Annotated in this window: 47 protein-coding genes, 1 other RNA gene and 1 riboswitch; of the genes, 24 read left to right on the top strand and 24 right to left on the bottom strand. The window is 74.6% G+C overall.

Annotated features, from left to right (window positions below; translation table 11 throughout):
• From ACQKM2_RS33920 to ACQKM2_RS33900, 5 genes are all read right to left on the bottom strand, one after another.
• Positions 1-957, bottom strand: a 957-nt coding sequence (locus ACQKM2_RS33920; protein WP_427716703.1) for an ABC transporter ATP-binding protein, incomplete at its 3' end; no start/stop codon positions are given.
• Positions 954-2,108 (bottom strand): energy-coupling factor transporter transmembrane protein EcfT, encoded by a 1,155-nt coding sequence (locus tag ACQKM2_RS33915; protein WP_427716700.1) that lies wholly within the window; start codon positions 2,106-2,108, stop codon positions 954-956. The genes ACQKM2_RS33920 and ACQKM2_RS33915, both read right to left, overlap by 4 nt.
• A complete protein-coding gene (locus ACQKM2_RS33910) occupies positions 2,105-2,842 on the bottom strand; it encodes an SCO2322 family protein (protein WP_427716698.1) in 738 nt (245 codons plus the stop codon). Before ACQKM2_RS33910 ends, ACQKM2_RS33915 begins: the two co-directional genes overlap by 4 nt.
• Positions 2,839-4,077 carry a prenyltransferase/squalene oxidase repeat-containing protein gene (locus tag ACQKM2_RS33905; protein WP_427716695.1) on the bottom strand — a complete coding sequence of 413 codons (1,239 nt, stop codon included), beginning with the start codon at positions 4,075-4,077 and terminating at the stop codon, positions 2,839-2,841. The genes ACQKM2_RS33910 and ACQKM2_RS33905 overlap by 4 nt, the downstream gene beginning before the upstream one ends.
• A 131-nt stretch (positions 4,078-4,208) precedes the next feature.
• Positions 4,209-4,285, bottom strand: a riboswitch (cobalamin riboswitch).
• Between the two features lie 104 nt (positions 4,286-4,389).
• On the bottom strand, positions 4,390-5,451 hold the full coding sequence (locus ACQKM2_RS33900) for an MBL fold metallo-hydrolase (RefSeq protein WP_427716692.1): 1,062 nt from the start codon (positions 5,449-5,451) through the stop codon (positions 4,390-4,392).
• 197 nt (positions 5,452-5,648) lie between these two features.
• Between ACQKM2_RS33900 and ACQKM2_RS33895 the strand changes: the two genes are divergently transcribed.
• Both ACQKM2_RS33895 and ACQKM2_RS33890 read left to right on the top strand, forming a co-directional pair.
• Positions 5,649-7,100 (top strand): aldehyde dehydrogenase, encoded by a 1,452-nt coding sequence (locus ACQKM2_RS33895; RefSeq protein ID WP_427716691.1) that lies wholly within the window; start codon positions 5,649-5,651, stop codon positions 7,098-7,100.
• Positions 7,100-7,369, top strand: a complete 270-nt coding sequence (locus ACQKM2_RS33890) for a ferredoxin (RefSeq protein ID WP_427716690.1) — start codon at positions 7,100-7,102, stop codon at positions 7,367-7,369. The genes ACQKM2_RS33895 and ACQKM2_RS33890 overlap by 1 nt, the downstream gene beginning before the upstream one ends.
• A gap of 1,141 nt (positions 7,370-8,510) precedes the next feature.
• Here ACQKM2_RS33890 and ACQKM2_RS33885 read toward each other — a convergent pair.
• Complete coding sequence (locus tag ACQKM2_RS33885; protein ID WP_427716689.1) at positions 8,511-9,188, bottom strand: TetR family transcriptional regulator; 678 nt, start codon at positions 9,186-9,188, stop codon at positions 8,511-8,513.
• A gap of 242 nt (positions 9,189-9,430) precedes the next feature.
• Between ACQKM2_RS33885 and ACQKM2_RS33880 the strand changes: the two genes are divergently transcribed.
• The 5 genes from ACQKM2_RS33880 (at position 9,431) to ACQKM2_RS33860 (ending at position 13,936) form a co-directional block, all read left to right on the top strand.
• The gene (locus tag ACQKM2_RS33880; RefSeq protein WP_427716687.1) at positions 9,431-10,741 is read left to right on the top strand and encodes a glycosyltransferase family 4 protein; all 1,311 of its coding nucleotides are present in this window, start codon (positions 9,431-9,433) and stop codon (positions 10,739-10,741) included.
• A gap of 96 nt (positions 10,742-10,837) precedes the next feature.
• Complete coding sequence (locus ACQKM2_RS33875; protein WP_125604759.1) at positions 10,838-11,581, top strand: class I SAM-dependent methyltransferase; 744 nt, start codon at positions 10,838-10,840, stop codon at positions 11,579-11,581.
• Entirely contained in the window at positions 11,578-12,666 is a 1,089-nt protein-coding gene (locus ACQKM2_RS33870; protein WP_427716684.1) for a prenyltransferase, read from the top strand. The genes ACQKM2_RS33875 and ACQKM2_RS33870 overlap by 4 nt, the downstream gene beginning before the upstream one ends.
• 278 nt (positions 12,667-12,944) lie before the next feature.
• Complete coding sequence (locus tag ACQKM2_RS33865) at positions 12,945-13,517, top strand: hypothetical protein (RefSeq protein WP_427716709.1); 573 nt, start codon at positions 12,945-12,947, stop codon at positions 13,515-13,517.
• A gap of 26 nt (positions 13,518-13,543) precedes the next feature.
• Entirely contained in the window at positions 13,544-13,936 is a 393-nt protein-coding gene (locus ACQKM2_RS33860; protein WP_427716682.1) for a hypothetical protein, read from the top strand.
• Here the strand turns inward: ACQKM2_RS33860 and ACQKM2_RS33855 are convergent.
• From ACQKM2_RS33855 to ACQKM2_RS33820, 8 genes are all read right to left on the bottom strand, one after another.
• Positions 13,933-14,394, bottom strand: a complete 462-nt coding sequence (locus tag ACQKM2_RS33855; RefSeq protein WP_427716680.1) for a hypothetical protein — start codon at positions 14,392-14,394, stop codon at positions 13,933-13,935. The genes ACQKM2_RS33860 and ACQKM2_RS33855 overlap by 4 nt on opposite strands.
• 40 nt (positions 14,395-14,434) lie before the next feature.
• On the bottom strand, positions 14,435-15,445 hold the full coding sequence (locus tag ACQKM2_RS33850) for an LLM class F420-dependent oxidoreductase (protein WP_427716678.1): 1,011 nt from the start codon (positions 15,443-15,445) through the stop codon (positions 14,435-14,437).
• 144 nt (positions 15,446-15,589) lie between these two features.
• On the bottom strand, positions 15,590-16,381 hold the full coding sequence (locus tag ACQKM2_RS33845) for a DUF5336 domain-containing protein (protein WP_427716675.1): 792 nt from the start codon (positions 16,379-16,381) through the stop codon (positions 15,590-15,592).
• A gap of 117 nt (positions 16,382-16,498) precedes the next feature.
• Positions 16,499-17,491 (bottom strand): N-acetylmuramoyl-L-alanine amidase, encoded by a 993-nt coding sequence (locus tag ACQKM2_RS33840; RefSeq protein WP_427716672.1) that lies wholly within the window; start codon positions 17,489-17,491, stop codon positions 16,499-16,501.
• 107 nt (positions 17,492-17,598) lie between these two features.
• A complete protein-coding gene (locus tag ACQKM2_RS33835; RefSeq protein ID WP_427716670.1) occupies positions 17,599-18,246 on the bottom strand; it encodes a class I SAM-dependent methyltransferase in 648 nt (215 codons plus the stop codon).
• A gap of 95 nt (positions 18,247-18,341) precedes the next feature.
• On the bottom strand, positions 18,342-18,836 hold the full coding sequence (locus ACQKM2_RS33830; protein WP_427716667.1) for a hypothetical protein: 495 nt from the start codon (positions 18,834-18,836) through the stop codon (positions 18,342-18,344).
• A gap of 19 nt (positions 18,837-18,855) precedes the next feature.
• Entirely contained in the window at positions 18,856-19,131 is a 276-nt protein-coding gene (locus tag ACQKM2_RS33825) for a hypothetical protein (protein ID WP_427716664.1), read from the bottom strand.
• Between the two features lie 100 nt (positions 19,132-19,231).
• The gene (locus ACQKM2_RS33820) at positions 19,232-19,645 is read right to left on the bottom strand and encodes a DUF3224 domain-containing protein (protein ID WP_427716661.1); all 414 of its coding nucleotides are present in this window, start codon (positions 19,643-19,645) and stop codon (positions 19,232-19,234) included.
• 102 nt (positions 19,646-19,747) lie between these two features.
• Between ACQKM2_RS33820 and ACQKM2_RS33815 the strand changes: the two genes are divergently transcribed.
• Both ACQKM2_RS33815 and ACQKM2_RS33810 read left to right on the top strand, forming a co-directional pair.
• On the top strand, positions 19,748-20,761 hold the full coding sequence (locus tag ACQKM2_RS33815; protein ID WP_427716659.1) for a helix-turn-helix transcriptional regulator: 1,014 nt from the start codon (positions 19,748-19,750) through the stop codon (positions 20,759-20,761).
• 64 nt (positions 20,762-20,825) lie between these two features.
• Positions 20,826-22,700, top strand: coding sequence for a protein kinase domain-containing protein (locus ACQKM2_RS33810; protein ID WP_427716656.1), 1,875 nt, complete (start codon positions 20,826-20,828; stop codon positions 22,698-22,700).
• 198 nt (positions 22,701-22,898) lie between these two features.
• On the opposite strand, the gene ACQKM2_RS33805 is transcribed toward ACQKM2_RS33810, so the two are convergent.
• On the bottom strand, positions 22,899-23,240 hold the full coding sequence (locus tag ACQKM2_RS33805; RefSeq protein WP_427716654.1) for a hypothetical protein: 342 nt from the start codon (positions 23,238-23,240) through the stop codon (positions 22,899-22,901).
• Positions 23,241-23,343: 103 nt separating this feature from the next.
• Between ACQKM2_RS33805 and ACQKM2_RS33800 the strand changes: the two genes are divergently transcribed.
• Both ACQKM2_RS33800 and ACQKM2_RS33795 read left to right on the top strand, forming a co-directional pair.
• The gene (locus ACQKM2_RS33800; protein WP_427716652.1) at positions 23,344-25,512 is read left to right on the top strand and encodes an acyl-CoA dehydrogenase; all 2,169 of its coding nucleotides are present in this window, start codon (positions 23,344-23,346) and stop codon (positions 25,510-25,512) included.
• A 12-nt stretch (positions 25,513-25,524) separates the two neighbouring features.
• On the top strand, positions 25,525-26,709 hold the full coding sequence (locus ACQKM2_RS33795; RefSeq protein WP_427716650.1) for a lipid-transfer protein: 1,185 nt from the start codon (positions 25,525-25,527) through the stop codon (positions 26,707-26,709).
• Between the two features lie 14 nt (positions 26,710-26,723).
• On the opposite strand, the gene ACQKM2_RS33790 is transcribed toward ACQKM2_RS33795, so the two are convergent.
• Entirely contained in the window at positions 26,724-27,959 is a 1,236-nt protein-coding gene (locus ACQKM2_RS33790) for an amidohydrolase family protein (protein WP_427716648.1), read from the bottom strand.
• Positions 27,960-28,173: 214 nt separating this feature from the next.
• Here ACQKM2_RS33790 and ACQKM2_RS33785 point away from each other — a divergent pair, with 214 nt between their 5' ends.
• Complete coding sequence (locus ACQKM2_RS33785; RefSeq protein ID WP_427716647.1) at positions 28,174-29,478, top strand: cytochrome P450 family protein; 1,305 nt, start codon at positions 28,174-28,176, stop codon at positions 29,476-29,478.
• An 80-nt stretch (positions 29,479-29,558) separates the two neighbouring features.
• Here ACQKM2_RS33785 and ACQKM2_RS33780 read toward each other — a convergent pair whose 3' ends face one another.
• Positions 29,559-29,930 (bottom strand): DNA-binding response regulator, encoded by a 372-nt coding sequence (locus ACQKM2_RS33780; RefSeq protein ID WP_427716707.1) that lies wholly within the window; start codon positions 29,928-29,930, stop codon positions 29,559-29,561.
• Between the two features lie 248 nt (positions 29,931-30,178).
• Between ACQKM2_RS33780 and ACQKM2_RS33775 the strand changes: the two genes are divergently transcribed.
• Genes ACQKM2_RS33775 through ACQKM2_RS33765 form a run of 3 tightly spaced genes read left to right on the top strand, consistent with a single transcriptional unit; the run spans position 30,179 to position 33,158 of the window.
• Positions 30,179-31,051, top strand: a complete 873-nt coding sequence (locus ACQKM2_RS33775) for a MaoC/PaaZ C-terminal domain-containing protein (protein WP_427716645.1) — start codon at positions 30,179-30,181, stop codon at positions 31,049-31,051.
• Between the two features lie 41 nt (positions 31,052-31,092).
• The gene (locus tag ACQKM2_RS33770) at positions 31,093-32,169 is read left to right on the top strand and encodes a Zn-dependent alcohol dehydrogenase (RefSeq protein WP_427716644.1); all 1,077 of its coding nucleotides are present in this window, start codon (positions 31,093-31,095) and stop codon (positions 32,167-32,169) included.
• A 47-nt stretch (positions 32,170-32,216) separates the two neighbouring features.
• Complete coding sequence (locus ACQKM2_RS33765) at positions 32,217-33,158, top strand: 3-oxoacyl-ACP reductase (RefSeq protein WP_427716643.1); 942 nt, start codon at positions 32,217-32,219, stop codon at positions 33,156-33,158.
• A gap of 63 nt (positions 33,159-33,221) precedes the next feature.
• Here the strand turns inward: ACQKM2_RS33765 and ACQKM2_RS33760 are convergent, their stop codons facing one another.
• Entirely contained in the window at positions 33,222-33,857 is a 636-nt protein-coding gene (locus ACQKM2_RS33760; RefSeq protein ID WP_427716642.1) for an HAD-IA family hydrolase, read from the bottom strand.
• Positions 33,858-33,901: 44 nt separating this feature from the next.
• A complete protein-coding gene (locus tag ACQKM2_RS33755; RefSeq protein ID WP_427716640.1) occupies positions 33,902-35,074 on the bottom strand; it encodes a hypothetical protein in 1,173 nt (390 codons plus the stop codon).
• A 176-nt stretch (positions 35,075-35,250) separates the two neighbouring features.
• Here ACQKM2_RS33755 and ACQKM2_RS33750 point away from each other — a divergent pair, with 176 nt between their 5' ends.
• From ACQKM2_RS33750 to ACQKM2_RS33740, 3 genes are read left to right on the top strand one after another with little or no spacing between them, the layout of a single operon-like run.
• A complete protein-coding gene (locus ACQKM2_RS33750; protein WP_125605266.1) occupies positions 35,251-36,111 on the top strand; it encodes a Nif3-like dinuclear metal center hexameric protein in 861 nt (286 codons plus the stop codon).
• A complete protein-coding gene (locus ACQKM2_RS33745; RefSeq protein ID WP_427716704.1) occupies positions 36,108-36,851 on the top strand; it encodes a zinc ribbon domain-containing protein in 744 nt (247 codons plus the stop codon). The genes ACQKM2_RS33750 and ACQKM2_RS33745 overlap by 4 nt, the downstream gene beginning before the upstream one ends.
• Positions 36,851-38,236 (top strand): bifunctional RNase H/acid phosphatase, encoded by a 1,386-nt coding sequence (locus ACQKM2_RS33740; protein WP_427716637.1) that lies wholly within the window; start codon positions 36,851-36,853, stop codon positions 38,234-38,236. The genes ACQKM2_RS33745 and ACQKM2_RS33740 overlap by 1 nt, the downstream gene beginning before the upstream one ends.
• Positions 38,237-38,314: 78 nt before the next feature.
• Here ACQKM2_RS33740 and ACQKM2_RS33735 read toward each other — a convergent pair whose 3' ends face one another.
• The gene (locus ACQKM2_RS33735; protein ID WP_427716635.1) at positions 38,315-40,336 is read right to left on the bottom strand and encodes a serine/threonine-protein kinase; all 2,022 of its coding nucleotides are present in this window, start codon (positions 40,334-40,336) and stop codon (positions 38,315-38,317) included.
• A 186-nt stretch (positions 40,337-40,522) separates the two neighbouring features.
• Between ACQKM2_RS33735 and ACQKM2_RS33730 the strand changes: the two genes are divergently transcribed.
• On the top strand, positions 40,523-41,260 hold the full coding sequence (locus tag ACQKM2_RS33730; RefSeq protein ID WP_427716632.1) for a DUF4352 domain-containing protein: 738 nt from the start codon (positions 40,523-40,525) through the stop codon (positions 41,258-41,260).
• Positions 41,261-41,314: 54 nt separating this feature from the next.
• On the opposite strand, the gene ACQKM2_RS33725 is transcribed toward ACQKM2_RS33730, so the two are convergent.
• Together ACQKM2_RS33725 and rnpB are read right to left on the bottom strand one after the other, a co-directional pair.
• The gene (locus ACQKM2_RS33725) at positions 41,315-41,881 is read right to left on the bottom strand and encodes a Uma2 family endonuclease (protein ID WP_427716631.1); all 567 of its coding nucleotides are present in this window, start codon (positions 41,879-41,881) and stop codon (positions 41,315-41,317) included.
• Between the two features lie 318 nt (positions 41,882-42,199).
• Positions 42,200-42,602, bottom strand: an RNA gene (gene rnpB, locus ACQKM2_RS33720) — RNase P RNA component class A.
• A 77-nt stretch (positions 42,603-42,679) separates the two neighbouring features.
• Between rnpB and ACQKM2_RS33715 the strand changes: the two genes are divergently transcribed.
• Both ACQKM2_RS33715 and ACQKM2_RS33710 read left to right on the top strand, forming a co-directional pair.
• Positions 42,680-43,414 (top strand): MerR family transcriptional regulator, encoded by a 735-nt coding sequence (locus tag ACQKM2_RS33715; protein WP_427716629.1) that lies wholly within the window; start codon positions 42,680-42,682, stop codon positions 43,412-43,414.
• Positions 43,411-44,220 carry a hypothetical protein gene (locus ACQKM2_RS33710; protein WP_427716627.1) on the top strand — a complete coding sequence of 270 codons (810 nt, stop codon included), beginning with the start codon at positions 43,411-43,413 and terminating at the stop codon, positions 44,218-44,220. The genes ACQKM2_RS33715 and ACQKM2_RS33710 overlap by 4 nt, the downstream gene beginning before the upstream one ends.
• Before the next feature lie 105 nt (positions 44,221-44,325).
• Here ACQKM2_RS33710 and ACQKM2_RS33705 read toward each other — a convergent pair whose 3' ends face one another.
• Together ACQKM2_RS33705 and ACQKM2_RS33700 are read right to left on the bottom strand one after the other, a co-directional pair.
• Positions 44,326-45,324, bottom strand: coding sequence for a helix-turn-helix domain-containing protein (locus ACQKM2_RS33705; RefSeq protein ID WP_427716625.1), 999 nt, complete (start codon positions 45,322-45,324; stop codon positions 44,326-44,328).
• Positions 45,325-45,419: 95 nt separating this feature from the next.
• On the bottom strand, positions 45,420-46,871 hold the full coding sequence (locus tag ACQKM2_RS33700; protein WP_427716623.1) for an RNB domain-containing ribonuclease: 1,452 nt from the start codon (positions 46,869-46,871) through the stop codon (positions 45,420-45,422).
• 335 nt (positions 46,872-47,206) lie between these two features.
• On the opposite strand from ACQKM2_RS33700, the gene ACQKM2_RS33695 reads away from it, so the two are divergent.
• From ACQKM2_RS33695 to yaaA, 3 genes are all read left to right on the top strand, one after another.
• Positions 47,207-48,079, top strand: a complete 873-nt coding sequence (locus ACQKM2_RS33695; RefSeq protein WP_427716620.1) for an ArsR/SmtB family transcription factor — start codon at positions 47,207-47,209, stop codon at positions 48,077-48,079.
• Between the two features lie 108 nt (positions 48,080-48,187).
• A complete protein-coding gene (locus tag ACQKM2_RS33690; RefSeq protein ID WP_427716617.1) occupies positions 48,188-48,625 on the top strand; it encodes a hypothetical protein in 438 nt (145 codons plus the stop codon).
• A 165-nt stretch (positions 48,626-48,790) separates the two neighbouring features.
• Complete coding sequence (gene yaaA, locus ACQKM2_RS33685) at positions 48,791-49,591, top strand: peroxide stress protein YaaA (protein ID WP_427716614.1); 801 nt, start codon at positions 48,791-48,793, stop codon at positions 49,589-49,591.
• Positions 49,592-49,985: the final 394 nt, after the last annotated feature.

Raw genomic sequence — 49,985 nt, 5'->3', positions numbered from 1 at the left:
GCCCCCGCACCCCCGCGCCTCAAACGCCGGCGGGGCTATGGACAGCCCGTCCGGCGTTTGAGGACCGGGGTCTGGGGCGGAGCCCCAGGGAACGGGCGAAGGGCGGGTAGGGGACTCGCCCCGCGCAGCGGCGGCCGGGAGGGTGGACAGGTGGGACCTGAGCGGAGCGGAGCGGCGGCGGGCGTCGCGGATCGAGAGGGGGAGCGGGGCCCAGCCCGCGAGGCGGCCCAGGGAGACCACCGGGGGGTGGACCGGGGAGACGGCCATGATCTCGGACGGGGTGCCGAGGGCCGGGGGCTCGCCCGGGGACGGGAGGAGCAGGACGCGGTCGGCGTACTGGACCACCCGCTCCAGGCGGTGCTCCGCCATCAGCACCGTCGTGCCCAGGTCGTGGACCAGGCGTTGCAGCACCGCCAGGACTTCCTCCGCCGCCGCCGGGTCCAGCGCGGAGGTCGGCTCGTCCAGGACGAGCACCTTCGGGTGCGTCGTCAGGACCGAACCGATCGCCACCCGCTGCTGCTGTCCCCCGGAGAGGGTCGCGATCGGGCGGTCGCGGAGTTCGTTCAGGCCGAGCAGGTCCAGGGTCTCCTCCACCCGGCGCCGCATCACCGCGGGCGGCAGGCCCAGGGACTCCATCCCGTACGCCAGCTCGTCCTCCACCACGTCCGTGACGAAGTGGGCCAGGGGGTCCTGCCCGACCGTGCCCACCACGTCCGCCAGCTCTCGCGGCATGTGCGTACGGGTGTCCCGGCCCGCGACCGTCACCCGCCCGCGCAGCGTCCCGCCCGTGAAGTGCGGGACCAGCCCGGACACGGCCCCCAGCAGGGTCGACTTGCCGACCCCCGACGGGCCGACCAGCAACGTCAGCTCGCCCTCCGGGAGGGTGAAGTCCGCGTCGCGGAGGGACGGCCGCGCGGCGCCGTCGTACGTCACCGACACCTGCTCGAAGCGGATCAACGGGAGGACTCCTCGGAAGGTACGGGGGCCACGAAGGCCGGAAGCAGGCCGATCAGGACCGCCGCCGCGGGCCACAGCGGCAGCGCGGGCGGGACCAGCGGGACCACGCCCGGCAGCAGCCCTTCCGGGTCCACCGCCGCCGCGTGGACCAGCAGCGCGGCGACCGCCGCGCCCGAGCCGGCGACCAGCCAGGCCCGCACCCCCCACCGGTCCGGCCGGTACCGGGTGCGGATGCTGCGCCGCCCGCCGAGCCGCAGTCCCGCGAGGGCCAGCACGAGGCCGATGCCGAGCACGGGCAGCCCGTACCCGGCGCCCTCCGCCGCGAGCAGCCCGTACGTGCCCGCGCACATGCCGAGCAGCCCGCCCAGGGTGAGGGCGTTGGTGGTGCGCCGCACTGCCGGCGGGACCTGCGCGGTACGCCCGTAGCCGCGCGCGTCCATCGACGCGGCGATGGCGACGGAACGTTCCAGGGCCCCCTCCAGCACCGGCAGCCCGATCTGGAGGACGGCCTTCACCCCGCCCGTGGGGCGCCCGCGCAGCCGGCGGGCGGTCCGCAGCCGGGCCACGTCGGCGACCATGTTCGGCGCGAACGTCATGGCCACGACGACGGCCACGCCCGCCTCGTAGAGGGCCGCGGGCAGCGACTTCAGCAGCCGCGCCGGATTGGCCAGCGCGTTCGCCGCGCCCACGCAGATCAGCAGCGTCGCCAGCTTCGCGCCGTCGTAGAACGCGAAGACCAGCTGCTCGGCGGTGACCCGGCCGCCGAACCGGATGCCCTGAGCCCAGGAGGGCAGCGGGACCTCCGGGAGGGTGAAGAGGGTGTGCGTGCCGGGGATCGGGGAGCCCAGCAGCATGGAGAAGACCAGCCGCAGCCCGATCACGAACAGGCCGAGCTTGACGAACGCCCCGTAGGAACGCGCCCACGGCGCCTGCGTCCGGCGCGCCGCCACCACGTACCCGGCGACGCCGACGATCAGCCCGAGCAGCAGCGGGTTGGTGGTCCGGGACGCGGCGGTGGCCAGCCCGAGGGCCCACAGCCACCAGGCCCCCGCGTGCAGGGCGTTCCCACGCCGTGCCTCGGGGGCCCGCCAGGCCCGTTCCCTCGCGTACGCCGGTCCGTGCACCGCGCCGGGGGCGGGACGCGGCGTCATCGCCTGCGGCGGCGGGACTGCCAGACGGCGGCGGAGCCCAGGGCCAGGACCGCCGCGATGCCCAGGAACAGGCCGGCCGAGGGGCCGCTGCCCGAGGAGTCCGAGCCCGAGCCCGAGTCCGCCGAAGCCGAAGCCGAAGCCGAAGCCGAGGCCGCGGCGGGCGCCGACGGCTTCGGCTGGTCCGCGTCCTCGATGGGCTCGCCGCAGCCCGTCTTCGGGTAGCCGGAGATCCCGCACAGCAGCGCCGCGCCGTTGTAGCGCAGCGGCTTCGCCACCTCCGCCAGCGCCTCGGCCGCCGTGGCCGCGGGCGCCAGCTGCGCGCAGGCCGTGCGGGGGCCGCCCTGCGGCGGGGTCTCGCCGGCGGGGGCGTCCTCGGGCACGCCGAAGTCGATGACCAGCGCCACCCGCTTCTTCCCCTCCGCCGGGGCGGTGCCGCCGCAGACGGCCTCGAAGTCGGCGGCGGCGCGCGGCTGGGCCGCCTCGGCGGCGGCGTCCTTGCTCACGGAGAAGCGGAACCCGAGCGTGGCGCCGTCCGCGGGACGGGCCGTCGAAGGGCCCTGGGTGGCGTACGCCCAGCGGCCGCCCGCCCCGTCCCAGAACGACCAGTAGCGGTAGCCCGCCGCCAGGGCCGGGGACGCCGCGAACAGGGTCAGCAGCAGGCCCAGCACGGCCAGGACGCCGGTGAGCGCACCGGCCGTGCCGCGGCCGTGCGTGCGGGTGCGGCGCCGGGTCACTGCTGCTTCTTCCTGCGGCCGCTCAGCAGGATGCCGATGCCCATGCCGGCCGCGGCGCCCGCGCCGACGATCCACCAGATGTTCTGGTTGCCGGAGCCCGGCTTCTCCTTGCCCGCCACCTTCTGCGGTTCGGTGTCGGGCGCGGCCGGGGCCGGGCCCGTGGCGTTCAGCGCCGCCACCAGGTCCACGCCGCCGAAGGCCTTCGGGTCGGTGCCCGTCGCGTGGGCGGTCAGGACCAGGGTGGCCAGTGCGGCCGGGTTGCGGTTGGCCCACGCGGTGGAGTTCTTCTGCAGCCACTCCAGGGCGCCGGCCGCCGCCTGCCGGTGCCCGGCGGCGGCCAGGGCGATGACGGCGTCGGCGGTGTTGCCGGTGTCGGCGGTCGGCTGGTCGGAGCCCGGGGTGACGGCCGTCAGGTGGCCGTCCTTCTTCAGCGCCTCGGCCAGGTAGCCGGCCGCGCCCTGCGCCGCGCCCGCCGGGTCGGCCGTGCCGGCCGGGCAGGCCAGTGCGGCGGCCGGGGTGTCCGCGGCGGCCGGCTCGACGACGATGCCCTTGCCCAGGGCGGCCAGTGCGGCGGCGGCGGTGGCGTCGGCGTTCGCGGCGAGCTTGCCGTCGGCCGGCTGGTACCCGAAGGCGCCCCGGTCGGAGGCCGGCTCGGCGGAGCAGCCGAGCTGGAAGGAGAGCAGGCCCTCGTACGCGGACTTGCCCGCCTTCGACTTCACCTCGGCGGGCTTCTCGCCGGCCGCGGCGAGCGCGCTGATCACGATCGAGGTGGAGCTGCCCTCGCTGGGGGAGCCCGGCGCGTAGGCCCAGCCGCCGTCGTCGTTCTGTACCGACTTCAGCCAGTCCGTGGCCTTCTTGACCTGCGCGTCCTTGCCGCCGAGGGCCTTCATGGCCTGTACGGCGATCGCCGTCGCGTTGGTGTCGTACATCGTCTTGTCGTCGCAGGCCAGGGCCGCGTCCGCGCGGAACGAGGCGAAGCCGCCGCCCGCGCACTGCTGGCCGGTGAGCCAGTCCACGGCCTGCGGGGCGGGCTTCAGGCCCACCGTGCGCTGCGCGAGCAGCGCGAGGGACTGGCGCCACACCCCGTCGTACGTCGGGTCGGCCTTGCCGAACAGGCCCGACGGGACGACCGGCGGCGCGGAGGGCGACGGCGTGTCGGCGAGGGCGGCGGGGGCGGCGCCCACGCAGAGCACGGCGGAGGCGGCGAGCGCGGCTGCGCTGCGGCGGACGTTCATGGTGGGGCGGGTGCCTCTCGTACGGGGGGCGGGAGACAGGCACGCGCAGGCACCGGGCTCCGGCTCCGTTTACCTCGACGGTGCCGGCCGCCGGAGGTCCCGGCGGCACGAGCCGCGCACCTCCGGTACGGGGCATTCCGGCTGCCGCCCCGCGTGCTGCGGGCCGGTTCACGGCTGCGGGTCAGCGCCGGATTCGCACCGGCTTCCCCCCATACGGATGTGTGGACGACGGCCTCACTCTACCGGCCCGTAGCTCCCGGGCCCGGTGGCACGGGGGCCCGTACGGCCCGCCCCGGCCCGGGCCGGGGCGGGCTACAGGGCCCGGTACGCCACCGGGTCCGTGCCCGGGACCGCCTCCGCCCGGCCCTGCTTCACCAGCCGCCGCAGATGGGCCTCCGCTTCGGAGACGGCGATGTTCCGGGAGCCGTACGGGATCTGCTCCCAGGGCCGGTTCCACTCCATCCGCTCCGCGAGCCCCCAGGGGGTCAGGGGCTCGGCCAGCAGCCGCCACAGCCCGGTCAGCCGCTCCTCGTGGTGCTCCAGCAGTTCCCGTACGCGGGCGGGCGCGTCGGTGAAGGCGTACTGGTGGGCCGGGAGCACCTCGGCGGGCGCCAGGCGGCCGACGCGTTCGAGGGAGTCGAGGTAGTCGCCGAGCGGGTCGGTGGCCCGGGTGTCCTCCGGGGCCTCGTACAGGCCGATGTGCGGGGAGATCCCGGGCAGGAGGTGGTCGCCGGAGAAGAGCCGGCCGTTGCCGGGGAGGCCGGCGGGGTGCCGCTCCTCCAGGTGCAGGCAGACGTGGCCGGGGGTGTGCCCGGGGGTCCAGACCGCGCGCAGCCGCCGCCCGGCCAGGGGCAGTAGCTCGCCGGGGACGATCTCCCGGTCGGGCACGGCGGCGCTCAGCCCGGGCAGGGTGCGGACGCGGCCGCTCGCCCGGGCCGTGCGGAGCGGGGCGACGTGCTCCTCGGGCGCCCCGGCGGCGGCCAGTTTCTCGCTCATGTAGTCGAACCAGACGCCGGGCTCGGCGGAGCGGGTCCGCAGCACGACCTCGGTGTCGGCGGCGTGCATCGCGATCCACGCCCCCGACGCCTCCCGCACCTGCCCGGACAGGCCGTGGTGGTCGGGGTGGTGGTGCGTGATGACGACCCCGTGCACGTCGGCGACGGCGATCCCGAGCGCGCCGAGCCCGGCGCCGAGGGTGTCCCAGGAGGTGGGGTCGTCCCAGCCGGTGTCGATCAGGACGGGCCCGGCGTCGGTGTCGAGGACGTGCACGAGGGTGTGGCCGAGGGGGTTGTCGGGGATCGGGACCTGGATGGCGTGGACACCGCCACCGTGGTCGGTGACCTGTGGCACGGCCTCTGGCATGACCTCTGACATGGGTGCTCCCTGGCTGGTTCGATCCGCTCCGACGAGAACGCGTTTCAGTAGTAGCCCAAGTCGACCGTTTCCCAAAAGCCCTGACTGTTCATCGGATCGTCCGGAGTCCGCGTCCGGGCCGTGGACTCCTGGAACTAGAACTGGTATCAGTTCTGCGACATCGGTGAGATCGTGCGCAGCCCCTGGAGGCACCGGACATGACCGAGCTCGTGGAACACGGCCAACTGTTCATCGGCGGGGAATGGACCGATCCGCTGGGCACCGGCACCATCCGGATCGTCTCCCCCCACACCGAGCAGGTCATCGGCAGCGTCCCCCACGCCTCCGAGGCGGACGTCGACCGGGCCGTGGCCGTCGCCCGCAAGGCCTTCGACGAGGGGCCCTGGCCCCGCCTGTCCCTGGAGGAGCGGACCGCCGTCGTCTCCCGCATCAAGGACGCCATCGCCGTCCGGCACGAGGAGATCGCCCGCTCCATCAGCTCCCAGAACGGCTCCCCGTACTCCTGGAGCGTCCTCGCCCAGGCGCTCGGCGCGATGATGGTCTACGACTCCGCCATCAAGGTCGCCGCCGCATACCCCTACGAGGAGCGCCGCCAGGGCGCGCTCGGCCCGATCCTCGTACGCCGCGAACCCGTCGGGGTCGTCGCCGCCGTCATCCCCTGGAACGTCCCCCAGTTCGTGGCCGCGGCGAAGCTCGCGCCCGCGCTGCTCACCGGCTCCTCGGTGATCCTCAAGCCGTCGCCCGAGGCCCCGCTGGACTCCTTCATCCTGGCGGACATCGCACGGGAGGCCGGGCTGCCGGAGGGCGTGCTGTCGATCCTGCCCGCCGACCGGGAGGTCAGCGAGTACCTGGTCGGACACCCCGGCGTCGACAAGGTCGCCTTCACGGGCTCCGTCGCCGCCGGCAAGCGGGTCATGGAGGTCGCCGCCCGCAACCTGACCCGGGTCACCCTCGAACTCGGCGGCAAGTCCGCCGCCGTGATCCTCCCGGACGCGGACCTGGCGGCCACCGTGGCGGGCATCGTCCCCGCCGCCTGGATGAACAACGGCCAGGCGTGCGTGGCGCAGACCCGGATCCTCGCCCCGCGCAGCCGCTACGAGGAGGTCGCCGAAGCCCTCGCGGCGGCCGCCGGCGCCCTCGTGGTCGGCGACCCGCTGGACCCGGCGACGCAGCTCGGGCCGCTGGTCGCCAAGCGGCAGCAGCAGCGGTCGCTGGACTACATCCGGATCGGCCAGGAGGAGGGCGCGAAGGTCCTGGCGGGCGGCGGCCGCCCGGCCGGCCTGGAGCGGGGCTGGTACGTGGAACCCACCCTCTTCGGCGACGTCGACAACTCGATGCGGATCGCCCGCGAGGAGATCTTCGGCCCGGTCGTGTGCCTGATCCCGTACGGGGACGAGGCGGAGGCCGTACGGGTGGCCAACGACTCGGAGTTCGGCCTGAGCGGCAGCGTCTGGACGGCCGACGTGGAGCACGGCATCGACTTCGCCCGGCGCGTGCGCACCGGCACCTTCAACGTGAACACGTTCAGCCTGGACATGCTGGGCCCGTTCGGCGGCTACAAGAACAGCGGCGTGGGGCGGGAGTTCGGCCCGGAGGGCCTGAGCGAGTACCTGGAGCACAAGATGATCCACCTCCCGGCGGGTGCGTGATGGGTGAGTACGGGGAGCGTGGCGACCGCGGGGACCGCGGGGACCGCTGGCAGGTCGAAGTCGACCGGGGGGTCTGCATCGGCTCGGGCATGTGCGTGACCCACGCCCCCGACGCCTTCACCCTCGACTCGGCCCGCCAGTCCCACCCCCGGTCGGCGCAGACGGACGCCAACGAACCCACCCTGACGGCCGCCGAGGGCTGCCCGGTGGAGGCCATCCTCATCACCCTGTCGGCAACGGGGGAGGCGGTGTTCCCACCGGAGGAGTGAGGGGGGCGGGGCGGGGTTGGGGGGCGGGATCTCCTCGGGCGGTGGTGGGGGAGGGTTTGGGGGTTTCCCGTCAGTCCCATCGTCCTTCCGTGTCGGGCCGTCCTGTCAAGGGCGCTCCTTCGTCGCGTCGCTTCGCGATCGCCTTCGGCGACCCTTGACAGGCCGTCCCGCCCCGGAATGCCGAAAGACTGCCGGGAAACCCCCAAAAGGAACGGTCACAGGGGGAGAGGAGAGAGAAGCGGGCCCGTCGGAGACGAGACGAGGGGCCGGGGGCCGGCACGCCGAGCATCCGGGCCCGTCCAGCTCTCACCCAGGGCCGGGGGCCGCCCACCCGCCACGAGAGCCCGACCAGGGCGACCTGCGGAGCCTCCAGGCGCATCAGATCGCTACGCGCTCCTCATTTCTCAGCGTCCGACGACCGTCTGGGGCCGATACCCGCACCAGAGGACGACCAGAGCAGCCCGGGAAGCGCATGGGGCGCGTCAGATCGCTACGCGCTCCTGACGTCTCGGCGGCCGGCGGCCGTCTGGGGCTGGTTTCACGGGTGGAGGAGGGCTTCGAAAACTTCGCGGGCTGCTCTGTTCGACCTCTGGTGCAGGTATCAGCCCAAGATGGCCGTCGGGCGCTGAGAAATGAGGAGCGCGTAGCGATCTGACGCGCCTGTCGGCTCCCTGGGCTGGTCTCTTCGGCCTCTGGTGCCAGCATGAGCCTCAGGCGGTCGTCGGGCGCTGAGACGGGAGGAGCGCGTAGCGATCTGTCGCGCCCACTCGCTCCCTGGGCTGCTCTGTTCGGCCTTTCGTGCGGGTAGCCGCCTCCCCGGCCCGGAGTCATGACATCTAAGGGCCCGGATGCCCGGTGTGCCGGCGCCCGGCCCCTCGTCTCGTCGCTGACGGGCCCGCTCCTGGCCTCTCTCCCCCTGTGACCGTTCCTTTTGGGGGTTTCCCGGCAGTCTTTCGGCATTCCGGGGCGGGTCGGTCTGTCAAGGGTCGCCGGAGGCGATCGCGAAGCGACGCGACCGAAGGGAGCGCCCTTGACAGGGCGGCCCGACGCGGAAGGACGATGGGACTGACGGGAAACCCCCAAACCCTCCCTGGCTACCGCCCGAGGGGATCCCGCTCAGCCGACCCCCGCTCCGCCGAGATCAGGCCTTTCCGGGCCGACTCCCTCGCCCCGTCCCCGTCCCCGTCCCCGTCCCCGTCCCCGTCCCCGCAACCGTCCCCGCCCCCGTCAGGTCGATCAGTCGGCACACCGTTTCGATGTCGATTTTCACCTGGGCGATGGACGCCCGGCCCGAGAGCCAGGTGATCAGGGCCGAGTGCCAGGTGTGCTCGATGACCCGGACCGCCGAGAGCTGTTCCGCCGTCGGCGGGGCGTCGAGGCCCATGGCGTCCAGGATGATCGCGGTGGTCAGCCGCGAGACCGTGTCCACCTCGGGGGACACGCTGCGGTCCGCGAAGGTCAGGGCTCGGACCATGGCGTCCGCGAGGTGCGGCTCGCGCTGGAGGGCGCGGAAGGCGCGCATCAGGGTTTCCGCGACGCGGGCCGCCGGTTCCTCGCCCGCCGGGGGGCGCTTGCGCAGGGTCGTGTGCATGTGCTGGAGCTGGTCCTGCATGGTGGCGACCAGCAGGTGCACCTTGGACGGGAAGTAGCGGTACAGGGTGCCCAGCGCGACGTTCGACGACTCGGCGACCTCCCGCATCTGCACGGCGTCGAAGCCGCCCCGGCTGGCCAGCTGCGCGCTCGCGTGCAGGATCCGACGGCGGCGCGCCTCCTGGCGCTCCGTCAGGGGAGGCGTCACGGTCTTCGCTTCCGCTGTCATGTGTCCCGTTCCTGGCGTTCCGTTTCCTGGTGTTGCGTGTCGTTGCGGCGGCTGATTCCGGGATGGTCCGGGGGTCAGCATGTCAGGCGTCCGAGTCGTGGCGCGAATCACCTGCTCCGCCTCTTACGGTGTGGTTTCCGGCCGGTAGATTCAATGGTCTTCAGAGGATCAACTCTGAAACTTGTTCTACATTATCCGAGCGGTTACGCTCCGGCGAAAGTGCAGGGAGAAGGGGGCCGAGAGTGTCCGCAGAGGCCATGGTGGCGAGCCCTTTCGCGGGTTCCGCCACCGACGGCGACCGCCCGTTGCGCATCGCACTCCTCACCTATAAGGGGAACCCGTTCTGTGGCGGCCAGGGCGTCTACGTCCGCCACCTCTCGCGGGAGCTGGTGAAGCTCGGGCACTCCGTCGAGGTCATCGGCGCGCAGCCCTATCCGGTGCTGGACACCGGGGCCACGCTCACCGAGCTGCCGAGCCTGGACCTGTACCGCAGCCCCGATCCGTTCCGCACTCCCAAGCGCGACGAGTACCGGGACTGGATCGACGCCCTGGAAGTCGCGACGATGTGGACCGGCGGCTTTCCCGAGCCGCTGACGTTCTCGCTGCGCGCCCGGCGGCACCTCCTGGCCCGCGCGGGCGAGTTCGACGTCATCCATGACAACCAGACCCTCGGCTACGGCCTGTTGGGCGACCTCGGCGCGCCCCTGGTGACCACCATCCACCACCCCATCACCGTCGACCGCAAGCTGGACCTCGCCGCCGCGAAGGACCGCAAGAAGCGCGCCTCCGTGCGGCGCTGGTACGCGTTCACGCGCATGCAGGGCCGGGTGGCCCGCCGGCTGCCCTCCGTGCTGACGGTCTCCGGCTCCTCGCAGCAGGAGATCGCCGAACACCTCGGGGTGCGCGACGACCGCATCCACGTGGTGCACATCGGCGCGGACACCGACCTCTGGTCGCCGGACCCGTCCGTCGCGGAGGTCCCCGGGCGGATCGTGACGACCTCCAGCGCCGACGTCCCGCTCAAGGGGCTCGTCCACCTCGTCGAGGCCCTCGCCAAGCTCCGTACCGAGCGCCCCGACGCCCATCTCGTCGTCGTCGGCAAGCGTGCCGAGAGCGGGCCGGTGGCCCGCGCGATCGAGACGTACGGGCTCCAGGACGCGGTGCGGTTCGTCAAGGGCATCACCGACGCGGAGCTCGTGGACCTGGTGCGCAGTGCCCAGGTCTCCTGCGTGCCGTCCCTCTACGAGGGCTTCTCGCTGCCGGCGGCCGAGGCCATGGCCACCGGCACCCCGCTGGTCGCCACCACCGGCGGGGCCATCCCCGAGGTGTCCGGCCCCGACGGGGAGACCTGCCTGGCCGTGCCGCCCGGTGACGCGGGGGCGCTGGCCGGTGCGCTGGGCAGGCTGCTGGGCGACGCGGAGCTGCGCGCCCGTCTGGGGGCCGCCGGGCGGGAGCGGGTACTGACCCGGTTCACCTGGGCCAAGGCGGCCGAGGGCACCGCCGCGCACTACAGAGCCGCCATCGCGCAGGCCGCCGCCGCCCGGACCCGGTGAGCGGCGCGCCCCAGGGCCCCGCGAGCACCACATGACCCGTAACACCCGTATCACCCGCACCACCCTTCACCCCCGTGACCGCGAAGGCAGGACCCCGTGCTGACCGTCGATTTCTCCCGGTTCCCGCTCGCCGCAGGCGACCGCGTGCTCGATCTGGGCTGCGGCGCAGGCCGGCACGCCTTCGAGTGCTACCGGCGCGGCGCCCAGGTCGTCGCCGTCGACCGCAACGGCGAGGAGATCCGCGAGGTCGCCAAGTGGTTCGCCGCCATGAAGGAGGCCGGTGAGGCCCCGGCCGGCGCCACCGCCACCGCCATGGAGGGCGACGCGCTGGCCCTGCCCTTCCCGGACGAGTCCTTCGACGTCGTCATCATCTCCGAGGTGATGGAGCACATCCCCGACGACAAGGGCGTCCTCGCCGAGATGGTGCGCGTGCTCAAGCCCGGCGGCCGGATAGCGGTCACCGTCCCGCGCTACGGCCCGGAGAAGATCTGCTGGGCGCTGTCCGACGCCTACCACGAGGTCGAGGGCGGCCACATCCGCATCTACAAGGCGGACGAGCTCCTCGCCAAGATGGAGGCCGCGGGCCTCAAGCCGTACGGCACCCACCACGCGCACGGCCTGCACTCCCCGTACTGGTGGCTCAAGTGCGCCTTCGGCGTGGACAACGACAAGGCGCTGCCGGTCAAGGCGTACCACAAGCTCCTGGTCTGGGACATCATGAAGAAGCCCCTCGCGACCCGGCTCGCCGAGCAGGCCCTGAACCCGGTCATCGGCAAGAGCTTCGTGGCGTACGCGACCAAGCCCCACCTGCCCGTCGGCGCGGCCGGCTCCGCCCAGTGAGCTCGCCGGAGCGCACCGTACCCGAGCACCTCGTCCTGGACGGCGTGCTGACCGCGGAGGAGGCGGCGCGGACCGTCGCCGGGATCCTGGCCGTGCAGCGCGCGGACGGGGCCATACCGTGGTTCCGCGGCCACCACCTCGACCCGTGGGACCACACCGAGGCCGCGATGGCCCTGGACACGGCGGGCGAGCACGAGGCGGCCGAGCGGGCCTACGCATGGCTGGCCCGGCACCAGAACCAGGACGGCTCCTGGTACGCGGCGTACGCGGACCGGCCCGAGGGCGTGGACACGGCCGTGCCGCAGGACGCGGGCCTGGAGACGAACTTCGTCGCCTACATAGCCGTCGGCGTCTGGCACCACTACCTGGCCACCGGCGACGACACCTTCCTGGACCGGATGTGGCCGGTGGTCGTCGCGGCCGTCGAGTTCGTCCTCGCGCTCCAGCAGCCGGGCGGCGAGATCGGCTGGAAGCGGGAGGCGGACGGCACGCCCGTCACGGACGCCCTGCTCACCGGCTCCTCCTCCATCCACCAGGCGCTGCGCTGCGCGCTGGTCATCGCGGACCACCGCGGCGACCCGCAGCCGGACTGGGAGCTGGCGACGGGCGCGCTCGCGCACGCGATACGCCGGCACCCGGAGCGGTTCCTGGACAAGGACCGCTACTCGATGGACTGGTACTACCCGGTGCTGGGCGGGGCGCTGTCCGGGCCGGAGGCGAAGGCGCGCATCGAGGGGCGCTGGGACGAGTTCGTCGTCCCGGACCTGGGGGTGCGGTGCGTGCTGCCGAACCCGTGGGTGACGGGCGGGGAGTCCTGCGAGCTGGCGCTGACCCTGTGGGTGATGGGGGAGTCGGACCGGGCGCTGGAGGTGCTGCGCTCGATCGGGCACCTGCGCGCCGAGAACGGCATGTACTGGACGGGGTACGTCTTCGAGGACCGGGCGGTCTGGCCGGTGGAGCAGACGGCCTGGACGGCGGGTTCGCTGCTGCTCGCGGTGGCGGCGCTGGGCGGGGACGAGCCCACCGGGGAGGTCTTCGGCGGGCTGGCCCTGCCGGCGGGCCTGGAGCCGGACTGCTGCCGTTGAGCTGCCGCTCCTGAAGCCGGGGCGGTCCCGGGCTGCGGGCCGGGCTGAGCGCCCGGGCTGCGTGCCGGGCTGAGGGTCCGGGCTGCGGGCCCGGGAGCCCCGGGGCCGGTCCGCCCCACGGGCCGGGGGACCCCCCGAACGGGTTCCCCGGGTGGTGGTGGCCGGTGTCCGGGGTGAGGCTGCGGGGGACACCTCAGTCCCCGGAGGCAACCGTGGCCGTACCCGCAACCGTCCGTATCCGTCGAGCCCTCACCGCGGTGGTGCTGTCCACCGCGCTGCTGGCCGGTGCCACCGCGTGCGGCAGCGGTGGCGACCGGGGCCAGCGGGAGGAGATCTCCTCGGCCGCCGCAGCCGAGCTGGCGGTCCTGGCCGTGGCGGAGCCGGACGCGGCCGCGGCCGACGAGCTGGCCGCCGCGACGCCCTCGCCGACGACCCCGGCCGAGAAGCAGAAGTTCGCCAAGACGCGGTTCGTGGCCAACGCCGGGCTCGCGGCCGGGGCGACGTACCAGTGGATCGTGAAGCCGTACCGCGAGGGCAAGTTCAAGAAGGGCGCGAGCGGGCGTACGTTCGCGCTGATCAAGGCAGGTCTGGCGGGTGCGTTCGCGTACAACCGGCTGAAGGCGGCCGCGGAGAACGCCAAGGGCGACCCGCTGCTGTCGAAGGCGATGGGCCCGCTGACGGCGGGCATCGAGTCCCTCAAGGGGCTGGGCACCAAGCTCCGCAAGGGCGAGGCGGGCGACGCGGACATCGACGCCTTCAACAACGTCATCAACGGAGTCAAGGAAGCCGGCAAGAACGCGGGCGCCGTGGTCACCGACAAGGTGCCGAGCGCCTCGCAGCTGACCGGCTGATCCGCCGGCCTGTTTGAATGGCCGGTGTGATCGAGTTTCTGTTCCTCGCCCTCGCGGCCGCCGGCGTGGGCTGGCTGGTGCGCCGCAAGCAGCGTCAGCGGATCGAGGCCGGCAGCCCCGCCGGGATCCCGGGCATGGCCCGGACCCCGGCGGGCGAGGGCCGTTGGCGTTCCGGCCGGCTGTACGCGGACCAGGGCGCCGCCCGCTGGCAGCCCGGCCGGGGTCCGGCCGTGTCCCTGGCGGGTGCCCGGGCCACCGCGGTGCGGGTGCCCTCCGTGCGGGAGGGCATCTCCATCAACCCGGGCTCGCGGATCGTGGCCTGCGCCCTGGAGGGCGGCGGGACGATGGAGATCGCCGTGATGCCGCTGGACCTGCGCGGGCTCCTCGAAGCCGTACCGGAGGCCGGGGCGGCCTCCTAGACCGGGTCGGGCATGGGGAACCAGTCGGTCCAGCTGCCGTCGTGGTGGCGGGTCTTCACGAAGCGCCAGCCGTCGTTGCCCTCGACGGAGAGGCTGAACTGCCAGGGGTCGCCGGCGCTGAAGCGGTCGATGACGACGATGCTGCTCCTGGCGGTGCCGCCCATGGAGGACCAGTGGGTCCAGTCGCCGTCGGAGTCGGTCCAGCGCGTCCACACGGCGTTGTCCGTGCCGACCAGGAACTGCTGCTTCCCGCCGTCGGGCAGCTTGTGCTTGGTCACCCCGTACTGGCAGATGTAGACGGCGCCGCCGCCGGCCTTGCAGTGGTCGGCGGCGTCGGCCGGAGCGGTGGCCAGGGCCAGGCCCGCGACGGTGGCGGCCGCGAGGACGCCCGCCTTGATCCGGTTGGTGCTGATGGCTGTTCCCCTTTGTGGAGCTGTGCGTCGGTGGTCGTGCACCATGCTCCGCGGTGGCGCAAACGCTTCGCTAACGTCCGGCTGCTCAGCCGGCCAGCTCGGCCAGCACCCGCAGGGTGTGCGGGTCCGGGGCCGTGACCAGCAGGTCTGTGACGGGTCCCTTGCGCCACAGCTCCAGCCGCTCCGCGATCCGCTCGCGCGGGCCGACGAGGGAGATCTCGTCCGCGAACGCGTCCGGGACGGCGAGTACGGCCTCCTGCCTGCGCCCGGCCAGGAACAGTTCCTGGACGCGCCGGGCCTCGGCCTCGTAGCCCATGCGGCCCATCAGGTCGGCGTGGAAGTTGCGGGCCGCGTGGCCCATGCCGCCGATGTAGAAGCCGAGCATCGCCTTGACGGGGAGCAGCCCCTCGGCGACGTCGTCGCAGACCTGGGCGCGGGCCATCGGGGCGATCATGAACCCGTCGGGGAGGTCCGTCAGCGAGGCCTGGTAGACGTCGGTGCGGGTGGGCGACCAGTAGAGGGGGAGCCAGCCGTCCGCGATGCGGGTGGTCTGGGCGATGTTCTTCGGGCCCTCCGCGCCCAGCAGCAGCGGGAGGTCCGCGCGCAGCGGGTGGGTGATGGGCTTGAGGGGCTTGCCGATGCCGGTGCCGTCCCCGCCGCGGTAGGGGTGGCTGTGGAAGCGGCCGTCGAGGGTGACGGGGGCCTCGCGGCGCAGCACCTGGCGTACGACGTCCACGTACTCCCGGGTCGCGGTGAGCGGGCTCGCGGGGAAGGGGCGCCCGTACCAGCCCTCCACCACCTGGGGTCCGGAGAGGCCGAGGCCCAGCATCATGCGGCCGCCGGAGAGGTGGTCGAGGGTGAGGGCGTGCATGGCGGTGGCGGTCGGGGTGCGGGCGGCCATCTGGGCGATGGCGGTGCCGAGCCGGATGCGGGAGGTGTGCGCGGCGATCCAGGTGAGCGGGGTGAAGGCGTCGGAGCCCCAGGCCTCGGCGGTCCACACCGAGTGGTAGCCGAGGCGTTCGGCCTCGGTGGCGAGGTCGAGGTGGACGGGGCTGGGCCCGCGGCCCCAGTAGCCGAGTGCGAGTCCGAGGCGCATGTACGGTCCCCTCCGCGAGCCTGATCTGACGGTGCGTCAGCTGACGTCAGGCGACTGTAGGGCACGCGCGCCCCGCCGGGAAGTGCGGAGGCCCCCCGCCCGGGTCGGGGCGGGGGGCCGTGGGCCGCGTGGTACGGGGCCGGGTCAGCCGCGCTGGATGCCGGAGGTGTCGTTCAGGACGCCGCGGCGGCCGTCCTGGGTCTGCGCCACCAGCGCCGACGGGCCGCGCTGGTCGACGGCCAGGTACCAGGTGCCCGGCGCCAGCTCCGCGACCGGGGCGGGGGAGCCGTCCTCGCCGTAGAGGGGCCGGGCCACCGGCACCGCGAACCAGAACGGCGTGAAGTCCGCCGCCGGGGCCGGCGCCGCCTCCTGCGGGCCGGGCGCCGGGGTGCCGCCGTACGGCGGGGCAGGCTGCGGCGTGGTCCCGTAGCCCTGCGGCTGCTGCTGCCCCGGGTAGCCGTAGCCGGTGCCGGGCTGGCCGCCGTACGGCTGCGGGGCGGCGGGCCGCGGCTCGGGCACGAGCGGCCCGGCCAGCGCGGGGATCTTCGTACCGGCGACGGCGACGCCCGCCAGCGCGAGGTTGGCGAGGAAGGCGATGATGCTGCCCGCGCCCAGGTCCCACTTGGACGGGCAGGTGATCAGCGACCACAGCGAGGCCCAGGCCGCCGCCACGGCCAGTACGGTGCCCCACGCCGTCAGGGTCAGGTTCCCGAGCTTGCGGCCCTCGGGCTGGAAGCGGGCCCCGATCAGCAGCCCGGCGGCGATGAAGCCGGTCAGGAAGACAGTCGGCAGCGCCAGCCCGAAGAAGTCCGTGTCCCACGCACTCGGGAGGTCCAGGAGGGTGGCGGAGTAGAAATCGAGGAACGAGGCGATGAACAGCAGTACCGCTGCTCCGATCACCACGCCGTCACCTCGCGTGAGGGAGCGGATGTTCACGTCTGGGGGTGTCCTTCTCGGTCTTGGCTGGGGCGAGCGGGCGCCCCCATGGTACGGAGCTTCGCGCGACCGAGAGGAGCGGGGCGGCGAGCCGCCCCGGGACGACCGACCCGTGAACTACCCGCCCAGGAAGCCGGTGATGCCGTCCGCGATGCCCTGCGCCGCCTTCTGCCGCCACTCCGCGCTCATCAGCTGCGCCGCGTCCTTGTCGTCACGCATGTTGCCGCATTCGAGGAACACCTTCGGCCGGGTCGAGAGGTTGAGCCCGCCCAGGTCGTCGCGGACCACCAGCCCGGTGCCGCTGCCCAGGTAGTTGGCGGGGGAGGAGCCGGTGGTGCGGCCGAAGTTGCTCGCGATGCGTTCGCCGAGGTCCCGGGAGGGGCCCACGATCTTCGCGGTGTCCGCCGCACCGCCCTTGACCCGGGCCGGGAGGATGACGTGGAAGCCCCGGTTGCCGGCGGAGGCGCCGTCGGCGTGCACGGAGACCACGGCGTCGGCCGCGGCCTCGTTGCCGATCCGGGCCCGCTCGTTGATGCAGGGGCCCCACGGGCGGTCTCCCTCGTGGGTGAAGACCACCTTGGCGCCCTTGGCCTCCAGCAGGGCGCGCGCCCGGCGGGAGACGTCGAGGGAGAACTCCGCCTCCATGTAACCCGAGTTGGTGGTGGTGCCGGTGGTGTCGCACTCCTTGCGGTTGGTGCCGATGTCCACCAGCTTGTTGATCTCGGCGGAGTGCCGGAAGTTGCCCGTGTTGTGTCCGGGGTCGATGACCACGGTCCGGCCGGTGAGCCGGCCCTTCGCGGGCGCGGCGGCCCCGGAGGGGCTCTGGGCCGGGCTCGCGGCCGTGCCCGTGCCCGGGCCCGGCGTCGGGGAGGCGCTGGCCTTGGCGTCCGACCCCGCCGTGGTGTGCGAGGCGGCGAGCGGCACGCCCTCGGGCTGCCGCCCGCCGGAATCGGAGCCGGTCAGGACCTGGGTCAGCACCCAGCCCGCCAGACAGGTCGGGGCGAGCGCCGCCAGCGCCACCGTGAGGGCGGGCCGGCGCGCGAACCAGGGCCGGTCCGGGCTGATCGAGGACCGGGACTCGGGAAGCGGGGGGCTGTCGTCGTAGCGCACGTGGCGATGCTAGAACGCCCGCCCGGGCCCCGTACGGACCATGGGCCATCCGGGGGCGTGGTGTGATTGTCGTCTTATGACCCTGTCGAGGGGGCTTCGCGGCCGGCCTAGATGCCGGTGCCGGTGCGCCGGAGCACGCGCAGGGAGTCCGTCACCGAGACCTCCTCGAAGGCGCCGGAGGCCAGCGCGCGCAGGTAGACCCGGTACGGGGCCTGGCCGCCGTCGGCCGGGTCCGGGAACACGTCGTGGATCACGAGCGTGCCGCCCTCCGCGACGTGCGGGGCCCAGCCCTCGTAGTCGCCGGTGGCGTGCTCGTCGGTGTGGCCGCCGTCGATGAAGACGAAGCCGAGCTTGCCGCCCCAGGCCGCGGCGACCTGCGGGGACCGGCCGACGACCGCGATGACGTGCTCCTCCAGACCGGCCCGGTGCAGGGTGCGGCGGAACGTCGGCAGGGTGTCCATCAGCCCGACCTCCGGGTCCACGACGCTCGGGTCGTGGTACTCCCACCCGGGCTGCTGCTCCTCGCTGCCGCGGTGGTGGTCGACGGTGATCGCGGGCACGCCCGCCTCGCGGGCCGCGTCGGCCAGCAGGATGGTGGAGCGCCCGCAGTACGTGCCCACCTCCAGCAGCGGCAGCCCGAGGGCGGCGGCAGCGGCGGCCGCCTCGTACAGGGCGAGGCCCTCCCGCACGGGCATGAACCCCTTGGCGGCCTCGAAGGCGGCGAGGGTCTCCGGCTTGGGGGCGGCGGCTGCCATGGGTGTTCCTCCGGCGGTGAGCGGCTGTGGCGGCCCATGGTGCCCTACTGCCCGGTAGGGCACCATGCCGGGGTCGCTGCCGTTGCGCTGCCGCTTCAGGGGGAGGCGTTGGCGCAGATCGCCTGGACGGTGAAGTCCACCGGGGCGGCGGTCCCGTTGTAGATGGCACCGTGCCAGACGGTGTTGTCCCCGCCGGGCTCCGTGCCGTTGCGCAGGATGCCGAGTCCCGGGGCGTAGGTGGTGGGGTAGGTGCCCCCGCCGGTCACCTTCTTCCCGGGCGGGCACTTGGGGGCGAGCTCGCAGACCCCCTGTACGCCGCACTGGAAGGTCTCCGAGACCACCTCGTAGCCCGTGAGGCCGCCGCCCGATCCGCCGGAGGTGGACTGCGCGCTCTGGGAGCAGTTCACGTTCTGGGTGCCGGTGAAGGTGTTGCCCGCGCCCGCCTGGCCGGACGGGAGGCAGGCCGCGCCGATCGCCGGGTTGTTGAGGGCCGAGAGCAGGTCGTCGTCGGCGGTCGCCGTTCCGGCGGAGAGGACGACCGCCGCGGCGGCGGCCGTACAGAGGGTGGCGAGAGTGCGGGTGAGCTTCATCCGTGCGTCCCCTTTTCGGCTACTTGAGCAGGCCGCCGAGGGCGGTGGAGCTCGTCGGGGCCGGGGAGAGGCCGGTGACCAGGCCGACGACCTGGCGCTTCGCGTCCTGCACGGTCGGGGTGAGGAAGCGCAGGGAGAGCAGGTTGTCCAGGCTGAGGGGGCCGGCGGCCTGGCCGGCGGGGGCCGGGCGGGCGGCGGCGGAGGGGGCGGCCTGGGCGGCGGGGGCGGCCGCGAGACCGATGGTCAGGGCCAGGGCGGCGCCGGACACGGCGCGGGCGAGGTTGAGGTGAGCCATGCCCGCCCCAACGCCCGTCGTCCCGCCCGGTTGTGGGGTGTGGACCGGGCGGGTCCGGCTTTCGCCCGACTGGCGGTCGGGGTTGGGCCGTTCGGGTCGCTCAGTCCAGGTCGTACTCGAAGGTGTAGGGGACGGAGGGTTCGCCGTGCCGGGCCAGGAAGCTGCCGGTGCCCCGCAGACCGGTCAGCCCGCCGGTGCCGGAGCCGGGGACCACCTCGAAGGAGCAGCGGGTGGTGCCGTCCTCGTGGAAGGTGCCGCGCTCCTCGACGGCGAAGGCGCCCTCGCGGCCGTCGACGCTGCCGGTGAGCAGCTCCATGCCGGTGTAGGAGCCGGTCGTCGCCGTCAGGTACGTGATCGTGTACGCGCAGACGGTGCCGGCGGCCTCGATGCCGCCGGAGAAGGTGTTGGCGACCGTGGCCTGCGCCAGCCGGGGCAGCGCGTCGGCCGGGCCGGCGGGACGCTCCTCCCAGTCGGCGAAGGCGAAGTGGCCGGTGGCGGTGCGCGTGCTGGGCATGGGAGTCCTCTCGGCGGGTCGCGCGGGGCCTTCCCGCGTGCTGTGACCAGCCTGGATGCGGTACCTGACACCTCTTGTCAGGTACCGCGGCACAATGGGCCCATGCGTGCCGACCGGCTGCTCTCCCTGCTCCTGCTGCTCCAGAACCGCGGCCGGATGACCGCCCCGGAGCTGGCGGCGGAGCTGGAGGTGTCCGTCCGTACGGTGTACCGGGACGTCGAGGCGCTCGGCGCGGCCGGTGTGCCCGTGTGCGCCGACCGGGGGCCCGCGGGCGGGTACCGGCTGATGGATGGCTACCGGACGCGGCTGACCGGGCTCACCGACGCCGAGGCGGCCTCGCTGTTCCTGGCCGGGGCGCCGGGGCCCGCGCGGGAGCTGGGGCTGGGCGCGGTGCTGGCCACCGCGCAGCTGAAGCTCCAGGCCGCGCTGCCGGCCGGGCCGGCGGACCGGGCCCGGCTCGTGCGGGACCGCTTCCACCTGGACGCGCCCGCCTGGTTCCGGGACGCCGACCCGGTGCCGCACCTGGCCGCGGTGGCGGCGGCGGTGTGGGAGCAGCGGGCGGTGCGGGTGGAGTACCGGCGCTGGTCGGGCGAGGCCCGGCAGCGGGAGCTGCACCCGCTGGGCGTCGTCCTCAAGGGCGGCATCTGGTACCTGGTGGCGGCGCCGGCGGGGGAGGGCGTACGCACCTACCGGGTGTCGCGGCTGCTGTCGGTGCGGGAGACGGGGGAGGGCTTCGAGCGGCCGGCCGGGTTCGAGCTGGCGGCGTACTGGGCGGAGTCCTCCCGGCGCCTGGAGGCGGCGCTCCGGCAGGGGGTGGCGCGGCTGCGGGTCTCGCCGCGTGCGCAGCGGCTGCTGCCGGTGCAGTTCGGGGCGCCGGGGGTGCGGGCGCTGGAGGGTGCCGGGCCGGCGGACGGGGACGGCTGGGCGGAGGTGGAGCTGCCGGTGGAGTCGCAGGCCGTGGCGGTGGGGGACCTGCTCCGGCTGGGTGCGGAGGCGGAGGTGCTCGGCCCGCCGGAGCTGCGGGCGGCGGTGGCCGCGGCGGTGGCCGTCCTGGCGGGCCGCTATGCGGTGCCCGTACCGCCCGTACCGGCAGCGGGAGTTGACGGCTCTGTATGATCCCCTCCCGTACCTGGGGAGGGCGGGAGGCATGGAGCCGTTAGGGCCGTCGGGGCCGTCGCACGTGGGGCCGTTCCGTGTGCTGGGCGTGCTCGGCGAGGGCGGTATGGGCCGCGTGCTGCTGGGCGCCGCGCCGGACGGGCGGCTGGTCGCCGTCAAACAGGTCCTCGCGCGGTTCGCCGACGACGACGGGTTCCGGGCCCGGTTCCGGCGGGAGGTCGCGGCGTCCCGCAAGGTCTCGGGGGCCTACACGGCGGCCGTGATGGAGGCCGACGCGGACGCGCGGACCCCCTGGCTGGCCTCGGTGTTCGTCTCCGGACCCTCGCTGGGGGCGGCCGTCGCGGCGGTCGGGGCGCTGCCCGAGGAGACCGTACGCCGCCTCGCGGCCGGGCTGGCGTCGGCCCTCGCGGAGATCCACCGGGCGGGTCTGGTGCACCGGGACCTGAAGCCCGAGAACGTACTGCTCGCCGAGGACGGGGTCCGGGTGATCGACCTGGGCATCGCGCGGACGGCCGAGAGCGGGGCCGACACCCGGCTGACGCACACGGGGCTGGTGATCGGCTCGCCGCCGTTCATGTCGCCCGAGCAGGCCGAGGGGCGGGAACTGACCCCGGCGAGCGACGTGTTCTCGCTGGGTTCGGTGCTGTTCCTGGCCGCCACGGGACGCAACCCGTTCGCGGGGTCGTCGACCCTCATGACCCTGTACCACGTGGTGCACGCGGAGCCGGACCTGTCGGCCGTGCCGGCGGGGCTGCGGCTCGCGGTGGAGCGCTGCCTGGCCAAGGATCCGGCCGCCCGCCCGGCCCCGGCGGAGCTGCTGGGCCTCCTCGGGCCGGTGGTCCCGGCGGGGCGCCTGCCGTGGCCTCCGGCGGTGCACCGGATGATCGCCGAGCAGGGGGCCGCCATCGACCGCCTGCTCGGCGGCGCCGCCGGGACCCGGCCGGTCGAGCCGGAGGCGGCGGCGCCGGTCGCGGTCCCCGTGCCCGCCGAGCGGACGGCCCGGCGGCAGGACCCGGCCCCGGGCCGGGGGCGCGCGGCGACGCCGGACGTGGCGCGGGACCCGTACGCGGACCCGTACGCGGCCCCGGATTCGGCCGGCGGCCCGGACCCGGTCGGGGGCTCGACCGCGGACCCGGCCGGGGACCGCGACCCGGCCGGTGGCCCGGGCCCGGACCCGGACCCGGTCGGGGACGCGGCCACGGTCGTGGCCGTTCCCGGGCGGGCCGCCGGGGGAACCCGACCGGCGCTCGTCCCGCTTCCGGACGAACCGCCCGTCACCGTGGGCGCACTGGCTCCCGGGCCGGGCCGGCGGCCTTCGCGCCGGAGCGTGCTGCGCGTGGCCGGTCCGGTGGTGGGGGTCCTCGCCCTGGTGGCGGCCGGTGCCGGCGTATGGGCGTACGGGCAGCAGCCCGGCGGGTGGTGGGGCGAGGCGGTGCACACGAAGCTGGACCGCTGCGACGCCGCGGGCGCCAAGCTGCCGCTGCCGGCCGGGGTGGACCGGGCGCCGACGCTGGACACCGTCCTGCCGGCGCGCGGGGCCGGTCCCGTCACCTCGGTGCGCTGCTACTGGTTCGGCGAGGGGAAGCCCCGCGTGATCGCGGAGTGGGCTCTGAAGCTCGACGGCGAGGGCAGCCGCGACGGGCCCGAGGAGCAGCGGAAGCGGCTCGCCTCGGACCGGCGGACGGTGGAGGCGGCTGTGCGGTCGGTGGCGCAGACGGCGGTGGGGCTCGGCGACGAGACGCTGTGGAAGGACAGCTGCGAACTCGTGGTCCGTGACGGGAACCTCAGGCTCTCCGTGTGGAGCGGAAGCGGTGCGGACGAGGGTGCGCCGTCCGGGAGCGGGTCCGGCGGGAGCGGGTCGCCCGCCGAGCCGCCCGAGTGCCGGTCGGAGGTCGTGGCGATCGCCCGCGCCGCCCTCGCGGCCTTGCCGGCCGGCTGAGCGAGCGCGGCGGGCCGGCGCCGGCGCTCGCGCACGTACGCCGGGCGGTGCCGGCCCGCCGGAACGCGGGCGGAGCGGCCGCCCGCTCCGCCCGCCCGCCGGATCGCCCCGCCGCCCCGCCCGACCGCGTCGGCCCGCGGGCTCGTGCCGGTCCGGGGCGAGACGGTCGCCCGGGCCGCCCCTCCGGCTGGGCCCCCTTCACCCCCCGCCGGGAGGCGTCAGGCGGCGCGGGTTGCTCGTGCCGCAGGTCAGGCAGACCAGCCAGTCGCGGAGTTCGCCCGTGTCCGTCACCCAGGGCTCGCCCGCGGCGTTGGAGTCCTCCTCGCCGCAGAAGGGGCAGGTCCCCTCGTCGCCCTCCAGGCGCCGCATGGGGCGCAGCGGCCGGTCGGTGCCCCGGCGGTGGCCCAGCCAGCCGCATCCGGTGCACTGCCACCACTGTTCGGGCCGCGGTGACGGCGGTGCCCCGCCCCAGCGGTTGCGGCGGTACGTGACGTTCAGCGCCGTCAGCGCTCTCCCGCAGCGCGGGCAGTCCGGGCTCATGGCGACAGCCCACCGCAGCCCCGGCTCCCGCCGCAAGGGGAGTGCCGAGAAGAGGGTGTTTCTGACCTTCCGTCAGATTGAAACGTGTTCTAGTCTGCCGCGCATGGGCATCGGAATCACGCAAGAGCAGCGGGAGTTGGCCGACGCCGTGCGCGGCTGGGTGGCGCGGGCCGTACCGCCCGAGGAGGTGCGCAAACTGCTCGACGCCCCGCCGCAGGCGGGCACGCGGCCCGGCTACTGGGACGGGCTGGCCGCGTCCGGGCTGCTGGCGCCGCACCTGGAGGGCGGGACCCTGCTGGATCTGGCCGTCGTGGTGGAGGAGGCCGCCCGGGCGGCGCTGCCCGGGCCCTTCCTGCCGAGCGCGCTGGCCTCCGTACTCCTGGACCGGGCGGGTGCCGAGCCGCTCGACGCGCGCGTCGGGGCCGTCGCCCTCGGGGCGGGCGGTGTCCCCGCCGTCGCCGCCGAGGGCGGCGGCTGGCGGCTGGACGGGGTCGCGCCGCCCGTGCTCGGCGCCGGCGAGGCCGACCTCGTGCTGCTCGCCGCCGAGACGGACGGCGGGACCCGCTGGTACGCCGTGGACGCCGCCGCGCTGGAGATCCGCACCCACGAGAGCGCCGACCCCACCCGGCCCACCGCCGAGGTCCGCGCGCGGGCCGTCACCGTCCCGCCCGGCCGGCTGCTCGACCTGGACCCCGGCCTCGTCCTGGACCTGGCCCGCACCCTGTTCGCCGCCGACGCCTGCGGCACCGCCGCCTGGGCGCTCCACACCGCCGCCGAGTACGCGAAGACGCGCGAGCAGTTCGGCAGCCCCATCGGCCGCTTCCAGGGCGTCAAGCACCTGTGCGCCGACATGCTGGTCCGCCTCGAACAGGCCCGCGCCCTCGCCTGGGACGCCGCCAACAGCGCGGGCGAGACCGCCACCGCCACCGACGCCGCGCCCGCCGGTCGGGCCGCGCAGGCGCGTTCGCTCGCCGCCGCCCTCGCCGCCGCGACCGCCCTCGACGCCGCCTGGTCCTGCGCCAAGGACTGCATCCAGATCCTCGGCGGCATCGGCTTCACCTGGGAGCACGACGCCCACCTCTACCTGCGCCGCGCCCTCGTCGCCCGGCAGCTCCTCGGCCCCGGCGACGCCCACCGCATCCACGCCGTACGCCTCGCCGCCGCCGGCGCACGGCGCGAGCTGCGCCTCGAACTCCCGGCGGAGGCCGACGCCCACCGGGCCGCCGCCCGCGCCGCCATCGCCGCGGCGCGCGGCCTCGACCCGGCCGCCGCCCGCCGCGCACTGGCCCCCACCGGCTACGCGGCGCCCTACCTCCCGCCGCCGTACGGACTCGGCGCCGGACCCGTCGAACAGCTCGTCGTCCAGCAGGAGCTGAAGGAGGCCGGGGTCAGGATCGCCGACCTCGGCATCGCCACCTGGGTCGTGCCCTCGCTGCTCGCCTACGGCACCGACGAGCAGCGCGCCGCCCACCTCCTGCCGACCCTGCGCGGGGACACCACCTGGTGCCAGCTCTTCTCCGAGCCGGGCGCGGGATCCGACCTGGCCTCGCTGCGGACCCGCGCCGAGCGCACCCCCGACGGCTCCTGGAAGGTCAACGGGCAGAAGGTGTGGACGAGTTCCGCGCACACCGCCGACTTCGGGATCCTGCTGGCCCGCACGGACCCGGCCGCGCCCAAGCACAAGGGGCTCGGCTACTTCGTCGTCGACATGAAGAACACCCCGGGCATCGAGATCCGCCCGCTCAAGGAGATCACCGGCGAGGCCCTCTTCAACGAGGTCTGGTTCGAGGACGCCGTCCTCCCCGCCGACGCCCTGGTCGGAGCGGCCGACGGCGGCTGGAAGGTCGCCCGCAACACCCTCGGCAACGAGCGCGTCCACATGGCCGACCAGATGACCTTCGACATCGGCCTGGAGGCGCTGATCGCCCGTTCCGCCGGACTCGACGACTCCTACCGGGCCCGCATCGGCGCGCTCGCCGCCGAGGCGCACGCCCTCGCCTGCATCGGCCTGCGGACCACCCTCCAGCAGGTGTCCGGGCTGGAGCCGGGCGCGGGTGCGTCCGTACGCAAGCTCGTGCAGACCCCCCACCAGCAGCGGACCGCCGAGCTGGCCCTCGAACTGCTCGGCCCGGCGGGCGCGGTGCGCGAGGGGGCGGGGGAGCGGGCCGTGCACGGGACGCTCATGTCCCGCTGCCTGACCATCGCCGGGGGCACCACGCAGGTCCAGCTGAACGTCGTCGCCGAGCGGATCCTCGGCCTCCCCAGGGACTAGGAGTCAAGGGACATGAAGTCGTACATCGTGGGCGTCGGCATGACCAGGTTCGAGAAGCCGGAGTCACGGGACTGGCAGTACTGGGACATGGTCAAGGAGGCCGGCGGCGCCGCGCTCGCCGACGCGGGCGTGGACTACGGGCTCGTCGAGCAGGTCCCGGCCGGCTACTGCTTCCAGCCCTCCACCGCCGGGCAGCGGGCGGCGTACGAACTGGGCCTGACCGGCGTGCCCGTCTACAACGTCAACAACAACTGCGCGACGGGTTCGACGGCGCTGATGATGGCGCGGCAGTTCGTCCAGGGCGGTCTGGCCGACTGCGTGCTCGCCGTCGGCTTCGAGAAGATGAAGCGCGGCGCGCTGGGCGGCGGCGCGGACGGGGGTGACTTCAAGACGTCCCCGGTGGCCAGGCACTACGGGATCATGGCGGCCGCGCACGGCTTCGAGATGTCCCCGCCCACCGCGCAGATCTTCGGCAACGCGGCCCGCGAGCACATGGAGCGGTACGGGACCACGCCCGCCCAGCTGGCGGCGGTCGGCGCCAAGAACCACCGCCACTCCGCGAACAACCCGAACGCGCAGTTCCAGGACGTGTACACGGTCGAGGAGGTCCTCGCGGCCAAGACCATCCACGACCCGCTGACCAAGCTCCAGTGCTCGCCCACCTCCGACGGGGCCGCGGCGGCGGTCGTCGTCTCGGAGCGGTTCGTGGTGGCCCACGGACTGCACGACAAGGCCGTCGAGATCGTCGCGCAGGCGATGACCACGGACACCGCCGAGAGCTTCGGCGGCTCCTGCATCGACGTCGTCGGCAAGCCGATGACGGCCGCCGCCGGCCGCAAGGTGTACGAGGACTCCGGGCTCGGCATCGAGGACGTCGACGTCGTCGAGCTGCACGACTGCTTCTCCGTCAACGAACTGCTGACGTACGAGGCGCTCGGCATGTGCGCGGACGGGGCCTCCGGCAAGCTCGTGGAGAGCGGCGCGACGACGTACGGCGGGCGGTGGGTGGTCAACCCGTCGGGCGGCCTGATCTCCAAGGGCCACCCGCTCGGGGCGACGGGGCTCGCGCAGGCGGCGGAACTGGTGTGGCAGCTGCGCGGCGAGGCGGGCCCCCGCCAGGTCCCCGGCGCCCGGGTCGGGCTCGCGCACAACATCGGGCTGGGCGGCGCGGCGGTGGTGACCCTGCTGCGGAGGTAGCTCGCGCGGGGCCCCTACGCGGTCACCAGCCGCGGCATCAGGCGCAGGGCGTTCTCCCGGTTGACGGCCCGGCGCAGCGCGGGCGTCAGCGCCGGGTCGGCGGCCAGCGCGGGGACGGCGACGTCCGTGACCACGTCGGCGGGGCAGGCCGGCCAGTCGCTGCCGAACAGGATCCGGGCGGGGTCGACGGTGGCCAGCAGGGTGCCGGCCGGGGACATGGGGCCGGCGGTGTCGTAGTAGAAGCGGCGCAGGTGGTCCCGGACCACCGCTGGGTCGACCGGGGGGTCGAAGGAGCCCGCGAAGGCCTCCAGCCGGGTCGCGATGTGCGGGAGGAATCCGCCGCCGTGCGGCAGGATCACGGACAGGTTGGGGAAGCGGTCCAGGGTCCGGTTGCGGATCATGTTGGCGGCGGCGCGGGTGGTGTCGAGGAGGAAGTCGCACAGGAAGTTCGGCACCCCGGGCACGGTCACCCCGGGCGGCCCGCCGGCCCCTGGCCCGCCGGCCCCTGGCCTGCCGGCCGTAGGGGCGGCACCGGGCATGCCCGGCCGTCCGGAAGCGTACGGTCCCTCCGGCCCCGTCGCCCCTGGCCCGCCGTCCGCGGGCTGCGGGCTCCCGGCCGTGCCCGGCCGGCCGGGGTGTCCGGGCGCCGCGTGCCCGCCGGCCCCCGCCGGGCCCGGCGGCGGGTGGGGAAGGTTGTGGGGGTGGGTGTCCACCACCGCGGAGCGGTCGTCCAGTTCGGCGAAGATCCCGTCGTACACGGGGTCGCCCAGGTACACCCCGCCGTAGTTGGCGGTGACGTTCACCCCGACCGCGCCCAGCTCGTCCAGCCCGTGGCGCAGCGCCCAGGAGGACACCTCCAGGTCGTCCAGGAACAGCGGGACGTGGAAGAAGAACCGCCCCGGGTGCGCCTCGGCGGCCTCCACCGCCGCCCGCAGCGTCACCGTGACGGCCTCCCGCAGCTGCGCGGAGCTCTCGTACCGCGCGGGCAGCATCGGCTTGAGCACGGCCGTGGCGATCCCGGCCCGGTCCATCAGCGCGAGCGCGGACTCCGCGTCCCAGTGGGCCCACGGCGGCAGCGCCCGGGGGTTCACCAGCCCCCGCGCCTCACCCCACTCCCGCCACTGGGGCGCGCAGAAGTGGTGGTGGACGTCGATCACCGCCCGGCTGCCGTCGTCCTCGTGTTCCGGGGCCGTGGAACCGGTCAGTGACGCACCGCTGGCGGCGAAACCGCCGGCACCGTATTCCGGCATGCGCGCATTCCCTCTCTTCGGGCCGCGGAACGTGTCTCGGAACGTGTCGCGGAACGGGATCAGCGCACACCTTAGGGCGGGCCCGCCCCGGCGCCGCCCGGACATTCCCGAGGGGGAGGATTCGGCTCCGAACGGGTCAACGCGGTTTTGCCTTCATTCGGCCGAGGGAAAGGAGCCGACTGTCAATTCCGGGTTACCCGAGAGGTATGGGCGCGTGACGACTGAACCGACGGTGGCAGTGGGGGACGGACCCGCCCTCGAAGAAGCGGTGGAGGCGGTGACGAAGGGCACGCCCGAATACCGGCAGTGCCCCTATCCGGTCTACCGGTCGCTGCGCGAACAGGCCCCGATCGCCCGGCTGACCCCCGGCCACGGGGTCGACACGTACCTCGTCACCCGGTACGAGGACGCCCACGCGGTCCTCGCCGACCACCGCATCGGCAAGGACATGCACGAGGCCATCGACACGTACCACGCCCTCTTCGGGGACGCGTGCGAGGCGCTCGACGACAACCTCCTCTTCGCGGACCCGCCCCGGCACACCCGGCTGCGCCACATCGCCAAGACGGCCTTCACCCCGCGCCACGTCAAGGACCTGCGCCCGCACATCCAGGAGCTGGTGGACGGGCTGCTGGACCGGTGCCCGACCGACCAGCCCGTCGACCTGATGTCCGCCTTCGCCCTGCCGCTGCCCGTCATGGTCATCTGCGAGCTGCTCGGCATCGTCGGCGACGAGCGCGTCGAGGTGCTGAACTGGTTCGCCCAGGTCACCCGCTCCCGCTTCAGCCGGGACCTCAAGCACGAGCTGGTCGAGGCCGAGCACTGGCTGCGCGACTACTTCACGGACCTGATCCACCGCACCCGCGAGAACCCCACCGACGACTTCCTGAGCGTGCTGGCGGAAACCCCGCACGACGAGGAACCGCTGACGGACGACGAGCTCGTCTCGATGATCTGGGTGCTGCTCTTCGCCGGCCACAAGACGACCACCCTCCAGATCGGCAACTGCGTCTACAGCCTGCTGACCAATCCGGAGCAGCTGGAGGCCGTCCAGGCGAACCGGGAACTCCTGCCGCAGGCGATCGAGGAAATGGTCCGTTTCGAGGGATCGGTGGAAACCTCCACCTTCCGTTACGCGCTGGAGGACGTGGAAATCGGCGGGACGCTCATTCCGCGGGGCGCGGTCGTGCAGATCGCCCTCGCCTCGGCGAACCGCGACCCGGAGAAGTTCCCCGAGCCCGACCGGCTCGACGTCACCCGCGAGGGGCTCCAGGGCAACCACCTCGGCTTCGGCTTCGGGGCGCACTACTGCCTGGGCGCGCCGCTGGCCCGCCTGGAGCTGGAGATCTGCCTGACGTCGCTGCTGGACCGCTTCCCGGACATGGTGCTGGCGATGCCGTCGGCGCACGGCGGCGACTGGCTGAAGGGGCCGTTCCCCGCCTTCCGGGGCCTGGAGCGGCTGCCGGTGGCGCTGGACCCGTCGCGGACGGTCGACGACTGGACCAAGCCCGCGGGCTGAACCCCCGCAGGGGCGTCCCGAGGCCCTCCGCCGGACCGGCGGAGGGCCTCGAGGGTGTCCGCGGACCCTCTACGGACCCTCTACGGACCCTCTGCGGATCCCGTGAGCGCGGGGTCGATCACCGTCTCGCCCATGGAGGCGCGGCGCAGGCAGTCGGCGAGGTCCTCGACGGGGCCGTCCCGCAGGACCAGTCCGGCCGCGCCCGCCGCCAGGGCCGCCTCCGGCAGGCCGGGGCGGGCCGAGCGGGCGGTGACCAGGACCCGGCATTCGGGGTCCTCGGCCAGCAGGGCGGTCACCGCGGCGACCTCCTCCACCAGCGCCACCTCGGGCCGGGCCACGGGGGAGTCGACCACCTCGATGTCCGGCTGGAGGCCGAGCAGCAGCGCGAGTGCCGGGTCCGGTGGTTCCAGCAGGACGCGCAGCGAGCGGGCGGGCCGGTGCGTCACGGGCATTTCGTCCACCGGCGAAGCGTAACCGCCGGTGTCCGGCGCGGCGGGCAACACGCCTCGGCCAAAGGTCATCTGACGTGAAGTCAGGAGTCTTCCCAAGTGCTGGGGCGTGCGTTATACATGCCTTCAGCCGACGCTAGAACGCGTTCTAGAACGCGTCCGGCGTCCGGCTCCGCATACGACCTCGGTGCGGCCGACGGTGCGGACGGCCGCGCCGGGGTCTTCCAAGGAACCGAAGGAGCAGCATCCTCATGCCGATCGATGCCGCGAGGGCCCTGGCCGCCGAACCCCGACAGGGGAACATCGGCTGGGACCACAAGGACATCCAGCTCTACCACCTCGGCCTCGGAGCGGGCACGTCGCTGAACGGGCAGAGCCTCGCCACGGACCCCGACGAGCTCCGCTACACCCTGGAGTCCAAGCTCCACGTCCTGCCGAGCTTCGCGACCGTCGCCGGAGCCGGGATGGCCATGCTCGGCGGCCTCGCCGCCCCCGGCATCGAGGTCAACCTCGCCAACGTCCTGCACGGCGGCCAGTCCATCGAGCTGCACCGGCCCATCCCCGTCAAGGGGAGCGCCACCTCCTCCGCCAAGGTCGCCGCCCTCTACGACAAGGGCAAGGCGGCGGTGATCGTGCTGCGCACCGAGGTCGCGGACGCCGACGGGCCGCTCTGGACCAGCGACGCGCAGATCTTCGTACGCGGTGAGGGCGGCTTCGGCGGCGAGCGCGGCCCCTCCGTCAAGGAGGAACTGCCCGGCCGCGCCCCCGACCGCACCGAGGAGCGGGCCATCCGCGAGGAGCAGGCGCTGCTCTACCGCCTCTCCGGGGACTGGAACCCCCTCCACGCCGACCCGGAGTTCGCCAAACTGGCCGGCTTCGACAAGCCGATCCTGCACGGCCTGTGCTCGTACGGGATGACCCTCAAGGCCGTCGTCGACACCGTCCTCGACGGGGACGTGTCCCGGGTCCGCGGCTACCGCACGCGCTTCGCCGGGATCGTCTTCCCGGGGGAGACGCTGCGCATCCGGATGTGGCGCGAGGAGGGCCGCGTCCTGGTCTCGGTGACCGCCGTCGAACGCGACGACGCACCGGTCCTCGCCGACACCGTCGTCGAACACTCGTAGCACCTCGTAGTACTTCGTAGCACCCACTAAGGAGCCGCACCGTGCGCGCAGCACTGCAGAGCGAGATAGGCCAGGACAAGCTCGAAGTCGTCGACGACATGGAGGCCGTGGGCTTCGGCCCCGGCAAGGTCAGGATCCGCATCAAGGCCACCGGCCTGTGCCACTCGGACCTCTCCGCGATGAGCGGCGTACTGCCGCAGCCCGCCCCCTTCATACCCGGCCACGAGGGCTCCGGCGTGATCACGGACGTCGGCGACGGGGTCACCTCCCACCGGATCGGCGACCGCGTCCTCGTCTGCTGGCTGCCGCCCTGCGGCCACTGTCCCGCCTGCAAGCGCGGCCAGGGCCACCTGTGCCTGGAGGCCTTCGGGAACGTCGCCACCCCCAACTTCAAGCGCTCCGCCGGCGACGTGTTCGGCTTCGCCGGCACCGGCACCTTCGCGGAGGAGATGGTCGTCCCGGCCGCCTGCGCCGTCCCGATCCCCGACGACCTGCCCTTCGACATCGCCGCCCTCATCGGCTGCGGCGTCACCACCGGACTCGGAGCGGCCATCAACACCGCGAAGGTGGAGGCCGGCTCCTCGGTCGCCGTCATCGGCTGCGGCGGCGTCGGCATCTCCGTCATCCAGGGCGCCAAGGTCCAGGGCGCGGCCCAGATCATCGCCGTCGACCCGGTCGCCTCGCGGCGCGAGGCCGCCCTGCGGTTCGGCGCCACCGAGGCCGTCTCCCCGGAGGAGTTCGCCGACGCCAAGAACCGGATCACCGCCGGCGAGGGCTTCGACTACGTCTTCGAGGTCGTCGGCAAGTCCGCGACCGCGCAGAAGGCGTACGAGATGACCCGCCGCGGCGGCTCCGTCGTCGTGGTCGGCGCGGGCGCCCTCGACGACAACTTCCAGGTCAACATGTTCTCCCTGTTCTTCGACGAGAAGAAGATCCTGCCCTCGATGTACGGCGGCGGCGACGTCCTGCGCTCCTACGAGCGCACCATCGCGCTGTGGCGGGCCGGCCGGATCGACCTGGAGAACCTGATCACCCACCGGGTGAACCTGGCCGAGATCAACGACGCCCTGGACCAGATGCGCACCGGCGTGGCCCTGCGCACCTGCATCGAACTCTGAGACCGCTGCTCACCGACCGCTGCTCACCGCTGAGAGGAACGCCACGGATGTCACTCCCACTTGAGGGGCTCTCCGCCATCGTCACCGGCGCCGGCCGCGGCCTCGGCCGGGCCGAGGCCCTCGAACTCGCCCGGCTCGGCGCGAGCGTCGTCGTCAACGACTTCGGGCAGAGCGGCCGCGACGGCTCGGGCGAGGCCTCGGCCGCCCCGGCGGAGCAGGTGGCCGAGGAGATCCGCGCGGCGGGCGGCCGGGCGGTGGCCCACCTGGGCGACGTGGCCGACTTCGAGCAGGCCCGGGAGCTGGTCGAGCTCGCCGTCTCCTCCTTCGGCAAGCTCGACGTCCTCGTCAACAACGCGGGCATCCTGCGCGACCGGATGGTCTTCTCCATGACGGAGGACGAGTGGGACTCGGTCATCCGGGTCCACCTCAAGGGCCACTTCAACACCACCCACTTCGCCGCCGCGCACTGGCGGGAGCGCTCGAAGGCGGCCGGCGGCCCGGTGTACGGGCGGATCGTCAACACCTCCTCGGAGGCCTTCCTCGGCGGTTCGGCCGGCCAGCCCAACTACGCGGCCGCCAAGGGCGGCATCGTCGGCCTGACCACCTCGACCGCCCTGGCCCTGGCCAAGTACGGGGTGACGGCCAACGCGATCTGCCCGCGCGCCCGCACCCGGATGACCGAGGACGTCTTCGCCGGCTTCCAGGTCCCGGAGGAGGGCGAGCTCGACGCCCTCGCCCCCGAGCACGTCTCCCCGCTGGTCGGCTACCTGGCCTCGCCGGCCTCCGCCAAGGCCAACGGGCAGCTCTTCGTCGTGCACGGCGGGATCGTCGTCGTGATGGAACGCCCCCGGGTGGCGGCGAAGTTCGACACGGCCAAGGAGGTCTTCTCCTACGAGGAGCTCGACGCCCTCCTCACCCCGCACTACGACTCCCGCCCGGCGAACGAGACCTTCGCGGCGGCCGAGGTCCTGGGCCTCAAGCACGGCTGAGCCGGTGCGCGTAGGCGGCCCGGGGCGGGGACCCCCGGGCCGCCTACGCGTTCCCGTCCGGGGTCAGTCCAGGAAGGCGAGCGCCGCGCGCAGGTCGTCCGGCCCGCGGTAGTGGACGCCGGTCATCCCGAAGGCGACGGCCGCCTCCACGTTCTCCTGCCGGTCGTCCACGAACAGGCACCGCTGCGGGGCGGCGCCCGCCCGCTCGGCGGCGATGGCGTAGATCTCCGGGTCCGGCTTGGCCACGCCCTCCCGGGCGCTGCTGACCACGTGGTCCGCGAGGTCGGTCAGCCCCATCGCCGCCAGGTCCTCGTCCAGGTCCAGCGCGGCGTTGGTCACCAGCACCAGCGACAGCCCGGCCGCCCGCGCCCCGCGCAGTACGGACACCACCGCCTGGTCGGCCGCGAACGGGGACCGGGTCATCGCCTCGGCCAGCTCCCACGCCCGTGGCTCGTAGAAGTCCTCCCGCAGCTGCTCGGCTATGGACTGCGCCCACTGGTCCCGGGTGATCCGCCCGAGCAGCAGCGGCCGGTCCAGTTCGGGCGAGAACGCCAGCCTCGCGACGGTGCCCACGTGGAGGCCCGCCGTGCGTTCCAGTTCGGTCAGCGCGCTGGTGTCGTAGAAGCGGATGACGTTGTCGAGGTCGCACAGCAGCGCGTCGAAGGGCCTGCCGGTGCCGGGGGCTTCGGGGTTCGTCATCCCCTTTTCCTATCAGGGGCCCCGTAGGCGACCCCGTACGGGTCTCAGCCCAGCGGAGCCTGCTGCAGCGGCACCGGCCGCGGGGCCGGCGGCGGGGGCGGGTCCACGCGCACCGGCGGCGGCGGGGCGGCGGGCTGGCTCAGGCTGACGACGCCGCACGGCACCCCGGGGGTGGCGTACGGCAGGCGGAGCCGCCCGTCCGGGGTCCACAGCCCGCTCCCGAGCCAGCCCTCCGGGGCGCCGAGCCGGAAGACGTACCGGTCGGCGGGACGCCACAGCGCGAGCCCGCCGTCGCCGACCCGGAGCGCCACCCCGCAGGTCTCCGGCATCAGGACCTGGCCCGGCTGCACCGCGAAGGGGTGGGCGTCCTCCAGCCGCAGGCACTCCGGGAAGCGGACCGGGCGCTCGCTGCCCAGCACCCCCCAGCCGAGCCGGGACTCGCCCGGGGCGTCCGAGCGGATCAGCAGCAGCCCGCTGTCAGGGGCCGCCAGCAGCAGCCGGTCGTCGCTGTCCTCCGCGATCTGGAGCAGCGGGCTGACCACCCCGCCCCGCCCCAGGTCCACGGCGACGGCCTTGGTGCGGCCCTCCGCCTCGCGGTCCAGTGCCAGCAGCCGGCCCGTACGGTCCAGCCAGACCCCGCCCGAGCAGCGGCCCGGGACCACCGCGACCCGCTCGGGCCCGCCGGAGCCCCCGGCCACCCGCCAGACGGTGCTCTCCCCGTCCCCCACCGCCAGGGCGAAGGCCCCGCACCCGTCCGGGGACGGCGGCAGCAGGCGGACCCGCAGCCCCTCCTCGGCGTCGACCGAGCCGAGCCGGAACTCCCCGGTGCGGGGGCCGGAGGCGGCGCCCGAGGGGTAGAGGAGGGAGAAGTCGTGCCGGTCGGCGACCCGGCGGTGGATCAGCACCTGCCCGTCGGCCAGCGCCAGCACCTCGCTGTCGGCCTCCTCCGGCTGCGCGAGCGGCAGCGGCACCGCGTACGGCTCGGGCCCGCCCAGCGTCCAGCGCTCGGGATAGCGGGCCTCGCCCTCGCCGGCCAGCCGGGCCGCGTACGCCCCGTCGGCGGACACCGCCAGGGCGGGGGCCGGGGCCGCCGGGGCCGGGGCCGCGGGGGCCGCTGCGGCCGGGGCCTCCGGCTCCCCGGGGACCTCAGGGGCCTCGGCGGCCTCGGGGTCCGGGAGCGCGGTGGTCGTCGTGATCTCGGTGGCACAGACAGTCATCCGGGCCGTCACCTCCGGGGAGGAAGCTAGTTTTCGCACTTCCAGCCGAACAACACGACCCAGCCCGCTTCACACGTACGGGTGGCCGACCATCGATTCGTCAGTGGCGGGGGAGGCGGTTGTGCTGGCGCCCCGGTCAGGGGACCGGCGGTCGCCACGGACGGTAGCCTTGGCCCGTGCCCCGTCTCTCTGAAGTCATCGCCGCGCTGGACGCTCTGTGGCCCCCCTCGCGGGCCGAGGAGTGGGACGCCGTCGGCACCGTCTGCGGCGACCCCGATGCCGAGGTCACCCGGGTGCTGTTCGCCGTGGACCCCGTACAGGAGATCGTCGACGAGGCGGTGAAGCTCGGCGCCGACCTGGTCGTCACCCACCACCCCCTCTACCTGCGCGGCACCACCACCGTCGCCGCGGGCACCTTCAAGGGCCGTGTCGTGCACACCCTGATCAGGAACGACATCGCCCTGCACGTGGCCCACACCAACGCCGACACCGCCGACCCCGGGGTCTCCGACGCCCTCGCCGGCGCCCTCGACCTGCGCGTCACCGGCCCCCTCGTGCCCGACCCGACCGACCCGGCGGGCCGCCGGGGCCTGGGCCGGATCTGCGAGCTCGACCACCCCGAGACCCTGCGCGAGTTCGCCGCCCGCGCCGCCGCCCGGCTGCCGCGCACCGCGCAGGGCATCCGCGCCGCCGGCGACCCGGACGCGCTGATCCGCACCGTCGCCGTCAGCGGCGGCTCCGGCGACAGCCTCTTCGCGCAGGTCCGCGCCGCCGGCGTGGACGCCTTCCTCACCGCCGACCTGCGCCACCACCCGGTGTCCGAGGCCCGCGAGCAGAGCCCGCTCGCCCTCGTCGACGCCGCGCACTGGGCCACCGAGTGGCCCTGGTGCGAGCAGGCCGCCGCGCAGCTCGACGCGATCTCCGAGCGCCACGGCTGGGGTCTGCGGACCCACGTCTCGCGCACGGTCACCGACCCCTGGACGGCGCACGCGCCGTCCGCCACACCCCCTTCTAGTGCCTCTGGAGCCCCCAACTGAACGCCGAGCCCGCCGACCAGATCCGACTCCTCGACGTCCAGGCCCTGGACGTCCGGCTGTCTCAGCTCGCCCACAAGCGCAAGTCGCTGCCCGAGCACGCCGAGGTCGACTCGCTGACCAAGGACCTCAGCCAGCAGCGCGACCTCCTCGTCGCCGCCCAGACGCAGGCCAGCGACGCCGCCCGCGAGCAGACCAAGGCCGAGCAGGACGTCGACCAGGTGCGCCAGCGTGCGGCCCGCGACCAGCAGCGGCTCGACTCCGGCGTGGGCATCTCGGCCCGGGACCTGGCGAACCTGCAGAGCGAGGTCGCCTCGCTCGCCAAGCGCCAGGCCGACCTGGAGGACGTCGTCCTGGAGGTCATGGAGCGGCTGGAGGGCGCCCAGGAGCGCGTCACCGAGATCACCGGGCGGGTCTCCGCGCTGGAGGCCAAGCTGACGGACGCCACCGCGCGCCGCGACGCCGCCACCGGCGAGCTCGACACCGAGGCCGCGAAGGTCACCAAGGACCGCGAGGTCATCGTGGCCTCCATGCCGTCCGACCTGATGGCGCTGTACGAGAAGATCCGCGTCAAGCAGGGCGGGGTCGGCGCCGCGCGCCTGTACCAGCGCCGCTGCGAGGGCTGCCGGCTGGAGCTCGACATGGCCGAGATCAACGAGATCAAGGCCGCGGCCCGCGACCAGGTCGTCCGCCACGAGAACTGCGGCCGCATCCTGGTCCGTGCGGCGGACTCGGGCATCTGATGCCGCGCTTCGTCGTGGAGGCGGACGGCGGCTCCCGGGGCAACCCGGGCCCCGCCGGCTACGGGGCGGTCGTCCTCGACCCGGCTACCGGTGAGACGCTGGCCGAGCGCGCCGAGTTCATCGGCGTCGCGACGAACAACGTCGCCGAGTACAAGGGCCTGATCGCGGGCCTGAAGGCGGCGGCCGAGCTGGCGCCCGACGCCATGGTCCGGGTCCGGATGGACTCGAAGCTCGTCGTGGAGCAGATGTCGGGCCGCTGGAAGATCAAGCACCCCGACATGAAGCCGCTCGCGGCCGAGGCGGCGAAGATCCTCCCGCGCGGGCAGGTCACGTACGAGTGGATCCCGCGCGAGCGGAACAAGCACGCGGACCGGCTCGCGAACGAGGCGATGGACGCGGGCAAGCGCGGCAAGCAGTGGGAGCCGTCCGCCTCCACGGCCGACCTCGCCCCCGCCCCGTCCGGGCCCCCCGGTGACGCGGCGAAGGGCGCGGCCGCGGTGCGTGCCGCCCTGGCCTCCGGCGGCGGTACGCGGACCCGTGCGGCCGAGGCCGTCACCGGCTCCCACGGCGCGGGCGCCGTCGACGGTCACGTCGCCGACGTGCGCGCCGCGCGCAGCGCGGCCGCCCCGGACGCGGCCGTCCTCTTCGGTGAAGCCGAAGCCCTGTCCTCCGCCCGCGTCCCGGCCCCGGCCGGTGCGCCCGCGACCGGCGCCGACGGGGCTCCGGCCGCCGCCGGGACCGGATGGGGCGGGTCCGACATGGGGACGCCGGCCACCTTCGTGCTGCTGCGGCACGGCGAGACCGCTCTCACCCCGCAGAAGCGCTTCTCCGGCAGCGGCGGCACCGACCCGGAGCTGTCCCCGGCCGGCCGCCGCCAGGCCGCGGCCGTCGCCGAGGCGCTGGCCGCGCGGGGCACCGTACAGGCCGTCGTCAGCTCCCCGCTGCGCCGCTGCCGGGAGACCGCGCAGGCCGTGGCGGACCGGCTCGGGCTGCCCGTCGCGGTCGAAGAGGGGCTGCGCGAGACGGACTTCGGAGCCTGGGAGGGGCTGACCTTCGCCGAGGTGCGGGAGCGCTTCCCGGACGACCTCCAGGCGTGGCTGGACTCCGCGCGTGCCGCCCCGACGGGCGGCGGCGAGAGCTTCACCGCCGTCACCCGGCGGGTGTCGGCGGCGCGCGACCGGCTGCTGGCCGCGCACGCGGGCCGCACGGTGCTGCTGGTCACGCACGTGACGCCGGTCAAGACGCTGGTCCGCCTCGCGCTGGGCGCGCCGCCGGAGTCCCTGTTCCGGATGGAGCTGTCCGCGGCTTCCCTGTCGGCGGTGGCCTACTACGCCGACGGCAACGCCTCGGTCCGGCTCCTGAACGACACCTCGCACCTGCGCTGACGGCCCCGCCGCGCGCACCCGCAGGCCCCCGCCCGACCACGGGCGGGGGCCTGCGTGCCGTCCGTGCCGTCCGCGCCGTCAGTCCCCGCAGCTGCCGGCGGTGCCCCAGCGCAGGAACTCGCCGCCGCCGGAGGCGTCTTCGGCGAAGACCGCGTACCGGGTGTAGGGCCAGCCGGCCGACCTCGCGGACTCGGAGGTGAGGTCCGCGCAGGCCCGCCGGGCGGCCCTGAGGGCCCACTCCTCGCGGGTGGTCCGGTCCCACAGGGGCTTGACCGCCCAGACGTACATGACCCGGCCGGCCGGGTCGAAGCCGACGGCCAGGTTCTCGTGGCCGAGCCGGCCGCCGCCGGCGGCGGAACCGCCGGCGTTCCACTCGTTGATGATCGACGTGGCGGTCCGGTCGGCGACGCGGATCTCGTCCGCGTCGCTGGACGGGATCTTCGCGACGGCCAGTCCCCCCGCGGCCGGGTACCAGTCGGAGGCCTGCCCGCCCGGCCGGCCGGCGGCGCGGCCGGTGTCCCCGCCGGTGCCTGCGCCGCTGCTCCCGGCGGTGCCCCGGTCGGTGAGGGAGGCCGAGCAGGTGGTGTTCGTACGGAAGTCGTCCGACCAGACGATGCCGGGGCCCGCCGCGCGCCCGGTGTCGACGATCACGAAGGTGCCGTACGGGAGGTCGGGGTAGGCGCTGCGCAGGTGGCGCAGGCCCAGGCACACGGTCCGGGCGACCTCGCGGAGCGCACCCCCGTCGAGCGCCGGGCCGGTGGAGGTGACGTAGACCTCTCCCCGGGGCTGGTGGAAGGTCAGGGCGAAGTCCTGGCCGGGACCGCCGCCGGTGTCGAGCCAGGCTCCGGTGCCGATGGACGGGTGGGCGTCGTGCTCGGCGGGCGTCAGCGCCGCGCGGGCCTGCCGCCAGGTCGTGAGGGTCGGCCCGCCGTCGGCGGTGGCGCCCTTGGGGTCGGCGGACGGGCCGGGGGCGGTCGGGGTGCCGGTGGTGCGGGACGCGTTGCCCGGGGTGGCCACGGCCGGGGCGGCGGCGGCCCGGCCGTCGTCGCGGGAGGCGGCGGGCAGTGCGAGGAGCCCGCCGACGGCCCCGCCGAGGACGGCCGCGCCCACGGTGACGGCGAGCAGCAGGCGCCCCCGGCCGGCGGCGGGCGGGGAGGGCCAGGCGGGGTCGTCGACGGCGGGCAGGTGCCACTGGGCGGCGATCGGGTCGCCGGCCAGGGTGGGCGCGACGGGTGCGAGGCCGGCGGCGAGGAGCTGGGTGGCCTCCGCGGCGAGCAGGGCCGAGCAGCGGCCGGCGGCCCGCTCGGCGGTCGGCCGGGCCGCGGGGTCCTTGGCGAGGGCCGCCTCGACCACCTCGCGGAGCGGGGCGGGCAGTCCGGCGAGATCGGGGTCCCCGGACATCACGCGGAACGCGACCACGTCGGGGGCGCCGGTGCCGAAGGGGAGGCGGCCGGTGGCGGCGTGGGCGACGAGGGCGCCCCAGGCGAAGAGGTCCCCGGCCGGGCCGGTCGTGCCGGAGCGGTAGTGCTCGGGGCTGATCCAGCCCGGCGTGCCGGTCATGACGCCGGTCCGGGTGACGGAGGTGCCGTCGGCGGCGTGGGCGATGCCGAAGTCCAGCATCCGGGGGCCGGCCGGGCTCAGGATGACGTTCTGCGGTTTCACGTCCCGGTGGACCACCCCGGCGCGGTGGATGGCGGAGAGGGCCTGGGCGGTCCCGGCGGCGAAGGCGTACAGGCTGCCGCCGGTGAGCGGGCCGTGGGCGGCGAGGTGCCGGTCCAGGGTCGGGCCGGGCACGTACTGCGCCGCCAGCCAGGGCCGTTCGGCCTCGGTGTCGGCCGCCAGGACGGGCACCAGGCAGGGGCCCTGGACGCGGGCGGACAGCGCGACCTCGCGGCGGAACCGGGCCCGGAACTCCGGGTCCTGGGCCTGGGCCAGGTGAACGGACTTGACCGCGACCCGCGTTCCCCGGGGGTCGAGGGCGGCGTGGACGGTGCCCATGCCGCCGGTGCCGAGGCGCCCGATGATCCGGTAGGGGCCGATCCTCTTCGGGTCGCCGGGGTGGGCGGGACGGACCCGCCCGCCGGGGGCGGTGCTTCTCAAGGGGGCTTCTCTCTTCAGCGCGGCTGATTCGGAGGAGACCGTCTCATTTTTGGAACTCCCTATGTCACGCTTTGGCGTTTTATTTAAGCTGGGCGGCGCTCATGTTCCGCGTTCACGGCGCTCCTTCCGAGGGTGTTCGGCATCCGGCCCTGAGCCAGACGGCAACCACCCAGCGGAGGAGTCCCCATGACCACCCCTTACCCCGGCCAGCAGCCGCAGCAGCCTGACGGCCAGCAGCCGCCGCCGTACGGCCAGCAGCTGCAGCCGCCGTACGGCCAGCAGCCCTACGGTCAGCAGCCGCCGCCCCCGCCCTACGGTCAGCAGCCCCCGCCGCCCTACGGCTACCCGGCCCCGCCGCCGCCCCCGCAGAAGAGCAACGCCGGCAAGATCATCGGCTTCGGCTGCGGCGGCATCGTCCTCCTGGCGCTGGTCCTCTTCGCCTGCGGCGCGGTGGTCACCGGCGCCTCCAAGAGCAGCGCCAAGAAGGACACCCCGATCACGGTGCCCTCCGCGCCCGGGGCGTCGGCCCCCAACGCGGCGCCGATGCAGCCCGCGCCCGGCACCTCCGAGGCGCCGGCCGGGACGGCCGACAAGAACGCCGACGTGGTCCTCACGGCCTCGCCCACGGCGTTCAGGCCCAGCGTCCTCGCCCAGGGCAGCGACTACACCTCCGTGCGGGTGACCATCGTCAACAACGCCGCCAAGCAAGTCGACGTCAACGTCTTCTACTTCGAGGTGACGGCCGAGGACGGCACGCGCAAGCAGATCGAACTGGCGGCGTCCGAGGACCAGATCGACACCGTCAAGCTCGCCAAGGGCGAGAAGGCCACCGGCACCATCACGGTCAAGGGCAAGATCACCGCGAAGACGGTCACCTTCCGGAACGGCTTCGTCGGCAAGACGTACACCGCCCCGGTGAAGTAGCCGCACCCCCCCACCGGGCCCCGCTCCGGCGGGGCCCGGGCGTGAGCGGGCGGATCAGATCCCGCTGGTGTCGATCTCGACGTTGAACGGCTCGGGCAGGGTGATCGTCGTCCCGAACGGGTGGGGGCCGTCCTCCTGCGCGTACCCCTCGTGGACCGGGTCGGAGAACAGGGTCCACGTGCCGTCGATCCGGTCGATCAGGAGGTACAGCGGTACGCCGAACTGGCCGTACCGCCTCCGCTTCTTGACCCGGTCGTCGGCCGCGTTCGACTCCGACGTCACCTCCACCACGAGCAGCGCCTCGTCCACGGGCAGCGACTTGGCGCCCCTGGCGATCTCCTGCGGGATGATCGCGATGTCGGGCAGGTACCAGTTCTCGGTACCCGGCAGGTCCAGGTTCCCCGACCCCTTGACGCAGCGCAGCTCTCGGGCCCTGCGGGCGAGCGCGTCGCGGACGATGTCCACGGCGTTCTCGTGGTCCCAGGTGGGAGCCGTGATCTCGAATTCCCCCTCGATGAGCTGCGCGCGCACGCCGCTCTCGTTCAGTCTCTGGACGGCATACTTCAGCGATGCCTCCCGGTCGACGGGGAGGTACTCGCGGTGCCGGTTCCGGGCGGACATCGTGGGTGCTCCCAGGGTCTATTCGGCGGGTACCGGTCGAGGGGGTGTACGCCCGGTCAGGGCCGCTCTGCATCGGTGGGCCGCACCCGGCGCCCAGTGGCGCAGCGTGGTCACAGCCTGGTGGCCCAGGGCCACCAGCACAGTGGCCACAACCACGCAGGCCGCCGGCAGCAGCCAGGTGATCGCGTCGAAAATCACGGACGATCCTCTCGTCACGGCCACCGTGCCCGGAGCCACCGACAGCGGCTCCGGGTTCACGTGGGCCCGCGGGTTCGGGCCGCGAGTGCGGGCCCGGCCCGGGGAAGAGGAGGAGAACGACAGACGAGTCGGCCTGTACGCCGGGTTCTGTCACCCGGAGACCTCGCGGTCGCCGGGGAGACGGCCATCCATCTAGGACCGGCGTTGCCGCCGGCCTCGTGCGGTCTACCCGCGAACATCGGGCGGGCAGCCCTCAAGCGTTCGCGCAGACCCGTCCGGGGACGGATCCTCTTGACCTTGCTCCAGGTGGGGTTTACCTAGCCGCCTGAGTCACCTCAGGCGCTGGTGGTCTCTTACACCACCGTTTCACCCTTACCGGCGGCCGAAGCCCCCGGCGGTCTGTTTTCTGTGGCACTGTCCCGCGGGTCACCCCGGGTGGGCGTTACCCACCACCCTGCCCTGTGGAGCCCGGACGTTCCTCGGCGGGATCCGGGGACCCCGACGCGGCCGCCCGGCCGACTCGTCTGTCGTGCCGACCATGCTACCGGCTGTCCGTGGCGGCTTGACCTTGACGCAGCGGCAGGGTTTCTACTGAGGGGCATGCGGATCGGAGAGATCGCCGCGCTGGTCGGGCTCAGCACCCGGGCGGTCCGGCACTACCACCATGTCGGGCTGCTCCCGGAGCCGGAGCGGCGCCCCAACGGGTATCGGGCCTACACCGTGCGCGACGCCGTGCTGCTGGCCCGGGTGCGCCGGCTGACCGAGCTCGGGCTCAGCCTGGACGAGGTGCGGGACGTCCTCGCCGACGACGCGGGCCGCGAGCTGGCCGACGTACTCCGGGAACTGGACGCCGACCTGGCACGGCAGGAGGCCGAGCTGGCCGAGCGCCGGCGCCGGCTGGCCGTGCTGCTCGCCGCCGGGCCCGGGGAGGGCGAGCCGGTCTCCCCGGCGCTCGCCGCGCTGCTGGCGAAGGCCCCGGCGACGGACTCCCCGGCCGCCGCGAAGGACCGCGAGCACCTGACCCTGCTCGACGCCACCGGCGGCGTGGGGGAGGAGGTCTACGCCGTGCTCGGCCCGCTGGCCGCCGACCCCGCCGTGCTCGCGCTGTACGAGCGGCTCGACGAACTGGCCGACGCCCCCGCCGACGACCCCCGGATCGGACCGCTCGCCGAGGCCATGGTCGCCGCCGTCCCGGACGCGGTCTTCGACGCGATCCCGTCCGACGGGCCGGTCGTCACCGGGTTCGAGGAGGCGCTGCTCGCCGAGTACGCCCCCGCGCAGGCCGAAGTCGTACGCCTGGTCATGCGGGCCTTCACCGACAGGGGGCGGCGGTGAGCGCCGTCCGCGCCGCGCGGATCGCGGCCTGCGCCGTCATACCCGGCGAGCTGGCCCTCGTCCTGTGCCTCGCGGCCGGGGTGCGCCCTCCCGGGTGGGTGACGGCCGCCGCCGAGGCGCTGGTGGCCGGGGTACTGCTGCTGGAGGCCTGGGTGCTGTGCTCGCTGCGGCGGCGCACCGGCTCCTGGCGGCGGGCCGTACGGGCCGCCGTGCCCGAGCCGGTGCTGCGGCTGCTGCTGCACGAGCTGCGGGCCACCGCCTCCCTCGGCCGGTGGATCGTGCGCCGCAGGCACGGCGTGGGCCCCGGCGACCTCGCCGCCGGGTACACCGGACCGCAGACGGCCATGATGTACGGGCTGCTCTTCGTGTCGGTGGTCGAGACCGTCGGGCTGGCCGTGCTCATCCCCTGGCCCGCCGTGCACCGCGTGGTGCTGGTCCTCGACGTGTACGGGGTGCTGCTGGTCCTCGCCCTGCACGCGGCCTGCGTGACCCGGCCGCACGTGCTGCGGGCCGACGGGTCGCTGCGGATCCGCTACGGGGCCCTGTTCGACCTCACCGTCCCGCCGGACGCGGTGGCCTCGGCCCGGGTGGACCGCCGCTACCCCGAGGGGCGGCTCGTCACCGTCTCCGAGGACGGGGTGCTCGACCTGATCGTGGGCAGCCAGACGACCGTCACCCTGGAGCTGAACCGCCCGCTGGACTTCCGCCGGCCGCTCGGCGCCCGCGCCAGGGCCCGTACGATCCGCTTCCACGCCGACGACCCCCGCGCGCTGGTGACCGCACTGCGGCAACCCGCACCCCCGTGACGGGCTGCCGCACTGCGTGGGGACTCTCCGGGGGGAGGAGGAGTCGTACGCCGAGCGTGGCACCCCGGCAGCGGGCCCGTCTTGTAAAAAACGGCCCGGACCGCTTCAGGCCGACGGCGGCGGGAGCAGCACGCTCGTGATCCGGCCCGGCACCCGGTCCAGCGCCGAGCCCGGCGGGAGGCCGCCGCGCAGAGTTGCGAACCGGCCGGGCGGCAGGCCCGTCATGGCCTTCACCTCCCGGCCCAGGTGCGCCTGGTCGTGGTAGCCGCACGCGGCCGCCACCTCGGCCGGGGGCGTGCCGGCCGCGAGCCGGCGCAGCGCGTGCTGGAGCCGGAACAGCCGGGCCACGGCCTTGGGCGGCAGCCCCACCTCCTCGCGGAACCGGGCCCGCAGCCGGCGCGCGCTCCAGCCGGCCTCCGCGCCCGCCCGGGCCGGCGCACCCGGGCCGGTGTCCGCCCACAGCCGGGCGAGCGCGCCGCGCACCTCGGGGGAGGCGGCCGGGCCCCGGTCCAGGCGGGCCGCGAAGACGGAGTCGAGCAGCTCGAAGCGGGCCTCCCAGCCGTCCGCCTCCCGGAGCCGCTCGGCCAGCCGCGGCCCGCCCGGGCCGAGCACCTCGGCGAGGTCCACCGGCCCCTGCCCGAAGTGCGCCATCGGCACGCCGAAGAGCCGGTGGGCGCCGAGCGGGCTCATGTTGACCTCCAGCCCGTGCACCGCGCCCGCGTGCACCCCGAGGACCGGGCCGGTGCGGGGGCCGCCGATCAGGGCGCGGGAGGCGGCGGCGGGCCGCAGCCGTGCGGTGGCGAGCTCCGCGCCCCGGGTCACCCACAGGCCGTCGTCGAAGGTGAAGACCAGGGTGACGAAGCCGGTGGGCAGCTCCAGGCGCCGTCGGGGCGCGGTGAAACGGGTGTCGAAGCCGGTGTAGTTGACGATGTGCGGCCGCAGCACGGCGGCGGGCCGGCGCACCGGCGGGGCCGGCGGCGCCTCGGCCCGGGACGCGAGCAGCCCGGCGGGACGGGGCCCGGCGGGACGGGGCGCGGCGGGACGGGGCGCGGCGGTACGGGGCGCGGCGGTACGGGGCCCGGCCGGACGTTCGGCGGCTCCCAACTCCGGGCCTCCCGGGGCGCTCGCGCGGCCGGGGGCGCCGCGGGGTGCGCCGATGATGGCAGAGCCGCCGACCGGGGGCCATAGCCCGCGGTGGTCTACGCCGGGGCGAAGAGGATCTTCGCGGTGCCCGGATCGGCCTGGGTCAGCCGGACCCGGATCCGTTCCCCGAGCGGCAGCCGCCCGGCCCGCGACTCGACCCGCCCCACCACGGCCGGTTCCTCCAGGTGGACCGTCCCGACCTCCGGCTCCTGCTCCTTCACGTCGATGACCGTCGCCTCGAAGGTCTCCCCGACACGGTCCTTGAGCAGTGCCGCCTCCACCAGGTCCACGCACTCCCGCTCGACCGAGTTCGCCAGCCGGGTGCCCTCCGCCATCTCGTGCGGCAGCGCCTCCAGCGCCTCGACCGCCCACGCCGGGGGCTCCGCCCCCGCCACCGCCGCCACGCACAGCTCGCCGGCGTAGCGGTCGGCGAGCCGGCGCAGCGGGGCGGTGCAGTGCGCGTACGGGGCGGCGACCGCCGCGTGCAGGGCCGGGTCCGGGGTCCGGCCGCCGGTGAAGACCGTGTAGCCGGCGCCGCGCAGCAGGGCCGTGCACTCCTGGAGGAAGGCGGCGTGCGCCGGTACGCGCGGATCGAGGGAGCGGACCAGCGCCGCGTACGGGACGTGGTGCGGCCAGTCGATCCGCAGCGCCTTCGCCGCCCGGCGCAGCCGCCCGACCGCTCCGTCGGGGGCGGCGGGGAGGGTGCGCAGGATCCCGGTGCCGGAGGCGAGCATCAGCTGGGCGGCGGCCATGCCGGTCATCAGCGAGACCTGGGCGTTCCAGCCGTCGGCCGGGAGCGGGGCCCGGTAGGCCAGGCTGTACGAGCCGCCGTGCTCGACGACCTCCTGCTCGGGGACGTTCAGGGAGACGCCGCCGCGCTCGGTCTCCAGTGCCTCGCGCAGGGTCCCGATGTCCTTCAGCAGCGCCAGGGAGGGTTCGGCGGTGCCGGTGTCGATGGCCTTCTGCACGCCGTCGTAGTCGAGTTTGGCCCGGCTGCGCACGAGGGCGCGGCGGACGTCGGTGGTCTCGACCCGGCCGTCGGAGTCCAGGTCCAGCCGCCACACGAGGGCCGGACGGGTGCGGTCGGGCAGCAGGCTGGCCGCGTCCTCGGAGAGCACGGCCGGGTGCAGGGGGACCTTGCCGTCGGGGAAGTAGAGGGTGGTCACCCGGCGGTGGGCCTCGGCGTCGAGGGCGCCGCCGGGGCTGACGAAGGCGGCGACGTCGGCGATGGCGTAGTGCACGCGGTACCCGCCGGTGGACCGTTTCGCCAGGTGCATGGCCTGGTCGAGGTCCACGGAGGCGGGCGGGTCGATCGTGAAGAAGGGGAGGCCGGTCAGGTCCTCGGACGGCAGCCGGGGAGCGGCGGCCGCCCGCTCGGCCTCGGCGAGCACCTCGGCCGGGAAGGTCCCGGGCACGCCCAGTCGCGTCCGCAGGTCGTCGAGCGCGGTGCGCAGGACCGCCCCGTCCGCCCCGTCCGCTCCGGCCATGTGCATGTGACGGCGTGGCATGGACCGAGCGTAGGCCGAGTGCGGCGGTTCCGCGCGGGCCGCGGAACCCGCCGCGCGCGTAACGCGGCGCGGAAAAGGGCCCTCACGACGGCGTGAAACCGGCTGGAATGTGGGGCGCGGCCGGGGCGCAATGTGGTGAGCGGTTTACCGGTCCGGGGGGAAGGGCCGGCCCATTGGCGGAACCAATCACATCCACACCCACATCCACATCCATTCGAATTCGATTCGAACTCGGCAAAAACGGGGCGGGCATGCTGTTGCGCATTCATTTCACGGGAGCCGATCTGGTCCGCACGAGCGTGGCCAGCCGGCCGGATCCGCTTTGGGAGACGGTATTGAGCCTGCGCGCGTTACAGCGCCGTCCGCAGAGCCCGGCGGCCGAATGCTGGGCCCGCGACGTCCTGGCCCGGCAGGCCGGGAACCTGCGGACGCTGCTCCCGCTCGTCCGCCCGCACGGCTACTTCCCCGACTTCCTGACCCCGCCCGACGGGACGCTCGGGATCGAGCCCGCCCTCGACTCCCTCGGCGCCACACCCGCCCGCCACCTCCGCGGTGACCTGGCCGTCCTCGGGGCGGACGGCACCCTCCCCGGCTGGACGGGCGACCTCGCCGCCGGCCGCCCCGACGCCGTACGGGACCTCACCCGGGCCCTGCGCGGCTACCACGAGGCGGCCCTGGCGCCCCTGGAGCAGGCGATGCGGTCCACGGTGGGGGCGGAGTACGCCGCGCAGGCGAAAGTCGCGGCCGAATCGGGAATGGAAGGCGTCCTGTCGGGCCTCGGACCGGGCATGCGGTGGAAACCGCCCGTGCTCGAAGTGCAGTACTCGGTGAATCAGGAACTCCACCTGAACGGGCGGGGGCTGCTCCTCGTCCCGACGATGTTCCGCACCCGCACTCCGGTATCCCTCCTGGACCCGGAACTGCCGCCCGTGCTCACTTATCCGGTGCGCCGCCCGGAATACCCCGACGCCCGCGCGGGAGAAAGACTCGGTCCCCTGATGGGCCGCACCCGCACGGCGATCCTGAGGTCCACTTCGCAGACCCCGCACAGCACGTCGGAACTCGCCCGTCTGGTGGGCATGTCGCAGGCGTCGGTCAGCCACCACACCACCGTGCTGCGCGCGGCGGGCCTGATCAGCTCGACCCGGCACCGGAACACGGTCCTGCACAGGGCGACTCCGCTGGGAAGTCTTCTACTGCGCGGATGAGGCCGCGTCCACGTCTTTCGAAGAGGTTCGAAAGACGTGGACGGGGCGCGGCGGCGCGTCGGAGAGTCGCTCCGTCCGCAGCACCTCCGCGACACGAGAGGCTCGATCATGCAACGAGGCAGGACCGCAGCAGCAGCGCTGGCACTGGCCGTGACGTCCCTGCTGGGCTTCGCCGGCACGTCGTCCGCCGACGCCACCGGTGCCACGGGTGCGACCAGTGACCACCTCAACCGGGGCTCCACCCTGTGGGCGGGCAGCCAGATCGAGAGCAGCACCCGGTACGGATACGCCCGGCTCGTGATGCAGACCGACGGCAACCTGGTGCTGTACGGCAACAACCGGGGGGTCTGCTGGGCGTCCCACACCTACGGCCTCGGCGGGAACCGGGCCGTCTACCAGGGAGACGGCAACTTCGTGATCTACACCGGATCCGGCCGCGCCGTGTGGGCCAGCAACACCCTGGGCACGGGCGGGACCAACGTCAACGTCAACTACAACGGCCAGGTGTGGGTCGGCGTCACCCAGCTCACCGGCGACTGCGGCTGATCCCCTTCCCCACCCCCCACCGGCGGCCACGGCCCGCCCACGGCCCCACCGGCCGAGGGCGGGGCCGTGGCCGCGGCCGTTCGCCCGTGACCGGTCCGCGGCGGGCCGTCTACCCTGGCCCGGGGGCCGCATCCCCTGCGCCGCGTCGTCTGAAGGAGAACCACCGTGCTCGTGCTGCTGCCGCCCTCCGAGGGAAAGGCCGCCGGCGGCTCCGGCGCACCGCTCGACCCCGCGTCCCTGTCGCTGCCGGGCCTGGCCCCCGCGCGGGCGGCCGTCCTGGAGGAGCTCGTCGAGCTGTGCGCGGGGGACGAGCCGAAGGCGCGCGAGGTGCTCGGGCTCAGCGAGGGCCTGCGCGGTGAGGTCGCGAAGAACGCCGGCCTGCGCTCGGCGCCGGCCCTCCCGGCCGGGGAGATCTACACCGGCGTGCTCTACGACGCCCTGGACCTGGCGGGGCTGCCCGGGCCCGCGCGGGAGCTGGCCGAGCGGACGCTGCTGGTGTTCTCCGGGCTGTGGGGCGCGGTGCGGGTGACGGACCGGATCCCCTCCTACCGCTGCTCGATGGGCGTCAAGCTGCCGGGGCTGGGCGCGCTGGGCGCGTACTGGCGCACGCCGATGGCCGAGGTGCTGCCGCAGGCGGCGGGGGACGGGCTGGTGCTGGACCTGCGCTCGTCGGCGTACGCGTCGGCGTGGAAGCCGAAGGGGGAGACGGCGGGCCGCACCGCCACGGTGCGGGTGCTGCACTCGCAGGTGGTGGACGGGGTGGAGAAGCGGTCGGTGGTGAGCCACTTCAACAAGGCCACCAAGGGCCGCCTGGTGCGGGACCTGCTGCTCGCCGGAGCCGTGCCGGGGTCTCCGGCGGAGCTGGTGACGGCCCTGCGGGACCTGGGCTACGTGGTCGAGGCCGAGGCCCCGGCGAAGCCGGCGAAGGCCTGGTCCCTGGACGTGGTGGTCACCCAGATCCACTGATTCCTTCTTGACGCGCCGCACCCCTTCTCGACGCGCCGCTCGCGCAGCTCGGCCGCGGGCGGCCTCCCCGGCTTCGCGCCGCTGCGCCGGACTCCGTCCGTCGGGGGCAGGGCGGGGCCGGTTCGGGTGGCCGGTGCCGGTGCCGGTGGGTCGGGTGCGGGTGGGTGTGCCGCTGCGCGGGCTGGGTCCCCTACCCTCCCCCAGACTCCGTCCGGGGGGACCCCCACTTCCACCGTTCCCAGGGGATCCGCCCCTGACCCCGATACCGGACGCTCCGCGCCCGGTGCGCTCAAACGCCGCGCGGGCTGGAATTTCGCTGCGCGAAATCCAGCCCCGCCGGCGTTTGAGGCGCGGGGGTCTGGGGGCGGTGCCCCCAGGAGGGGGTCCGGGCGGA

Origin of the sequence: Streptomyces sp. NPDC004126, assembly GCF_050275515.1 — a bacterium.
Lineage (GTDB): Bacteria > Actinomycetota > Actinomycetes > Streptomycetales > Streptomycetaceae > Streptomyces.
This window is presented reverse-complemented; position numbering and strand designations above follow the sequence as displayed.

Excerpts from the sequence above, each read along its gene's own strand:
- ACQKM2_RS33905 (WP_427716695.1), bottom strand. The coding sequence starts at position 4,077 with ATGAACGTCCGCCGCAGCGCAGCCGCGCTCGCCGCCTCCGCCGTGCTC.
- ACQKM2_RS33850 (WP_427716678.1), bottom strand. The coding sequence starts at position 15,445 with ATGCGCCTCGGACTCGCACTCGGCTACTGGGGCCGCGGGCCCAGCCCC.
- ACQKM2_RS33730 (WP_427716632.1), top strand. The coding sequence starts at position 40,523 with ATGACCACCCCTTACCCCGGCCAGCAGCCGCAGCAGCCTGACGGCCAG.
- ACQKM2_RS33775 (WP_427716645.1), top strand. The coding sequence starts at position 30,179 with ATGCCGATCGATGCCGCGAGGGCCCTGGCCGCCGAACCCCGACAGGGG.
- ACQKM2_RS33805 (WP_427716654.1), bottom strand. The coding sequence starts at position 23,240 with ATGAGCCCGGACTGCCCGCGCTGCGGGAGAGCGCTGACGGCGCTGAAC.
- ACQKM2_RS33755 (WP_427716640.1), bottom strand. The coding sequence starts at position 35,074 with ATGACTGTCTGTGCCACCGAGATCACGACGACCACCGCGCTCCCGGAC.
- ACQKM2_RS33690 (WP_427716617.1), top strand. The coding sequence starts at position 48,188 with ATGCAACGAGGCAGGACCGCAGCAGCAGCGCTGGCACTGGCCGTGACG.
- ACQKM2_RS33835 (WP_427716670.1), bottom strand. The coding sequence starts at position 18,246 with ATGGCAGCCGCCGCCCCCAAGCCGGAGACCCTCGCCGCCTTCGAGGCC.
- ACQKM2_RS33740 (WP_427716637.1), top strand. The coding sequence starts at position 36,851 with ATGCCGCGCTTCGTCGTGGAGGCGGACGGCGGCTCCCGGGGCAACCCG.
- ACQKM2_RS33890 (WP_427716690.1), top strand. The coding sequence starts at position 7,100 with ATGGGTGAGTACGGGGAGCGTGGCGACCGCGGGGACCGCGGGGACCGC.
- ACQKM2_RS33855 (WP_427716680.1), bottom strand. The coding sequence starts at position 14,394 with ATGGTGCACGACCACCGACGCACAGCTCCACAAAGGGGAACAGCCATC.
- ACQKM2_RS33700 (WP_427716623.1), bottom strand. The coding sequence starts at position 46,871 with ATGCCACGCCGTCACATGCACATGGCCGGAGCGGACGGGGCGGACGGG.
- ACQKM2_RS33900 (WP_427716692.1), bottom strand. The coding sequence starts at position 5,451 with ATGTCAGAGGTCATGCCAGAGGCCGTGCCACAGGTCACCGACCACGGT.
- ACQKM2_RS33795 (WP_427716650.1), top strand. The coding sequence starts at position 25,525 with ATGAAGTCGTACATCGTGGGCGTCGGCATGACCAGGTTCGAGAAGCCG.
- ACQKM2_RS33895 (WP_427716691.1), top strand. The coding sequence starts at position 5,649 with ATGACCGAGCTCGTGGAACACGGCCAACTGTTCATCGGCGGGGAATGG.
- ACQKM2_RS33825 (WP_427716664.1), bottom strand. The coding sequence starts at position 19,131 with ATGGCTCACCTCAACCTCGCCCGCGCCGTGTCCGGCGCCGCCCTGGCC.
- ACQKM2_RS33715 (WP_427716629.1), top strand. The coding sequence starts at position 42,680 with ATGCGGATCGGAGAGATCGCCGCGCTGGTCGGGCTCAGCACCCGGGCG.
- ACQKM2_RS33815 (WP_427716659.1), top strand. The coding sequence starts at position 19,748 with ATGCGTGCCGACCGGCTGCTCTCCCTGCTCCTGCTGCTCCAGAACCGC.
- ACQKM2_RS33885 (WP_427716689.1), bottom strand. The coding sequence starts at position 9,188 with ATGACAGCGGAAGCGAAGACCGTGACGCCTCCCCTGACGGAGCGCCAG.
- ACQKM2_RS33780 (WP_427716707.1), bottom strand. The coding sequence starts at position 29,930 with ATGCCCGTGACGCACCGGCCCGCCCGCTCGCTGCGCGTCCTGCTGGAA.
- ACQKM2_RS33915 (WP_427716700.1), bottom strand. The coding sequence starts at position 2,108 with ATGACGCCGCGTCCCGCCCCCGGCGCGGTGCACGGACCGGCGTACGCG.
- ACQKM2_RS33820 (WP_427716661.1), bottom strand. The coding sequence starts at position 19,645 with ATGCCCAGCACGCGCACCGCCACCGGCCACTTCGCCTTCGCCGACTGG.
- ACQKM2_RS33790 (WP_427716648.1), bottom strand. The coding sequence starts at position 27,959 with ATGCCGGAATACGGTGCCGGCGGTTTCGCCGCCAGCGGTGCGTCACTG.
- ACQKM2_RS33765 (WP_427716643.1), top strand. The coding sequence starts at position 32,217 with ATGTCACTCCCACTTGAGGGGCTCTCCGCCATCGTCACCGGCGCCGGC.
- ACQKM2_RS33760 (WP_427716642.1), bottom strand. The coding sequence starts at position 33,857 with ATGACGAACCCCGAAGCCCCCGGCACCGGCAGGCCCTTCGACGCGCTG.
- ACQKM2_RS33800 (WP_427716652.1), top strand. The coding sequence starts at position 23,344 with ATGGGCATCGGAATCACGCAAGAGCAGCGGGAGTTGGCCGACGCCGTG.
- ACQKM2_RS33725 (WP_427716631.1), bottom strand. The coding sequence starts at position 41,881 with ATGTCCGCCCGGAACCGGCACCGCGAGTACCTCCCCGTCGACCGGGAG.
- ACQKM2_RS33830 (WP_427716667.1), bottom strand. The coding sequence starts at position 18,836 with ATGAAGCTCACCCGCACTCTCGCCACCCTCTGTACGGCCGCCGCCGCG.